General features: G+C 67.7%; 53 protein-coding genes and 1 pseudogene (2 of these 54 cut by a window edge). 22 read left to right on the forward strand and 32 right to left on the reverse strand.

Annotated elements, in window-relative coordinates; genetic code table 11:
- Positions 1 to 694, reverse strand: partial view of an LOG family protein gene (locus ACSYDW_RS03075; RefSeq protein WP_438337217.1) — the 5' portion only. The gene continues 95 nt to the left of window position 1, outside the view; 694 of the gene's 789 nt are visible here — the first part of the coding sequence; its start codon is at positions 692 to 694; its stop codon lies beyond the left edge, outside the window.
- A 122-nt stretch (positions 695 to 816) separates the two neighbouring features.
- On the opposite strand from ACSYDW_RS03075, the gene ACSYDW_RS03080 reads away from it, so the two are divergent.
- The 4 genes from ACSYDW_RS03080 (at position 817) to ACSYDW_RS03095 (ending at position 4139) form a co-directional block, all read left to right on the forward strand.
- Positions 817 to 1593, forward strand: coding sequence for an amino acid ABC transporter ATP-binding protein (locus tag ACSYDW_RS03080; protein ID WP_438337218.1), 777 nt, complete (start codon positions 817 to 819; stop codon positions 1591 to 1593).
- A gap of 66 nt (positions 1594 to 1659) precedes the next feature.
- Positions 1660 to 2481, forward strand: coding sequence for a glutamate ABC transporter substrate-binding protein (locus ACSYDW_RS03085; protein WP_438337219.1), 822 nt, complete (start codon positions 1660 to 1662; stop codon positions 2479 to 2481).
- Between the two features lie 99 nt (positions 2482 to 2580).
- Entirely contained in the window at positions 2581 to 3258 is a 678-nt protein-coding gene (locus ACSYDW_RS03090) for an amino acid ABC transporter permease (RefSeq protein ID WP_438337220.1), read from the forward strand.
- Positions 3255 to 4139, forward strand: a complete 885-nt coding sequence (locus ACSYDW_RS03095; protein WP_438337221.1) for an amino acid ABC transporter permease — start codon at positions 3255 to 3257, stop codon at positions 4137 to 4139. Before ACSYDW_RS03090 ends, ACSYDW_RS03095 begins: the two co-directional genes overlap by 4 nt.
- Positions 4140 to 4297: 158 nt before the next feature.
- On the opposite strand, the gene dapE is transcribed toward ACSYDW_RS03095, so the two are convergent.
- Positions 4298 to 5419, reverse strand: coding sequence for a succinyl-diaminopimelate desuccinylase (gene dapE, locus ACSYDW_RS03100; protein ID WP_438337222.1), 1122 nt, complete (start codon positions 5417 to 5419; stop codon positions 4298 to 4300).
- Between the two features lie 40 nt (positions 5420 to 5459).
- On the opposite strand from dapE, the gene dapD reads away from it, so the two are divergent.
- Positions 5460 to 6422, forward strand: coding sequence for a 2,3,4,5-tetrahydropyridine-2,6-dicarboxylate N-succinyltransferase (dapD, locus tag ACSYDW_RS03105; protein WP_438337223.1), 963 nt, complete (start codon positions 5460 to 5462; stop codon positions 6420 to 6422).
- Complete coding sequence (locus ACSYDW_RS03110) at positions 6412 to 7326, forward strand: hypothetical protein (protein ID WP_438337224.1); 915 nt, start codon at positions 6412 to 6414, stop codon at positions 7324 to 7326. The genes dapD and ACSYDW_RS03110 overlap by 11 nt, the downstream gene beginning before the upstream one ends.
- 17 nt (positions 7327 to 7343) lie before the next feature.
- On the opposite strand, the gene ACSYDW_RS03115 is transcribed toward ACSYDW_RS03110, so the two are convergent.
- The 4 genes from ACSYDW_RS03115 to fdxA all read right to left on the reverse strand — a co-directional run bounded on the left by ACSYDW_RS03115 (position 7344) and on the right by fdxA (position 10991).
- A complete protein-coding gene (locus ACSYDW_RS03115) occupies positions 7344 to 7943 on the reverse strand; it encodes a hypothetical protein (protein WP_438337225.1) in 600 nt (199 codons plus the stop codon).
- A 218-nt stretch (positions 7944 to 8161) separates the two neighbouring features.
- Complete coding sequence (locus ACSYDW_RS03120; RefSeq protein WP_438337226.1) at positions 8162 to 9445, reverse strand: citrate synthase; 1284 nt, start codon at positions 9443 to 9445, stop codon at positions 8162 to 8164.
- 103 nt (positions 9446 to 9548) lie between these two features.
- Positions 9549 to 10658 carry a succinyldiaminopimelate transaminase gene (dapC, locus tag ACSYDW_RS03125; RefSeq protein ID WP_438337227.1) on the reverse strand — a complete coding sequence of 370 codons (1110 nt, stop codon included), beginning with the start codon at positions 10656 to 10658 and terminating at the stop codon, positions 9549 to 9551.
- 9 nt (positions 10659 to 10667) lie between these two features.
- A complete protein-coding gene (fdxA, locus tag ACSYDW_RS03130; protein ID WP_438337228.1) occupies positions 10668 to 10991 on the reverse strand; it encodes a ferredoxin in 324 nt (107 codons plus the stop codon).
- 278 nt (positions 10992 to 11269) lie between these two features.
- On the opposite strand from fdxA, the gene ACSYDW_RS03135 reads away from it, so the two are divergent.
- Complete coding sequence (locus ACSYDW_RS03135; RefSeq protein WP_438337229.1) at positions 11270 to 11521, forward strand: putative acetyltransferase; 252 nt, start codon at positions 11270 to 11272, stop codon at positions 11519 to 11521.
- 117 nt (positions 11522 to 11638) lie between these two features.
- A complete protein-coding gene (locus ACSYDW_RS03140; protein WP_438337230.1) occupies positions 11639 to 12139 on the forward strand; it encodes a helix-turn-helix domain-containing protein in 501 nt (166 codons plus the stop codon).
- 81 nt (positions 12140 to 12220) lie between these two features.
- Here the strand turns inward: ACSYDW_RS03140 and ACSYDW_RS03145 are convergent, their stop codons facing one another.
- Positions 12221 to 12625, reverse strand: a complete 405-nt coding sequence (locus tag ACSYDW_RS03145) for a hypothetical protein (protein WP_438337231.1) — start codon at positions 12623 to 12625, stop codon at positions 12221 to 12223.
- Between the two features lie 19 nt (positions 12626 to 12644).
- Positions 12645 to 14555, reverse strand: coding sequence for a translational GTPase TypA (typA, locus tag ACSYDW_RS03150; RefSeq protein WP_438337232.1), 1911 nt, complete (start codon positions 14553 to 14555; stop codon positions 12645 to 12647).
- Between the two features lie 577 nt (positions 14556 to 15132).
- Between typA and ACSYDW_RS03155 the strand changes: the two genes are divergently transcribed.
- The 5 genes from ACSYDW_RS03155 (at position 15133) to ACSYDW_RS03175 (ending at position 19380) form a co-directional block, all read left to right on the forward strand.
- Complete coding sequence (locus tag ACSYDW_RS03155) at positions 15133 to 16188, forward strand: LLM class flavin-dependent oxidoreductase (RefSeq protein WP_438337233.1); 1056 nt, start codon at positions 15133 to 15135, stop codon at positions 16186 to 16188.
- Positions 16189 to 16341: 153 nt separating this feature from the next.
- On the forward strand, positions 16342 to 16776 hold the full coding sequence (locus ACSYDW_RS03160) for a hypothetical protein (protein ID WP_438337234.1): 435 nt from the start codon (positions 16342 to 16344) through the stop codon (positions 16774 to 16776).
- Between the two features lie 574 nt (positions 16777 to 17350).
- On the forward strand, positions 17351 to 18043 hold the full coding sequence (locus ACSYDW_RS03165; protein ID WP_438337235.1) for a histidine phosphatase family protein: 693 nt from the start codon (positions 17351 to 17353) through the stop codon (positions 18041 to 18043).
- A gap of 24 nt (positions 18044 to 18067) precedes the next feature.
- Positions 18068 to 18613 (forward strand): DUF3090 domain-containing protein, encoded by a 546-nt coding sequence (locus ACSYDW_RS03170; RefSeq protein ID WP_438337236.1) that lies wholly within the window; start codon positions 18068 to 18070, stop codon positions 18611 to 18613.
- Positions 18613 to 19380 (forward strand): SCO1664 family protein, encoded by a 768-nt coding sequence (locus tag ACSYDW_RS03175; protein WP_438337237.1) that lies wholly within the window; start codon positions 18613 to 18615, stop codon positions 19378 to 19380. The genes ACSYDW_RS03170 and ACSYDW_RS03175 overlap by 1 nt, the downstream gene beginning before the upstream one ends.
- A 498-nt stretch (positions 19381 to 19878) precedes the next feature.
- On the opposite strand, the gene ACSYDW_RS03180 is transcribed toward ACSYDW_RS03175, so the two are convergent.
- Both ACSYDW_RS03180 and ychF read right to left on the reverse strand, forming a co-directional pair.
- Positions 19879 to 20472, reverse strand: coding sequence for an HNH endonuclease (locus ACSYDW_RS03180; protein WP_438337238.1), 594 nt, complete (start codon positions 20470 to 20472; stop codon positions 19879 to 19881).
- 331 nt (positions 20473 to 20803) lie between these two features.
- Positions 20804 to 21889, reverse strand: coding sequence for a redox-regulated ATPase YchF (gene ychF, locus ACSYDW_RS03185; RefSeq protein WP_438337239.1), 1086 nt, complete (start codon positions 21887 to 21889; stop codon positions 20804 to 20806).
- A gap of 55 nt (positions 21890 to 21944) precedes the next feature.
- Between ychF and ACSYDW_RS03190 the strand changes: the two genes are divergently transcribed.
- Entirely contained in the window at positions 21945 to 23270 is a 1326-nt protein-coding gene (locus ACSYDW_RS03190; RefSeq protein WP_438337240.1) for a DNA recombination protein RmuC, read from the forward strand.
- Between the two features lie 122 nt (positions 23271 to 23392).
- On the opposite strand, the gene ACSYDW_RS03195 is transcribed toward ACSYDW_RS03190, so the two are convergent.
- The gene (locus ACSYDW_RS03195) at positions 23393 to 24493 is read right to left on the reverse strand and encodes a 4-hydroxy-3-methylbut-2-enyl diphosphate reductase (RefSeq protein WP_438337241.1); all 1101 of its coding nucleotides are present in this window, start codon (positions 24491 to 24493) and stop codon (positions 23393 to 23395) included.
- 58 nt (positions 24494 to 24551) lie between these two features.
- Positions 24552 to 25463 (reverse strand): hypothetical protein, encoded by a 912-nt coding sequence (locus tag ACSYDW_RS03200; protein WP_438337242.1) that lies wholly within the window; start codon positions 25461 to 25463, stop codon positions 24552 to 24554.
- A gap of 116 nt (positions 25464 to 25579) precedes the next feature.
- On the opposite strand from ACSYDW_RS03200, the gene xseA reads away from it, so the two are divergent.
- Both xseA and ACSYDW_RS03210 read left to right on the forward strand, forming a co-directional pair.
- On the forward strand, positions 25580 to 26863 hold the full coding sequence (xseA, locus tag ACSYDW_RS03205) for an exodeoxyribonuclease VII large subunit (RefSeq protein ID WP_438337243.1): 1284 nt from the start codon (positions 25580 to 25582) through the stop codon (positions 26861 to 26863).
- Entirely contained in the window at positions 26860 to 27096 is a 237-nt protein-coding gene (locus tag ACSYDW_RS03210) for an exodeoxyribonuclease VII small subunit (RefSeq protein ID WP_438337244.1), read from the forward strand. Before xseA ends, ACSYDW_RS03210 begins: the two co-directional genes overlap by 4 nt.
- 124 nt (positions 27097 to 27220) lie before the next feature.
- On the opposite strand, the gene ACSYDW_RS03215 is transcribed toward ACSYDW_RS03210, so the two are convergent.
- Entirely contained in the window at positions 27221 to 28096 is an 876-nt protein-coding gene (locus ACSYDW_RS03215) for a PPK2 family polyphosphate kinase (protein ID WP_438337245.1), read from the reverse strand.
- A gap of 172 nt (positions 28097 to 28268) precedes the next feature.
- Here ACSYDW_RS03215 and ACSYDW_RS03220 point away from each other — a divergent pair, with 172 nt between their 5' ends.
- Together ACSYDW_RS03220 and ACSYDW_RS03225 are read left to right on the forward strand one after the other, a co-directional pair.
- Positions 28269 to 28598, forward strand: a complete 330-nt coding sequence (locus ACSYDW_RS03220; RefSeq protein WP_438337246.1) for an ArsR/SmtB family transcription factor — start codon at positions 28269 to 28271, stop codon at positions 28596 to 28598.
- A 1-nt stretch (position 28599) separates the two neighbouring features.
- Positions 28600 to 29412: a cation efflux transmembrane domain-containing protein gene (locus ACSYDW_RS03225; protein ID WP_438337247.1), complete on the forward strand. Its 813-nt coding sequence runs from the start codon at positions 28600 to 28602 to the stop codon at positions 29410 to 29412.
- A gap of 89 nt (positions 29413 to 29501) precedes the next feature.
- Here the strand turns inward: ACSYDW_RS03225 and ACSYDW_RS03230 are convergent, their stop codons facing one another.
- The 3 genes from ACSYDW_RS03230 to ACSYDW_RS03240 all read right to left on the reverse strand — a co-directional run bounded on the left by ACSYDW_RS03230 (position 29502) and on the right by ACSYDW_RS03240 (position 32331).
- Complete coding sequence (locus tag ACSYDW_RS03230; RefSeq protein WP_438337248.1) at positions 29502 to 30731, reverse strand: pyridoxal phosphate-dependent aminotransferase; 1230 nt, start codon at positions 30729 to 30731, stop codon at positions 29502 to 29504.
- Positions 30732 to 30820: 89 nt separating this feature from the next.
- Positions 30821 to 31849, reverse strand: a complete 1029-nt coding sequence (locus tag ACSYDW_RS03235) for a glycine betaine ABC transporter substrate-binding protein (RefSeq protein ID WP_438337249.1) — start codon at positions 31847 to 31849, stop codon at positions 30821 to 30823.
- Positions 31846 to 32331: an NUDIX hydrolase gene (locus ACSYDW_RS03240; protein ID WP_438337250.1), complete on the reverse strand. Its 486-nt coding sequence runs from the start codon at positions 32329 to 32331 to the stop codon at positions 31846 to 31848. The genes ACSYDW_RS03235 and ACSYDW_RS03240 overlap by 4 nt, the downstream gene beginning before the upstream one ends.
- Before the next feature lie 79 nt (positions 32332 to 32410).
- On the opposite strand from ACSYDW_RS03240, the gene ACSYDW_RS03245 reads away from it, so the two are divergent.
- Positions 32411 to 32914: an Lrp/AsnC family transcriptional regulator gene (locus tag ACSYDW_RS03245; RefSeq protein ID WP_438337251.1), complete on the forward strand. Its 504-nt coding sequence runs from the start codon at positions 32411 to 32413 to the stop codon at positions 32912 to 32914.
- A 96-nt stretch (positions 32915 to 33010) separates the two neighbouring features.
- On the opposite strand, the gene ACSYDW_RS03250 is transcribed toward ACSYDW_RS03245, so the two are convergent.
- The 3 genes from ACSYDW_RS03250 to ACSYDW_RS03260 all read right to left on the reverse strand — a co-directional run bounded on the left by ACSYDW_RS03250 (position 33011) and on the right by ACSYDW_RS03260 (position 36139).
- Entirely contained in the window at positions 33011 to 34336 is a 1326-nt protein-coding gene (locus tag ACSYDW_RS03250) for a phosphotransferase family protein (RefSeq protein WP_438337252.1), read from the reverse strand.
- A 76-nt stretch (positions 34337 to 34412) separates the two neighbouring features.
- A complete protein-coding gene (locus ACSYDW_RS03255; protein WP_438337253.1) occupies positions 34413 to 35180 on the reverse strand; it encodes a hypothetical protein in 768 nt (255 codons plus the stop codon).
- A 332-nt stretch (positions 35181 to 35512) separates the two neighbouring features.
- The gene (locus tag ACSYDW_RS03260; protein WP_438337254.1) at positions 35513 to 36139 is read right to left on the reverse strand and encodes a GNAT family N-acetyltransferase; all 627 of its coding nucleotides are present in this window, start codon (positions 36137 to 36139) and stop codon (positions 35513 to 35515) included.
- Positions 36140 to 36219: 80 nt separating this feature from the next.
- Here ACSYDW_RS03260 and ACSYDW_RS03265 point away from each other — a divergent pair, with 80 nt between their 5' ends.
- From ACSYDW_RS03265 to cpaB, 3 genes and pseudogenes are all read left to right on the forward strand, one after another.
- Complete coding sequence (locus ACSYDW_RS03265; protein WP_438337255.1) at positions 36220 to 36822, forward strand: 5-formyltetrahydrofolate cyclo-ligase; 603 nt, start codon at positions 36220 to 36222, stop codon at positions 36820 to 36822.
- Between the two features lie 137 nt (positions 36823 to 36959).
- Positions 36960 to 37175: pseudogene (locus ACSYDW_RS03270) on the forward strand (FmdB family zinc ribbon protein); the annotation flags it as partial.
- Positions 37176 to 37303: 128 nt separating this feature from the next.
- On the forward strand, positions 37304 to 38086 hold the full coding sequence (gene cpaB / locus ACSYDW_RS03275; RefSeq protein ID WP_438337256.1) for a Flp pilus assembly protein CpaB: 783 nt from the start codon (positions 37304 to 37306) through the stop codon (positions 38084 to 38086).
- Between the two features lie 15 nt (positions 38087 to 38101).
- Here the strand turns inward: cpaB and ACSYDW_RS03280 are convergent, their stop codons facing one another.
- From ACSYDW_RS03280 to ACSYDW_RS03340, 13 genes are all read right to left on the reverse strand, one after another.
- Positions 38102 to 38503, reverse strand: a complete 402-nt coding sequence (locus ACSYDW_RS03280; protein ID WP_438337257.1) for a hypothetical protein — start codon at positions 38501 to 38503, stop codon at positions 38102 to 38104.
- Between the two features lie 4 nt (positions 38504 to 38507).
- Positions 38508 to 42206: a DNA helicase gene (locus tag ACSYDW_RS03285; protein WP_438337258.1), complete on the reverse strand. Its 3699-nt coding sequence runs from the start codon at positions 42204 to 42206 to the stop codon at positions 38508 to 38510.
- Positions 42207 to 42590: 384 nt separating this feature from the next.
- Positions 42591 to 44183, reverse strand: a complete 1593-nt coding sequence (gene guaA, locus ACSYDW_RS03290; protein ID WP_438337259.1) for a glutamine-hydrolyzing GMP synthase — start codon at positions 44181 to 44183, stop codon at positions 42591 to 42593.
- Positions 44184 to 44349: 166 nt separating this feature from the next.
- Complete coding sequence (locus ACSYDW_RS03295; protein WP_438337260.1) at positions 44350 to 46302, reverse strand: HNH endonuclease signature motif containing protein; 1953 nt, start codon at positions 46300 to 46302, stop codon at positions 44350 to 44352.
- 276 nt (positions 46303 to 46578) lie between these two features.
- Entirely contained in the window at positions 46579 to 47043 is a 465-nt protein-coding gene (locus ACSYDW_RS03300) for a DUF3817 domain-containing protein (RefSeq protein WP_438337261.1), read from the reverse strand.
- Complete coding sequence (locus ACSYDW_RS03305; protein WP_438337262.1) at positions 47040 to 47930, reverse strand: SURF1 family protein; 891 nt, start codon at positions 47928 to 47930, stop codon at positions 47040 to 47042. The genes ACSYDW_RS03300 and ACSYDW_RS03305 overlap by 4 nt, the downstream gene beginning before the upstream one ends.
- Positions 47931 to 48104: 174 nt before the next feature.
- Entirely contained in the window at positions 48105 to 48617 is a 513-nt protein-coding gene (locus ACSYDW_RS03310) for a PTS sugar transporter subunit IIA (RefSeq protein ID WP_438337263.1), read from the reverse strand.
- A gap of 241 nt (positions 48618 to 48858) precedes the next feature.
- The gene (locus ACSYDW_RS03315) at positions 48859 to 50004 is read right to left on the reverse strand and encodes a GuaB3 family IMP dehydrogenase-related protein (RefSeq protein WP_438337264.1); all 1146 of its coding nucleotides are present in this window, start codon (positions 50002 to 50004) and stop codon (positions 48859 to 48861) included.
- Positions 50005 to 50079: 75 nt separating this feature from the next.
- Complete coding sequence (locus ACSYDW_RS03320; protein WP_438337265.1) at positions 50080 to 51330, reverse strand: BtrH N-terminal domain-containing protein; 1251 nt, start codon at positions 51328 to 51330, stop codon at positions 50080 to 50082.
- 184 nt (positions 51331 to 51514) lie between these two features.
- Entirely contained in the window at positions 51515 to 52333 is an 819-nt protein-coding gene (locus tag ACSYDW_RS03325) for a class I SAM-dependent methyltransferase (protein WP_438337266.1), read from the reverse strand.
- Between the two features lie 184 nt (positions 52334 to 52517).
- Entirely contained in the window at positions 52518 to 54023 is a 1506-nt protein-coding gene (gene guaB / locus ACSYDW_RS03330; RefSeq protein ID WP_438337267.1) for an IMP dehydrogenase, read from the reverse strand.
- A 168-nt stretch (positions 54024 to 54191) separates the two neighbouring features.
- Entirely contained in the window at positions 54192 to 55412 is a 1221-nt protein-coding gene (locus ACSYDW_RS03335; RefSeq protein ID WP_438337268.1) for a hypothetical protein, read from the reverse strand.
- A gap of 249 nt (positions 55413 to 55661) precedes the next feature.
- Positions 55662 to 56364 carry the 3' portion of a hypothetical protein gene (locus ACSYDW_RS03340; RefSeq protein ID WP_438337269.1) on the reverse strand. The gene runs 521 nt beyond the window's last position, so 703 of the gene's 1224 nt are visible here — the last part of the coding sequence; its start codon lies beyond the right edge, outside the window — the gene reads right to left on this strand; its stop codon occupies positions 55662 to 55664.

The raw sequence follows: 56364 nt of genomic DNA on the forward strand, positions 1-56364 counted from the left end.
CGGAAAGGGAAATGGCGCCCTCTTCCGCCACGGTGTTCCGCAGCCACTCCAGCAGCGGCCCCCAGTAATCCGTCCCGACCAGCACGATAGGGAACCCGGTGACCTTCTCCGTCTGCACCAGCGTGACTGCCTCGAACAGCTCGTCAAGGGTTCCGTAGCCGCCGGGAAGCACGATGAATCCCTGTGAGTACTTCACGAACATGGTCTTGCGGGCGAAGAAATAGCGGAAGTTGATCCCGATGTCGACCCACTCGTTCAACCCGGTCTCGAACGGGAGCTCGATGCCCAGGCCGATGGATACGCCACCGGCCTCGCCCGCACCCTTGTTTGCGGCCTCCATGGCACCTGGCCCGCCACCGGTGATCACGGCGACTCCGGCCTGGGCGATCAGCGCACCGATCTTCTCCGCCTGGGCATAGCGCGGCGAATCCCGCGGCGTTCGCGCCGACCCGAAAACGCTGATGGCCGGCCCGGTGCCGGCAAGCGCCCCGAACCCCTCGACGAACTCGCTCTGTATCCGCAGCACGCGCCACGGATCGGTGTGGGTGAAGTCCTGGCTGTCGCGGGTATCCAGGAGGTAGCGGTCCGACTGCGGAATGTCGGCCTGCGCACGGCGCAGGATCACCGAGCCCTTGCGGCGCGCCGGGTCCGGCAGCGATGCGAAATTCTTTGCTTGAGAGTTCTGGCGTGACATGCCACCCACTGTATCGGCATTCACCGGGCACGCCTGCAGCCCCGCAGGCAATTTAGGAAACGATTCGGCAAAGGTAAGCGCAAGTCAGTGGTGATCCAGCGCACATCGGCTATTGTCGTCACATGAGCACTGATTCCCATGAGAGTAGCGCCGGATCGACCCCGATTCCGATCGTCAGGCTGTCTGGTGTCAACAAGCACTATGGCCAGCTGCACGTTCTGCAGGACATCAACCTCGAAGTCTCCAAGGGAGAAGTCGTCGTGGTCCTGGGTCCATCCGGCTCCGGCAAGTCAACCCTGTGCCGCACCATCAACCGCCTGGAAACCATCGACACGGGCAGCATCGAAATCGACGGGCAGGTCCTTCCCGAAGAGGGAAAGCAGCTGGCAAACCTCCGCGCCGACGTCGGCATGGTTTTCCAGTCGTTCAACCTCTTCGCCCACAAATCCATCCTGGAGAACGTGACCCTTGGCCCCATCAAGGTCAAGAACATGAAGAAGCCCGAAGCCGAAAAGCTCGCGATTTCCCTGCTTGAACGCGTGGGCGTCGCCAACCAGAAGGACAAGCTCCCGGCCCAGCTTTCCGGCGGCCAGCAGCAGCGCGTGGCGATCGCGCGCGCCTTGGCGATGCGCCCGAAGGTGATGCTCTTCGACGAACCGACCTCGGCCCTCGACCCGGAAATGATCAACGAGGTGCTTGACACCATGGTCGCGCTGGCCAAGGAGGGCATGACGATGATCGTGGTCACCCACGAGATGGGCTTCGCCCGCAAGGCCGCCGACCGAGTGATCTTCATGGCCGACGGGCAGATCGTCGAGCAGGCAACTCCCGAGCAGTTCTTCACCAATCCGCAGAGTGCCCGCGCCAAGGACTTCCTGGGCAAGCTCATCACGCACTGACAGTTCCGCATCTTTCGAAGTACACCGGACGGGAAACCACTCCTTTCCAGAAACCAAGGAGAACCAATGCGCAAGAACCGCATCGCAGCAGTAGCCGCCATGGCCGCCGCGGCAGCCCTGACCCTCAGCGCCTGCGGCGGCGGTGGAGGCGCCGCCAGCGACAAGATCAAGATCGGCATCAAGTTCGACCAGCCCGGCGTCGGGTTCAAGGACGGCAACGACTACAAGGGTTTCGACGTCGATGTCGCGAGGTACGTGGCCAACGAACTTGGCTACCCGGCGGACAAGATCGAGTTCATCTCGACCCCGTCGGCAAACCGCGAAACCGCCCTGCAGAACAAGCAGGTCGACATGATCTTCGCTTCCTACTCCATCACCGACAAGCGCAAGGAATCCGTGGCCTTCGCCGGGCCGTACCTGATTGCCGGCCAGGACCTGCTGGTTCCCGTGGGATCGACCATCACCGGCCCCGAGGACCTCAACGGCAAGACGCTGTGTTCGGTGACTGGCTCCACCTCGGCGCAGAAAATCAAGGACACCTACGCCAAGAGCGTGAACCTGCAGGAACAGTCGGGCTACGCCGAATGCCTCGGCGGCATGTCGGGCGGCACCATCGACGCCGTGACGACCGATGACATCATCCTCGCCGGCTTGGCCGCCCAGCCGGCAAATGCGGGCAAGTTCAAGGTCGTGGGCAAGCCCTTCAGCGAGGAGAAGTACGGAGTGGGCCTGAACAAGGAATCCACCAAGTGCGCCGACATCAACAAGGCCATCGAAAAGATGATCAGCTCCGGCGAGTGGGACAAGGCCATCAAGGCCAACACCGAGGGCACCGGCTACACCCCGAACCCGACCCTGAACCCGCCAAAGATGGACCCCTGCGCCTAACACACGCTCCACGTCCATTGGGTGCGTGCCTCCGCGAGCGGGGGCACGCACCGCCCCAATGATTCGGTCCCCCCGGACCGCAGGAATCGAGGCAGAAGCATGGAGAACTATCTCGCCCTGTTCACGCAGTACGACATTCCCGCCGCATTTTGGGTCAACATCCAGCTGACCTTCTGGGCGGCCATCGGCGCCCTCGTTCTGGGCACGGTCCTGGCCATGATGCGCATCTCGCCGGTGCGCAGCTTCTCGGCCTTCGGGACCGCCTACGTGAACATCATCCGCAACACCCCGCTGACGATCATCCTGCTCTTCGGCGTGCTGGCCCTCTACAACCAGCTGGGATTCACCCTCTCGGACGACTTCAACCAGAACTTCTTCAACCTCGCGGTGATGGGCCTGGCGATCTACCACGCGGCCTTCGTCTGCGAGGCGATCCGCTCGGGCGTCAACACCGTGCCGGTCGGGCAGGCCGAGGCCGCCCGCGCCATCGGCCTGAGCTTCCTGCCGGCGGCCCGCGAGGTCATCCTGCCGCAAGCCTTCCGCGGGGCAGTGGTCCCGCTGGGCAACGTGCTGATCGCACTGATCAAGAACTCGACGGTTGCCGCTGTCAGCTCCGTGGCGATCGAGGCGTCCTCGGTCATGAAGACCATGCTGGAGTTCGAGTCCAACCTGATCATCCCCATCTTCGCGACGTTCGCCATCGGGTTCGTCATTATCGTCATCCCGGTGGGCCTGTTGACCACCTGGCTCTCCAAGAAACTGGCGGTGGCCCGATGAGCGCATCAGTCCTCTTTGACACACCCGGCCCCAAGGCGCGGCAGCGGATCCTGGTTGTCAACGTCGTCGGCATCCTGCTGATCGCGGGCCTCATCTACGTGGTGGTTGCCGGGCTCGCCGCCAAGGGGCAGATGGAGGGCTCCCTGTGGGCCTCGCTGTTCACGGCCAACGCCTGGGCGAACTTCCTGCTCCCGGGCCTCGCCAACACGCTCAAGGCCGCCGGACTGGGCATCGTGCTCTCCGTGGTCTTCGGCCTGGCCTTCGGCATGGGGCTGCTCTCCGGGATCAAGGCGCTGCGCTGGGTCTCCACGATCGTGGTGGAGTTCTTCCGTGCGGTCCCGGTCCTGCTGATGATCGTGTTCTTCAACATCCTGCTGGCACGCACCGGCGTGGTCAGCGGAACCGACGCCCCCTACTGGGCAGTGGTCATCTCGCTGATGCTCTACAACGGCTCGGTGGTCGCCGAGTTGGTGCGCTCCGGCGTGCGCAACCTGCCCAAGGGTCAGCGCGAGGCCGGTATCGCGATCGGCCTGACCACCACGCAGTCGCTGCGCCTGATCGAGATCCCGCAGGCACTTGTCGCCATGCTGCCGGCGTTGATCGGCCAGTTCGTCGTCATCCTGAAGGACTCGGCGCTGGGCTACATCGTTGGCTTCACCGAGCTGCTGTTCTACTCGCGGACGTTTGCCGCGGCCAACGGCAACATGCTCCAGGCCCTGCTGCTGGCGGCGGCGATCTTCATCGTCATCAACTTCGCGCTGGGCAAGCTGGCGGAGATCGTCTCCCGCCGGCTGGGCAGCCGGATGCCCAACGCCAAGCCGGCGGCCGCCGTGGCCGACGTCGAGGCGCCGCTGGCAACACCCGGCGACCAGGCGAAGTAGACCAGACAGATTAGAGCACGCGAAACAACGGGACGCTTCGACCGCCCCGAACAACTATGCCGCCGGAGACTCCCCCTCGAGGGGGTCTCCGGCGGCATGTGCGTGTTTCCGGCTTGCGCCGCCTTCCCGCAGCGCCTGCAGGCGGCTGCCGGCCCGGGCTACTTCCCGGCGAGCCAGGTGCGCAGCGTGGCCAGGCATTCGCGGATGGCCGCGGCGCTCACGTGCTCGTCGTCCGAGTGCGCCAGCAGGGCATCGCCCGGACCGAAGTTCACTGCCGGGATGCCGAGCTCGGAGAAGCGGGCGACGTCGGTCCAGCCGTACTTGGGCATCGGCACCTGGCCGACGGTTGCCACGAACGACGCGGCGGCCGGGTGGCCCAGGCCCGGGCGCGCACCGGGGGCTCCGTCCGTGCGGACGATCTCGAAGTCCTTGAACAGCTCGAAGACGTGCGCCTCGGCCTGGGCCACGTCCTTGTCCGGCGCAAAGCGGTAGTTGACCTCCACCTCGCAGAAGTCCGGGATCACGTTGCCGGCGATGCCACCGGCGATGCGCACGGCGTTCAGCGACTCCCGGTAGTCAAGCCCGTCGACATCCACGGTGCGCGGCTCGTAGTCGGCGAGGATCCGCAGGATGGGGGCAGCGGCGTGGATCGCGTTCTCGCCCATCCAGGCGCGGGCCGAGTGTGCGGCGACCCCACGGGTGCGCACGCGGTACCGGGTGGTGCCGTTGCAGCCGCCCTCGACGGTGCCGTTGGTCGGCTCGAGCAGGATCGCGAAGTCGCCGCCGAGCAGTTCGGGGCAGTTGCGGAAGAGCCGGCCCAGCCCCGACTTCGAGCCTTCGACCTCCTCGTGGTCGTAAAAGATGAATGTTACGTCCCGTGCGGCATCCACGAGCGAGGCGGCGAGGGCCAGCTGCACGGCGACCCCGCCCTTCATGTCGGTGGCGCCGCGGCCGTAGAGCGTCTCGCCTTCCCAGCTCACCGGGACCGTGCCGCGGGCACCCGGGGTGGTGGGCAGCGGCACCGTGTCGAGGTGGCCTGCAAGGATCACGCGTTCGGCCCGTCCCCATGCGGTGCGGGCAACTATCGCGTCGCCGTCGCGGTGCACCTGGAGGTGCTCGCAGGTGGCCAGCGCCAGCTCGATCGCGTCGGCCAGCGCAGTCTCGTTTCCGGAGACCGATTCGATGTCCATCAGCTGCGCGGTGAGCATGGCGACGTCCTGGGAGAGGTCCAGTTCGATCGGGGCGGAGGGTTCGGGGTGGGGGTTCGGGTTGCTGTGCACGATTCCAGATTAGTGCCTTGTGCCACGTTAGGATTGATTCATGACTCCGGTAGACACCCGCCCCGACATCGATTCCCCACGACCTCTGCGCATTGCCTCGGCCCACGGCCTTGCCACCTACGCCTCGGACGGCTCGGTGCTCGATGTGTGGTTCCCGGAACCGCGCCTGGGCACCCTCGAAGACGCCGCGCAGCTCGCCGGCGAGCTTGCCGCCGCCGCGCAGTCCGACGCCGAGCGCGGCACCACCCAGGCCGTGGTCTCCCTTCAGATCGATGTCGACGTGGCACCGGCCGACACCGCCGATGTCTGGCTGCGCCTGCACCTGCTCTCGCACCGCCTGGTCCAGCCCAACGACGTGAACCTCGACGGCGCCTTCGGCCTGCTGAACAACGTCGTTTGGACCAACTTCGGCCCGTGCGCCGTCGAGGGCTTCGAGACCACCCGCCTGCGCCTGCGCAGGCGCGGAGTGCTCAACGTGCTGGGCGTCGACAAGTTCCCGCGCATGCTCGACTACGTGGTTCCCTCCGGCGTGCGCGTCGCCGATGCCGGCCGCGTGCGCCTCGGCGCGCACCTGGCACCGGGCACCACCGTCATGCACGAGGGCTTCGTGAACTTCAACGCCGGCACCCTGGGCACCTCCATGGTCGAGGGGCGCATCTCCGCTTCCGTCGTGGTCGGCAACGGCTCGGACGTCGGCGGCGGTGCCTCCATCATGGGCACCCTTTCCGGCGGCGGCAAGGAGCGCATCACCATCGGTGAGCGCGTCCTGCTGGGCGCCAACTCGGGCGTCGGCATCTCCATCGGCGACGACTCCGTGGTGGAGGCCGGGCTCTACGTCACGGCCGGGACCCGAGTTCAGCTGGAGGGCCGGACCGTCAAGGCCGTGGACCTCTCCGGCGTGCCGAACCTGCTCTTCCGCCGCAACTCCGTCACCGGCGCCGTCGAGGCCCTGGGCCGCGCGGGACAACACGTGGAATTGAACAGCATCCTGCATGCCAACTGATGCACACCAGCGGGTGCTCTCCATGGGCACCCAACACGGGGAAACCCGTGGGCACGGCCGGCACGCGCGACCCCGCACCTGGGGTCGCGCGCTGCTGGCGTTGCTCATTGCCTGCGGGCTGATCGGCGGCGGCCTGTACGCTGCGATGAACTTCATCGGCCTCGACGAGAACCTGGTGCGCGAAAAGTGCATGGCCGTGGTCGGTTCCGAAAGTTACGTGCTCTCCCCCGAGCAGGCCTCGAACGCCGCGCTGATCGCTGCCGTGGCTACCAAGCGCGGCATGTCCGAACGCGCGGCCACCATCGGCATCGCCACCTCCATGCAGGAATCGAAGCTCACCAACATCGACTACGGCGACACCGCCGGGCCGGATTCCCGGGGGCTCTTCCAGCAACGTCCCAGCATGGGCTGGGGCACGGAGGCGCAGGTGATGGACCCCACCTATGCGGCAGGGCGGTTCTTCCAGGAACTCGACACCTTCGACTACTCCGCGCTGCCGTTGACCGAGGCCGCCCAGAAGGTCCAGCGCAGCGCCTACCCCATGGCCTACGCCAAGCACGAAGGAATGGCCAAGGCCTTCTCCGCCCCGCTGACCGGCAACGCGGTGTCGGCCCTGAACTGCACGTTGCGCACCGCGGAAACCGCTGGCTCCCCGGCGAAGGTCGAGTCCGCCTTGCGCGAGGCAACCGGCATCACGGGGGCCGCCGTCGACGGGCCGCGGCTCAAGGTCCCGGCGAAGGGCACCCAGGGCTGGGCCGTCGCACAGTGGGCCGTGGCAAACGCCGGCGCAATGAACACCGAGTCCGTCTCCTATGCTGGGCTGGTGTGGAACCGCTCGCAGGGTGCCTGGGTCCCGGCCGCAACAACGGACGGCTACGTCGTCATCCAGTCGGCCACCCCGTAGCCCTCACGCCAGAGACGCTACTTGATCATGCCGATGATCGGCTGCAGGTAGCTGCGGAACAGGTCGGCGTCCTGCATCAGGTCCTGGCTCAACAACACCGTGTCGGGTTCGACAAACCAGGCACGGGGCTCCGCCAGCGGAAGCTCCACCATCTTCAGGTGCAGTTCGCCGTCGCCCTGCTCGCCGGGTTCCCGCTCAAAGAACAACTGCGACACCAGCGCCAAGCGCTCGTCGGTGTTCTTGCTGCAGTAGTCCTTGTACTCCCCCATCCGGTTCTGCGTCCAGGTGAACGCGTTGCCGTAGTGGGCGCGCAAAAGGTGCTGCAGGCTCGGCGAATCCGAGAAGTCAGCAAAGTCCGGCTCCTCATCCAGTGCGGGGTGCGCATAGTCCCCGCGCAGGATGCGTTCCCACCAGCTCTGCCATTCCTGGCGCAATTCCCCGGCCGAGCCCTCGCCCAGTTCGCGGGCCGCGGCGGGCTTCACCTTGGGCCAGAGCGGCGCAAGGCTCGGGGTACCGAGCGGTTCGATCGCCGCCAAATCCCGAATGTACAAAGCCAGCAACATCTCACGGTGGGTATCAGCTGAGACCTTCCAACCGGGACCAGACTCTTGAACCATGAGGCACACTCGTTTCCATCAAAACCAACGCCTACTTCAAGAATAGACCCGAAATCAAGCGTTTGGCCGAAAAGATCGCGCCGCTTCGGGGCAATCGGCGCGGGCATGCAAAAGGCCCGGCAGGCGCCGCCTCGAATGTTCGAAGCAACGCCCGTCGGGCCCGCGAACCCAGGAATGCCGCAACCGCGGAACGGGAAGCCGTTCCGCGCCGGCCGGTCCTAGCGGTTCGGGTAGCTGCGCTCGGGTTCGCCCACGTACAGCTGGCGCGGACGGCCGATCTTCATCTCCGGATCCTGCAGCATCTCGCGGTACTGGGCAATCCAGCCCGGGAGACGTCCGATGGCGAAGAGGACGGTGAACATCTTCTCCGGGAAGCCCATGGCCTTGTAGATCAGGCCGGTGTAGAAGTCCACGTTCGGGTAGAGCTTGCGCGAGATGAAGTAGTCGTCGTTCAGTGCGCGCTCTTCCAGGGACATCGCGATGTCCAGGAGCTGGTCGTTGCCGCCAAGCTTGGAGAGGATCTCGTGCGCCGTTGCCTTGATGATCTTGGCGCGCGGGTCGTAGTTCTTGTAGACACGGTGTCCGAAGCCCATGAGACGGACGCCGTCTTCCTTGTTCTTGACCTTCTCCATGAAGTCTGCCGGCTTCAGGCCCTCGGACTGGATCTGGCGCAGCATCTTCAGCACCGCTTCGTTGGCGCCGCCGTGGGCCGGGCCCGAGAGTGCGTTGATGCCTGCGGAGACCGAGGCGAACATGTTCGCGTTCGAGGAACCGACGAGGCGCACGGTGGAGGTCGAGCAGTTCTGCTCGTGGTCCGCGTGCAGGATCAGCAGCTGGTCGAGGGCCTTGACGATGACCGGATCCATGTCGTACGGCTCGGCGGCAATGCCGAAGCTCAGGCGCATGAAGTTCTCGACGAGGTTCATCGAGTTGTCCGGGTACAGCAGGGCCTGGCCGATGGACTTCTTGTGCGCGTAGGCGGCAAGGACGGGCATCTTGGCCAGCAGGCGGATGGTCGAAAGCTCGACCTGCTCCTCGTCGAAGGGGTCCAGCGAGTCCTGGTACCAGGTCGAGAGTGCGGTCACGGCGGAGGAGAGCACCGGCATCGGGTGTGCTTCGCGCGGGAAGCCGCCGAAGAAGCCCTTGAGCTCCTCGTGCAGCAGGGTGTGGCGACGGATCTTCTGGTCGAATTCCTCCAGCTCGGTGGCCGAGGGAAGGTTTCCGTAGATCAGCAGGTAGCTGGTCTCGAGGAAGCTGGACTTTTCGGCCAGCTGCTCGATCGGGTACCCGCGGTAGCGCAGGATGCCCGCGTCGCCGTCGATGTAGGTGATTGCGGACTTGGTCGCCGCGGTGTTCATGAAGCCCGGGTCGTAGGTTACGCCACCCGTTGCCTTCAAAAGCGGAGCGATGTTAAAGCCGTTGTTGCCTTCTACAGCGGGCACAACAGGAAGTTCGATGTTGTTGCCGCCGAAGCTGAGCTGAGCAGAATTGTTTTCCGTCATTGTCTCTCCTAACCGGAATGCAGATGGATCCGATGGTCAGTAATCAGTGCCACGCTACCGTTTAGTAGCCTCATGACACCAATCGGTAGGTCACGTTATGGCATCAGCGGGCCGCATTCAGCCGCCCAACGGCACTGGCAATCCGCTCGTCACTTGCGGTGAGCGCGATGCGCACGAACTTCGCCCCGGCTTCGCCATAGAAGGCACCCGGGCCCGCAATGATTCCCAGTTCGGCCAGTCGACCCATCGTGGTCCAGCAGTCCTCGTCGGCGGTGCACCAGAGGTAGAGGCCCGCAACCGAGTCCTCGATGCGCAGCCCAAATCCCTCCAGGGCGGGGACCAACGCCTCTCTGCGCGCGCGGTACAAGGCTTTTTGTTCCGCGACATGCGCCTCGTCGCCAAGTGCAGCGCGCATGGCATCCTGCACCGGGGCGGGCACGATCATCCCGGCGTGCTTGCGACTGTTGATCAGCGCTGGCATCAGGTTCGGGGCCCCGGCGATGAACGCCGCGCGGTACCCGGCGACGTTCGACTGCTTGGACAGGGAGTAGACGGAAATGAGGTTGTTGTGATCTCCCCCACACACCGCTTCGTCGAGCACGCTCGGGACGCCCGATTCATACTCGCCCCAGCCAAGTTCGGCGTAGCACTCGTCGGAAGCGACGACCGCACCGAGCGAACGGGCGTCGTCGACAAGCGCCTTGAGGCTTGCTGCGTCGTGCACGATACCGGTCGGGTTGCCCGGGGAATTGACCCACACGAGCTTGACCCGGGCACGGTCCTGGGCCGAGAGTTCCTCCAGCGAATCGGCAGCCACAGACTCGGCACCGGCCAGCGTCGCGCCGATGTCGTAGGTCGGGTAGGCCACGCGGGGGCGGACCACCAGGTCCCCGGCCCCGAGTCCCAGCAGCAGCGGCAACCAAGCAACCATTTCCTTGGACCCGACGGTTGGCATCACGTCGTTGGCGTCCAAGCCGTGCACGTTGCGGCGGCGGGCGTACCATTCGACGATGGCCTCGCGCAGTTCAACGGTTCCATGCGTCGTCGGGTAGCCGGGGGCATCCGCGCCGGCGCGCAGGGCATCGATGACGACCTGCGGCGTGGGATCCACCGGCGTGCCGATCGAGAGGTTGACCGGTCCGTCGGGATGCTCGGAAGCCTTGGCCGTGTAGGGCGCCAGCGCTGTCCAGGGGTACTCGGGAAGACTCAACATGCGGGGTGGCTATTCCTGGTTCTGCGGCGGGAGCACTGAAATGATCGGGTGGTCGATGCCCATGTTGCCGAGCTTCGCGGCACCACCCGGGGAGCCGACCTCGTCGAAGAACTCGACGTTCGCCTTGTAGTAGTCGGCCCATTCGTCCGGGACGTCGTCCTCGTAGTAGATGGCCTCGACGGGGCAGACCGGTTCGCAGGCACCGCAGTCGACGCATTCGTCGGGGTGGATGTACAGCGAGCGTTCGCCCTCGTAGATACAGTCAACGGGGCACTCTTCGATGCAGGCCTTGTCTTTGACGTCGACACATGGCTGGGCGATGATGTAGGTCACGGTACCCGGGGCCTTCCTTCACTACGGAAAATGTTCGGTGGTTGCATGCGGCTAAACATGCATGACACAAGCTTAGTCCTGACCCGCACCGATTGCCGCAGCAGCCCTCGCCGTGATCCATTCTTACGTCCTTCGTCACACGGCGACGACCACGCGGGCCGCGAAGCCGCGAATTCTTACGTTCTGTGTCACGCCGCAGCGGCAAGCGGCCCACGCGGGAGGTTTTCTTACGCCCCGTGTCAGCGGGGCGCAATCGCCCGAGGCCCTAGGATTGGTGCATGAGCATGGACTTCTTCGCTACCCTGGTCCCCGGTGCCCGCGTGGTGGTCCGGCACCGCCTCGCGCTCGCCGAACTCGGGCCAGCCGGTGAGCAACTCACGGACGCCCTCGGATACCTCAGGGCATCGACCGACTCCTGGGTGGAAATCGAGACCCGAAGCGGGCTGGTGCGCATCGACAGGGCATCCATCACGCATGCGAAGGTTGTCCCGCCTGCGCCCGAACGCCGCCGCCGCGCCGCCCGTCCCTGATCACGGGCCACGCCGACGGTGCCAGGGGACCCCAGAGGCCGAAACCACCGGCGATCCGCCACCCGCATGTGATTTGAATGATTCAATCAGTGGCGGTTTTTCACGTATGCTGATGACATGCCCACAGATGAAGAGCTGCAGGCCCGTGCCCGGGCGCTGAGCTCCCCGCTCCGCCTTCGCATTCTGCGACTCTGCTTGCATGAATCCCGCACGAACAAGGAAATTGCGGACCTGCTGGATATCAATCCGGCCACGTCGCTCCACCATGTGCGTACCCTGCTCGCCAACGGCTTCCTCGTGGCCGAGGAAACGCGGCGCGGCAACCGGGGAGCCAAGGAAGTGCCCTACCGAAGCACGAAGCTTTCCTGGGGCACCAAGCTCCCGGATGCTGCGCCGCTGCTCGTCGACACGTTCCTGCAGGAAATCGACGGCCTCGCACCGGAAGAAATCCAGGTCCTTCGCGTCGGCCTGAAACTCAGCGAGGGCACCCAGAAGGAAATGCTGGCCCGCATCCATGCCGTGATCGAGGACTACGCGATGCGCGAGCCGGATCCCGACGGAGTCGCGACGTCACTGTTCATGGCACACCACCTGGACCTCAACGCACACCAGCGCTAACCCCGCAGGGACCCCGCAATCGGCCCGAATACACGGAAATGCCCGGAAGGATCTCCTTCCGGGCATTTCCATATGGTGTTGCTACGCGTTGGCTCTCGGCCGGGCACGCAGGTGGCGCGAGACCAGGAAGACCGCGACGACCACCGGAACGATAATTCCGTACACCCAGATCGTTCCTGCCAGCGCAGGGCCGGGCAGTACGTCAAGGTACTGTGCGGAGACAACCATCTGGTTGTGCGCGTCTGCCGAGAACAAGGCCACGAGGACGTAGGTCGTCATGCCGCTGAGCGCGCTGACCCACAGTTTCCCGCGGAGCATCCCGGCCAGGTAGCACAGGGCGCCTGTCAACAGCAGGGCGAGGGCCGCTCCCCAGGGAAGCGGCGTGTCCCCCACGTAGCTGAGCGATGCGTGAAGGATCGTTCCCACCACGGCGGCAAGCGCCCCGGCGGCCAAGGCCACCAGGACGCTGCCCAGCATGGGGGCCAAGGAGCCCCCTTGTTGCTGGTTAGGCCTTGGCTCGTGCACGGGCGACCTTGGCGCGTTCGCTGGCATTCAGGACGACCTTGCGGATGCGGATGGCTTCCGGGGTGACCTCGACGCACTCGTCTTCGCGGGCGAATTCGAGCGACTCTTCAAGGGTCAGGACGCGCGGCGGGGTCATGTTCTCGAAGCTGTCCGAGGAAGCCGCACGCATGTTGGTGAGCTTCTTTTCCTTGGTGATGTTCACGTCCATGTCATCGGAGCGCGAGTTTTCGCCAACGATCATGCCTTCGTAGACCTCGGAGGTCGGCTGAACGAAGAAGGACATGCGTTCCTGGAGGTTGATCATCGCGAACGGGGTGACGACGCCGGCGCGGTCAGCCACGATCGAACCGTTGATGCGGTATTCGATCGGGCCGTGCCACGGCTCGTAGCCCTCGGCCAGCGAGGAGGCGATGCCGGCACCGCGGGTGTCGGTCAGGAAGCGGGTGCGGAAACCGATCAGGCCACGAGCCGGAACGACGAATTCCATGCGGCACCAGCCGGTACCGTGGTTGGCCATGTTGGTCATGCGGCCCTTGCGGGCGGCCATCAGCTGGGTCACGGCGCCGAGGAATTCCTCGGGCACGTCGATGGTCATGTGCTCCATCGGCTCGTGGACCTTGCCGTCGATCTTCTTGGTAACAACCTGCGGCTTGCCGACGGTCAGCTCGAAGCCTTCGCGACGCATCTGCTCAACGAGGATGGCCAGTGCCAATTCGCCACGACCCTGGACTTCCCAGGCATCCGGACGCTCGGTCGGAAGGATGTTCAGCGAAACGTTGCCGATCAGTTCCTTGTCGAGGCGGTCCTTGACCTGGCGTGCGGTGACCTTGGCGCCCTTGACCTTGCCGGCCAGCGGCGAGGTGTTGATACCAATGGTCATCGAGATGGCCGGCGGGTCGACGGTGATCAGCGGCAGCGGCTTCGGGTCTTCCAGGTCGGTGAGGGTTTCACCGATCATGATGTCCTCGATGCCTGCAACTGCAACGATCTCGCCCGGTCCGGCTTCTTCGGCCGGAACACGGGTCAGGCCCTTGGTGGCGAGCAGTTCGGTGATCTTAACCTGCTTGAGGGTACCGTCCTGGCGTGCCCAAGCAACCTGCTGGCCCTTGCGCAAGGTGCCGTTGAAGATACGCAGCAGTGCCAGACGGCCCAGGAACGGCGAGGCGTCAAGGTTGGTGACGTGTGCCTGAAGGACTTCGCCCTCGTTGTAGGTCGGGGCCGGGACATGCTTGATGATGGTCTCGAACAGCGGCTCGAGATCCTCGTTGTCCGGCAGGGTGCCATCGGCCGGCTGGTTGGCCGAGGCGAAGCCGGCCTTGCCCGATGCGAAGACGATCGGGACGTTCAGGATCTTGTCCAGGTCCAGGTCCGGTGCTTCGTCGGCGAGGTCCGAGGCCAGGCCCAGGAGCAGGTCCATGGAGTCGGAGATGACGCCGTCGATGCGGGCATCCGCGCGGTCGGTCTTGTTCACGACGATGATGACTGGCAGGTTTGCGACAAGGGCCTTGCGGAGCACGAAGCGGGTCTGCGGCAGCGGACCTTCCGAGGCGTCAACCAGGAGGACAACGCCGTCAACCATGGACAGGCCGCGCTCTACCTCGCCACCGAAGTCGGCGTGACCCGGGGTGTCGATGATGTTCATGGTCATCTGCTTGCCTTCGGCGGCCGGGCCGCTGTAGAACACCGTGGTGTTCTTGGCGAGGATGGTGATGCCCTTTTCGCGTTCGAGCTCGCCAGAGTCCATCACACGATCTTCGGTTTCACCGTGGCTGTCGAATGCACCGGTCTGCTGGAGCATTGCGTTGACCAAAGTGGTCTTGCCGTGGTCAACGTGCGCAACGATTGCTACGTTGCGCAGGTCGTCGCGACGAATGAGAGTGGAATCTGACATGCGAAAAGGCTCACTTCTTCTAGAGAATTATGGGTCTCGGGGATCGGGGCCACGATTGACCCAATTCACCATTCTAGTACTTCTGGAAAAACTGGCGGAAATCGTGCCGAACATCACCCGTCCCCGTATGCCATGCTCACAGCCGAATTTCGTGGAATCGGGCTGCCCGGTTGACGAAAGACCCCGTCATTCCGGGGTTTTCACTTCAGGTGTGCGAGCCGTAAATCACACGCACCAACTGGGCTGCCTTCTCCCCTGTCTCGCGCATTCGGTACTCCCGGTTTCCAACAAAGTGGCGTGGCCGTCTCCCAACACCCGGCGTCGACTTCGCTGCCAAAGTCTTTGGGAGATTTGCCCGCAGACCAATCACGTCTACGCAAGAGAGGCCCCGCCCCGGTGTCTCCCGGCCCACGCATTTTACGCAGCAAGACGTCGTGCCACCTCGTAGCGAGTGGCAGCGGGACTCATTACAGGTGTCGTCTACATCGTGGGTAACCTCGCGCCATGCTTCTGAGCACCTTCCTTTCGCGGCCATAGCATGGGGATTCACAGCACCCCACCGCACCTAAGGACGCCCATGCCCGACTCCACAAGCCCACTGCGCAACCTTGGATTCCTCACGATCGGACTGTTCGATCCGCAAGATCCTGCCGCCGGACACGAATCGACCTTGCAGGTGATCGAGCTCGGCGAGCAGCTTGGCTTCGACAGTGCCTGGTTGCGCCACCGCCACCTCCAGTTCGGGATCTCATCCCCCGTTGCCATCATGGCCGCAGCGAGCCAGCGCACTTCCCGGATCGAGCTGGGGACCGCCGTCACCCCCATGGGTTGGGAGAACCCGCTGCGACTGGCCGAGGACCTGGCCACCGTGGACCTGCTAGCCGGCGGGCGCATCAACCCCGGCCTCAGCGTGGGCGAACCCATGCACTACGACACGGTCAAGCACGAGCTGTATCCGGATTCGGCGGACCTGGAGGACTTCGACTACACCCGGGTGGAAAGGTTCGCCCGAATGGTGGCCGGTGAACCCGTTCGCGAGTTCTCGGGCAAGCAGGGCGTCGTGGAGGAATTCTCCAGCCGCGTCGAACCGCACTCTCCCGGGTTGCGCGAGCGACTCTGGTACGGTGCGGCCAGCAAACGCTCGGCCATCTGGGCCGGAGCCCACGGGTTCAACCTGCTGACCAGCAGCGTGATCTTCCCCGAGCCCGTCCAGGACCCGTCGTTCGCCGACATCCAGCAATCACAGATCCGCGCCTTCCGGGAGGCCGCCGCGGCGTCAGGTTCCGGCGGACGGGCCCGCGTCTCGCAGGGGCTCGTGGTGATTCCAACAGACTCCGCCACCAGCGCGCAGAGGGAGAAGTACCGACGGTACGTCGAGGAACGCACGCCGCGCACCCTCGCTCCGCAGGGCCCCAAGCGGATGCTCTTCGCCCCGGACCTGATCGGAACCAGCGAGCAGATCGCCGAGCAACTGCATGCGCACTCCGGATTCCGGGAGGTCGACGAGGTGGCCTTCGCCCTGCCCTTCAGTTTCGAGCACGAGGACTACGTCCAGATCCTCACCGACATTGCCACCACCCTGGGACCGGCCCTTGGCTGGTCGCCTGCGGTGGAGCGCGTTGGCCGCAGCTAGCCGGGCCCCCTTCGCGCTGCTGGCATCCGTTGGAACCGGTCATGTCAGACGTCGAAAGCACGTGAGCAGGATTCAAGAAGCATGCCGGGACCTGCGGCGGTAGTGTGATCCTGAACCGGAACCGGTTGCCGTATACGAACTGAGGAGAATCACGTGGCTGAGAAGAACGCCGGGCTGTCCAAGGAGGAACGCGAGGCCGTCAAGCAGCGCGCCGCCGAATTGCGTGCGCAGGAGAAGGCCGGGAAGAACCGTGCCGCGGGCGAGGCTGCCATCCGCGAAGCCATCGCCGCGATGCCGGATGAGGATCGGGTCCTGGCCGAGGGCATCGACAGGATCGTTTCCGAGGTCGCCCCTCACTTGGTCCCCAAGACCTGGTACGGGTTCCCCTCGTACGCCGACGCTGACGGGAAGATCGTCGTGTTCTTCAAGGCTGCGTCGAAGTTCACCACCCGCTACGCCACCCTCGGTTTCGAGGAGTCCGCGCAGCTCGACGACGGCGACCTGTGGGTCACCTCGTTCGCGCTCGTGGCTCTGACCCCCGAGACCGAGAAGACGATCGCGGAGTACATCCGCAAGGCCGCCGGCTGACCCTGCATTTCCTGGCCTTCCGCCATAGCCCGAAAGCCCGGGATCCTCACACACCTCGTGCGGGAACCCGGGCTTTTCGTTTAGCCGGCTGAATCGACACGGCGGAGTCCGGCTGGGCGTCGAAGGGTCCTTGATCCAGCGCCGCTTGGCTGGGCAGGACGCCGGTCTTCAACGGAAACGGCCCCGCTTGCCGAAGCACGCGGGGCCGATCCGGAAACACGAACCTGAATGTTGAAGCGGAACTCCACCAGGTTTCGTCACGGAACAACTTCTGCTCCATCTCTATCCGTTCATCTGTTCTCGCGACGGCGTCGAGTTCGCTGGCAATGCCGCTTTCAAGGACGAAACGTCGTTACAGACCAACCGCATCGTGCTCGCCCCCGTCCTGGCGAACATCTTGAACATGAGAACGGAGCCCGATTCAGATCCCGAGGTCATGAGATACCTGGGCACGGGGGGCGAGTTCCGAGTGCTACACCTGTACCGACAATCGGCTAGCGAGCGGCTGCTGTTCATGTGCCCCGTCTCGGACTCTGTTCTAGGTTCAACAACGGCCGATGGCTAGGCTGGGTGGATGGCGACAGTTATTCTCGTGCGGCATGGCCGCTCCACAGCCAATGCCACAGGGCTGCTGGCCGGCCGGGCCCTCGGCGTGAGCTTGGACCAGATCGGACGGGAGCAAGCGGCCCTGGCCGGAGACCGGCTGGCAAACGTGCCTTTGGCCGGGGTGGTGTCGAGCCCTCTTGAGCGTTGTCAGCAGACCGCCCAGTTCATCCTCGATCGCCAGACTACAACCCCGTACGCACCCGTTGACCTGGACCTCACCGAGTGCGACTACGGCCAGTGGCAAGGCCGCACGCTCGCCGAACTCGCGACGGAAGAATTGTGGCGGGTTGTCCAGTCGCAACCGTCCGTCGCTGTCTTTCCCGGCGGTGAATCCATGGCCTCGATGCAGGCTCGGTCAGTGGCAGCGATCCGGCGCCACGACGCAGCATTCGAAGCCGAGTACGGACCAGGGGCTGTGTGGGCAGCGGTAAGCCACGGCGACATCATCAAGTCGATCCTCGCCGATGCCCTCGGCATGCACCTTGACCTGTTCCAGCGCATCAACGTGAGCCCCGCCTCCATATCGATTGTTCACTACGGAGCCAGTCGTCCGAGCGTCTACGCGACCAACACCGATGCGGGTGATCTGTCGTGGCTGGCGAACGGCATCAATTCTGGCGATGCACCGGTGGGCGGCGGCTCGGGGCACAAGGCGCCATGAGCCACATGGGCCTAGAATACTGACATGCCTACACGTGTTCACGAGTTTTCCTGGCCTGATCGGGTCGTCGTTGGCACCATCGGCCTTCCGGGGGCGCGCACGTTTTACCTGCAGGTGCGCATGGGGACGCAGGTTGTGAGTATCGCCATGGAGAAGCAGCAGTCGGCTGCGCTCGCCGAGAAGATCGACGAAATTCTCGACGAACTCATCACCTTCGAGGGCAACCCCTTCAGCGTTCCGACGGGTACCCCCATCGAACTTGTCGACAACGACCCGCTCGAGGCCGTCCACGAGCAGTTTCGCACCGGGGCCATGAGCTTGGGGTGGGACCCGACCTCGGCCCAGATCGTCATTGAGGCCCACCCCATCCCCTCTGACGATCCCGACGACAACGACGAATCGCCTGGCGAGGACGAGGCCGAAATGCTGCGCGTGCGCATACCGGTCGGCACCGCCCGCGCGTTCACCAAGCGCACCTTCGAGATCGTGAGTGCAGGACGTCCGATGTGCCCGCTCTGCGGATATCCCATGGACGCTGAAGGACACACCTGCACCCTTCCCGAGTCCTGATGCCGGCTCCGGACCTCGAGACAGCCGAACTGAAACTCACCGGCCGTATCACGACGGCTTCAAACGCCACTTTTCTCGGCAGCATTGGCGACGTGGCGGTCGTCTACAAGCCGATCGCAGGCGAAAGCCCGCTGTGGGATTTTCCCCAGGGAACGCTGGCCCACCGGGAGGTGGCCGCATATCTGGTCTCGCAGGTCTTCGGCTGGGATGTCGTGCCACACACTTGGCTGCGCGATGGGCCGCTGGGCGAAGGAATGGTGCAGCTCTGGCAGGAGCAAGATCCCGCCCAAAACCCCGTGAACCTAATCGCTGCGGACAATATGCCGGAGACAGGTTGGAAACACGTTCTCGAGGGACAGGACGAGAACGGTCGTATGGTCGCACTCGTTCACGAAGACACCCCTGCGCTCAGACGCATGGCTGTATTCGACATCATCGTCAACAATGCAGACCGCAAGGGCAACCACATCCTTGCCATGACTGACGGACACCGGCACGGCGTGGACCACGGGCTCACCTTCCACCGTGACATCAAGTTGCGTACGGTGCTGTGGGGATGGCTGGGAGATGCTCTGACCGAAGAGGAAGAAGCGGGCATAGTTCGTGTCAGCGAAGGACTGCACAGCGGACTGGGTCGAAGCCTGACGAACTTACTCGGCGCCGACGAGATCGAATCGCTCGCCGCACGCTGTGCCAGGTTGCGCCTGGCAAGGCGGTTTCCAGCTCCTGACGGTGAGATGCCGGCGGTTCCCTGGCCGCTGTTCTGAGGGAATCACGTCTGTTGGCCACTCGGCCTGTCACGATTGGTCGCCCTCCGCGCGAGCCCGCAGGGCGGATCCAGCACCCGGCGCCAACGGTGCCGTTGGTTCCCCGAACGGCTTTGATTGCGGGCACGAGTTTGGTTGCTCGGTCCATAGGCAGCAAATTGCTGGCGAAAAACGCATGGCCGCCAAGAACTCGAGTTCTTGGCGGCCATCGCAAAAGGTTTAAAGTCGGTCTGGACCTAGACGTTGAAGCGGAACTCCACCACGTTCCGACATGGAACCACCTCTACGTCAAGGTAAATAGTCGAATCTAGTCTTAACTAGGCGATTAAGATCGTTGCAGATCGTACTGGGTGCACGGAAGATACCTGCGACGATCGGGGTCGAGGTTGCCCCCCACTGCAACTTGGACAACTTGCACTCAAGACATGGCGCGTTGTCAGCGACAACTGGAATGGGGAACAGCTAAGCGGCAAACCGGAATTCGACAGCTGCTCGACACTAGAGAACGCGTGGCGAGGTGGTCAGCTCGACAACGACACCGGGCGTAGCAATAAGCGCGCGGATCGCCCTCGCGGTCTCTTCTGCCTCCTTCATCAGCTTCACGATCGCAGCGTGATTTTGCCAGTGCTGCCTCCAAAGATCCGCTCCGACCAATGTTGCAAAATCGACCCGAGTCGGAGAGCCCCACTTTTCATAGTCTTCAAGGCGCGCCGCACGTGATTCGAGGTCGGCAATGCCACGCGTGAATGGCGATAGGCGGGCTGAGCTGAAGAGCCACTCACGCCAGTTCTTGTTTCCTTTGCTCTGATTGCACTTGCCACAGGCTGGAACAAGATTGTGAATTTCTGAGATGTAGCCAGTAGGCATCTTGTCGACTACGAGAGGACGAAGATGATCCCATTCCGTGGCGCCCCCTCCGCAGTATGCGCAAACAGCATTCTCCATGCCAAGTACGCTCAGAGCCTCTTCAACTTGGCCAGGCGTCGGGGAAATAACTGGGATGATTCCGTTTACGAAAGAGTTCGTGATACTGGAGGTTCGTCCGGTGATTCGGACTGGCTTCGGCATTGCGAACTGTGGATGGGCTAACATGCACTACACACTACAGCGGCAGGCAACACATCGTGTCGGCATTTGACGGGACCCCCTGAGGTAAGTAGGAGCTGGCCGGATGAGCGCTCAAAGTCAGCAGATCGACAGTCGTTCGCTTCGTGAATCTTTTTATTCAAGCATTTCAATTTTCCGGTTTAGGTTCACAGGTCAGTGCCCTTAGCGCACTTCGTACTTTGGTTCTTAGAAATCACTCCCTTGGACCTTAGCGCAGAACTCCACCACGTTTTTCCTGCCTTATTCGTTCTATCCCCCAATGCACAAATGTCCCGGCTTCCGTCGTGGAAGCCGGGACATTTGAGGGATACGAGAATCAGACGTTGAAGCGGAACTCCACGACGTCGCCGTCCTTCATGATGTATTCCTTGCCTTCGATGCGGGCCTTGCCGGCGGCCTTGGCTGCGGACATGGAACCGGCTTCGACGAGGTCCTCGAACGCGACGACCTCGGCCTTGATGAAGCCGCGCTGGAAGTCGGTGTGGATGACACCCGCAGCCTGCGGGGCGGTCCAGCCCTTGTGGATGGTCCAGGCGCGGGTTTCCTTCGGGCCTGCGGTCAGGTAGGTCTGCAGGCCCAGGGTGTCGAAGCCGACGCGTGCCAGCTTGTCCAGGCCGGATTCGTCGTAGCCCGCATCCTCGAGCATCTCCGCGGCTTCTTCCTCGGTCAGCTCGGCCAGCTCGGATTCGAACTGCGCATCGAGGAAGATTGCCTCGGCCGGGGCCACGAGTGCGGAAAGTTCTTCCTGCATTGCGGTGTTGGCCAGGCCCTCTTCATCGGTGTTGAACACGTAGATGAACGGCTTGGTGGTCATCAACTGCAGCGGTGCCAGCTCGTCGATGTCGATGCCGGCGGCCTTGCCCGCGGCGTAGAGGGTGTTGCCCTCTTCGAGCACCTTCTGCGCGGCCTTGACCAGCTCGATGAAGGAAGCTTCGACCTTCTTGGTCCGCAGTTCCTTCTCGAGTCGCGGCAGCTGGTTTTCGATGGTCTGCAGGTCCGCGAGGATCAGCTCGGTCGCGATGGTCTCGATGTCCGAGGCCGGGTCAACCTTGCCGTCGACGTGAATCACATCGGGGTCGGAGAAGACGCGCGTCACCTGGCAGATGGCCTCGGCTTCGCGGATGTTGGCCAAGAACTTGTTGCCCAGCCCTTCACCCTCGGAGGCACCCTTGACGATGCCGGCGATGTCCACGAAGGACACCGTTGCCGGGAGGATGCGCTCGGATCCGAAGATCCCGGCGAGCACCTTCAGGCGTGCATCGGGCAACGGCACGACACCCACGTTGGGTTCGATGGTTGCGAAGGGGTAGTTGGCCGCGAGGACCTGGGCGCGCGTCAGCGCGTTGAACATGGTTGACTTGCCGACGTTGGGCAGTCCGACGATTCCGATTGTAAGAGCCACGGGAATAGAGTCTACCGGTCATATGGTGTCGGTGCTTCCTGCAATGCTTGTGCTCATGACTACAACTATTTGGTTGGCGGCCCTGCTGGCCCTGGTTTTGGGGTTCGTCGGTGGCGCACTCACGTGCTGGTACCTCACCCGGGCGGCGCGCGGCGCGCTGCATGCCGAGGGTTCCGGGGTGCAAGACGAGCTTGCCCTCACGGCCCGGCTGCTGGCCGGGGCGCAGGCGCAGGTCGCCGAGTTGCGTGACCGTGTCGCCGAAGACCGAACCCGCGAGGCGCAGGACCAGTCGGTCATGCAGGCATTGGCACCGGTGGCCGAGCAATTGCGGCAGGTCCGCCAACAGGTTTCGGTGTTGGAACGCGACCGCGTTGAACAGTTCGGACAGCTGAGCGAGCAATTGGTGCAGGCCGCCCACAACGATGCCCAGCTGCTGCGGACCACGGGGTCGTTGGCCTCCGCCCTGGCCAACAGCGCGGCCCGCGGGACATGGGGCGAGCTGCAATTGCGGCGCGTGGTGGAATCGGCGGGCATGCTTGCCCACGTAGATTTCAGCGAACAGTTCCGCACCACTGACGGGCAGCGGCCGGACATGGTGGTCAGGTTGCCAGGCGGCAAGATGATCGTTGTCGATTCGAAGGTGCCGCTGGCTGCCTACCTCCGGGCGCAGGAGCTTGCCGGGGCGCCCGACGGCCCCTCGCAGGCGAGAGCCCATGAAGCGTTCAAGGAGCACGCCAAGGCGCTGCGCCACCATGTCGATGCTCTCGCGTCGAAGGCATACTGGGAGTCGCTGGAGGGAAGCCCCGAACTTGTTGTCTGCTTCCTGCCGGCGGAGTCGTTCCTGGCCGACGCATTGGAGGCCGATGCCGGGCTGTTGGACCACGCGTTCTCCAAAAACGTCGCTCTGGCTTCACCGGCCACACTGCTGGCGATGTTGAAGGGCCTGGCGTTTGCCTGGCGGCAGGACCTGCTGACGGAGAACGCCCGCGACATGTTTGTGCAGTCGCGTGAGCTCTACGAACGGCTGGGCACCATGGGCACGCATGTGGCCAAACTGGGCAGCTCGCTGCGCGGCAGTGTCGAGAAGTACAACGCCTTTGTGGGCACCCTGGAATCCCGTGTGCTGCCCAGTGCCAGGCGCATCAGGGACCTTGACCCGGGACTGGGCGAGGAACACGATCCGTCCGCGGCCCTGCACCAGCTGCCCCTCATCGAGGCGGCCCCGCGGGGGCTCAGCGCCGTGGAGTTGGTCGACAGGCAGCCCGCTCCCCCGCAGTACGCCCCGAAGCTCCTTGATCCTGCGGAACCGACCACCCCATTGGAGGTTCCTGAACTCCAGGAGGAGCTGGATCCGCTGGGGTCGGAGGCAGCCGGATCATAGGCCGCGGGAATCGAAGATCCCAGCACAACCATTTCCACGCACAATAGACGTAGGGGCCCGGTTCACAAGCGTGAACCGGGCCCCTACGTCTTTGCGCCCCGCGTTCGGCGCCGGCGAGAAAGCTAGCTGCTGATGTCCGACTTGCCGATACGCCCGCCGAGGCCGCGCGAGTCGTCGCCGGCCTCTTTGAGCTTGGCGCGGATCTCCTTGGGCAGCGAGAAGAGGATGTCCTCCTGCGCGGTGGTGACCTCCTCGACGTCCGCGAAGCCGTACTCGGCCAGCAGCGACAGCACGTCGCGGACCAGGACCTCGGGCACCGAGGCGCCGGAGGTCACGCCGACGGAGGTGACGCCCTCGAACCAGGATTCGTCGACCTCGGCGGCGTAGTCCACGCGGTAGGCGGCCTTCGCACCGTACTCGAGGGCCACCTCGACAAGGCGCACGGAGTTCGAGGAGTTCGAGGAACCGACGACGATGACCAGTTCGCTCTGCGGCGCAATGGTCTTGATCGCGGCCTGCCGGTTGGTGGTGGCGTAGCAGATGTCGTCGCTGGGCGGATCCTGCAGGTTGGGGAAGCGCTTGCGCAGGCGGCGCACGGTTTCCATGGTCTCGTCCACGGACAGGGTGGTCTGCGAGAGCCAGATCAGCTTGTCCGGGTTCTTCACCTGGACGGTGTCGGCTTCCTCGGGGTTGTTCACGATCGTGGTCACCTCCGGCGCCTCGCCGTAGGTGCCCTCGACTTCCTCGTGGCCCTCGTGGCCGACCAGCAGGATCTCGTAGTCGTCCTTGGCGAAGCGCACGGCCTCGCGGTGCACCTTTGTCACCAGCGGGCAGGTGGCGTCGATGGTGCGCAGGCCGCGGTCGGCGGCGGACTGCACGACGGCCGGGGACACACCGTGGGCGGAGAAGACGACAAGCGCGCCCTCCGGCACCTCCTCGTTTTCCTCCACGAAGATCGCGCCGCGGGCCTCGAGCGTGGAGACCACGTGCAGGTTGTGCACGATCTGCTTGCGCACGTACACCGGGGCGCCGTAGTGCTCCAGGGCCTTCTCGACGGCGATGACGGCGCGGTCGACGCCCGCGCAGTAGCCGCGCGGGGCCGCAAGGAAGACCTTGCGTTCGCCCTTGACCGGTGCCGCGGCGGCGATTTCCGCCGGGGTGCGGCGGGTGCGCGGGATCGTGGGCATCGGGAGTGAGACCGGAACGGTGGAACTGGTAGCCATGTAACAAGTCTACGTTCGGGGGCAAATTGACTGGTGCGCTCCCCGGCGGATTCAGCCGCTAGCCAAGCTCCACGGGGTTGTCCTTGCGCCAGATCCAGGTGCCCAGGGCCGCCAGCAGGGCGACGACGCCGCCGATGATCAGCGCGTTGCTGATCTCACGCAGCTCGCCGCGCACCCCTGTGGCCAGCTGCTCGACAACGAGCCGGGTGAGCTCGGAGCCCTGCACCGGCATGCCGGAGATGTTGTAGCCGAGGACCACCAGCACCACCGCGAGCACCAGGGAGGCCGCCCCGGCGGCGATGAACACCCTCCCGCGGAAGTCGCGCGGTGCCAGCAGCAGCGCACCGGCCAGCAGCACGGCGGCGGCAGCCAGCAGCCAGCCCCAGCCGGCGGCCAGCGCGAGCCAGCGGTTGGCAGCGTCGGCGGAGAGCGTTTCTTCCTGCGGCCAGTTGGTGTCGACGACGACCGGCGGCACCTCCAGGTCCTGCGGCAGCAGCCGACCGAGGGCCGATCCCTCCAGCGAGGCGTGCAGCGTGCCGTAGGCGGAGGTGACAAGCGGCGCCAGGTCGAGTTCCAGCGTCGCCTCGCGCTGCCCCGATGCGGCGGCCGCGTCGAGCTTTGCCACGTAGTCCCGGCGCGTGTTCTCGATGGTCGTGTTCCACGCCGAGGCAAACCCGGGGTCGCTGATCAGCGCGGCGCCGCTCTGGGAGATCGCGGTTTCCAGCGGCCCCTGCAGCAGGCGCGGGACGGGCACCTCGGCGGCGATCTGTGCGGCGATCTGGGTCCCGAGCTCCTGCGGCAGGACCTCGACCAGCTGCTCGTTGGTGGCCAGCGGGCCCAGGATGCGCTGGAGCGGTTCGGGGGTGTTCACGATGAGGTGCGCGGTGCGGGCGCCGAGCCCGAGCGCGGCGGCCAGCACCGCGAGGACCGCCAGCACGACGGCGAGGGTTTTGCGGACGACGACGGGCATTCGGGCTCCAGCCTGAGGTGCGGTGGGGCGCCAACCCCTGGATTTGTCCCATGCTACTGGTATGAATGTCTTTGGTGTAGTTTCGAAACCAGGCACCAAGGAAGGCGTTTCCCCACGTGGAGCAAGCACAAGAGGCACAAGGTTCGCTGCCGCGGACCGCTGCGGCGACGACCCCGGAGAACCCCTGGCCGCTGCGGGTGCTGTCCGAGAAGTTGAAGGCGCACATCGAGAACTCCCCCGAATCATGGGTGGAGGGCCAGCTGCTGGAGGCCAACGTCCGCAACGGCCACGCGTACCTGGTGATGCGCGACGTCGACGTCGACTATTCCTTCTCGGTGACGGTGTGGGCCTCGGTGATGCGCTCGCTGGAGCACGCCCCGGAGGTCGGATCCCGCGTGGTGGCCCGCGTGAAGCCGAGCTTCTACGCCAAGACCGGCCGGCTGTCGCTGAACGCCTACGACCTGCGCCCCGTGGGCCTGGGCGACCTGCTGGCGCGCCTGGAGCGGCTGCGCCGCGCGCTCTTCGACGAGGGGCTCTTCGACCCCTCCCGGAAGAAGCCGCTGCCGCTGCTGCCGCACCGGATCGGGCTGATCACCGGGCGCGACTCGGACGCCGAGAAGGACGTGATCCGCAACGCCTCGCTGCGCTGGCCGGCCGTCCGCTTCGACATCCGCAACACCGCGGTGCAGGGCGTGAACGCCGTCGGCGAGGTCATGGCCGCGCTGCGCGAGCTGGATGCGAACCCGGAGATCGACGTGATCATCATCGCCCGCGGCGGCGGCGCCCTGGAGGACCTGCTGCCCTTCAGCTCCGAGGAACTGGTGCGCGCGGTGGCCGCCTGCTCCACGCCGGTGGTGTCGGCGATCGGGCACGAGGCAGACAGGCCCATCCTCGACGACGTGGCCGACCTGCGCGCCTCCACCCCGACCGACGCGGCAAAGCGCGTGGTGCCGGACCTGGTCGAGGAACTGAACGGGATCGCCCAGGCGCGCCACCGGCTGGACCGGGCCGTGCGGCAGAACCTGGAGCGCGAATCCCAGCGCATCGCCTCGCTGCGTGCCCGCCCGGTGCTGGCCAACCCGCACTCGATGGTGCAGCTGCGCCGCGAAGACCTGGCCCGGCTTTCCCAACGCAGCACCTACGCCATGCGCGGCTCGCTGGCCCGCGGGCAGGACGCCATCGCCCACCTGCGTGCCCAGGTCCGCGCCCTCTCCCCCCAGCAGACCCTGGACCGCGGGTACTCGGTGCTGCAGCTTGCCGGCGGGCAGGTGGTGCGCAGCGCCGACCAGGCCCCTGCGGGAAGCGACGTCTCGGTGCGCCTGGCCCGCGGCCGGCTCACCGCCACCATCACCACCAGCCACTTGCCGGACGAACCACCACACGAAGGAACCACAGCATGAGCACCGAAGCGAACCACCAGGATGTCGCACAGCTAAGTTACGAGCAGGCCCGCGAGGAACTGGTTGCCGTGGTGGCCCAGCTCGAGGCGGGGGCCGCAACCCTCGAACAGTCCCTGGGCCTGTGGGAGCGCGGCGAGGCGCTGGCGGCCCGGTGCGAGGCCTGGCTGCAGGGCGCCTCGGCGCGGCTTGACGCCGCCCGCGGGCAGCAGGAGTCCCCGGCCTCCGGCGAGTAGCGCCTCCACGGGCAACTCCATGTACGGCAGCGGCGCCGCGACCGGTCCTTGTCGCGGCGCCGCTGCCGTCCTTGCGCCGGCCGCCTGCCGCCCGGGGAATCCCCGGAAGCCGGCCGCCGGGCGCTCAGGAGTCCCGCAGGCGCGCCTGCTGCTCGGCGACGTCGAAGGTCGCGGCGGGCCACTGCGGGTCGATCTCCTCCAGCGCCTCGCGCAGCAGCGAGGCAACGGCCAGCCGCGCGTACCACTTCCGGTCCGCGGGGACCACGTGCCACGGGGCCGCATCCGTGTTGGTGCGGTTGATGGCAATCTCGTAGGCGTCCATGTAGTCGTCCCAGAGCAGCCGCTCGTCGATGTCCCCCGGGTTGAACTTCCAGTACTTGTCGGGGCGCTGGAGGCGCTCGGCCAGCCGCGAGCGCTGCTCGTCCTTGGAGATGTGCATCATGACCTTGACGACCTTGGTGTCCTCGGCGACAAGCCGGGCCTCGAACTCGTTGATCGCCGCATAGCGTCGTTCGAGTTCGGCGTCGTCGGCATAGCCGCGGACCTTGTGGATCAGCACGTCCTCGTAGTGCGAGCGGTCGAAGACCCCGATGTACCCGGCGCCGGGCAGCTCCTTCTCGATCCGCCAGAGGAAGTCGTGGGCGCGCTCCTCCTCGGTGGGAGCCTTGAACGCGTGGTGCTCCACGCCCTGCGGGTCCACCAGACCCACCACGTGGCGCACGATGCCGCCCTTGCCCGCGGTGTCCATGGCCTGGAGGATGAGCAGGACCTTCGGGGTGGCGCCCGTGCGCGAGGCGGCGAAGAGGCGTTCCTGCAGCCCGTCGAGCACCCTGCCGGTTTCCCCCAGGTCCTTGGCGCCGCTGAGCTTGTTTCCCGCGTACCCCGGGGTGGCGCGCGTATCGACGGCGGCCAGGCTGAAGTCCGGGGCCGCGCGCAGCAGCTGGTGCGCCGGGGCGTCGAGGGGAACGGATCGTGCCGGTGTTGGCTGCTTCTTGCTCATGGGCACCGCTTTCGGGTTCGGGGGTGATGCACCGAGCGTACGACAGGCTGCCATGTTTTGGCCCCAGCGACAGGGGGTGTTTGCCGAATCGGTGCGGTGCGGTGCCGCCTCAAGGGTCCTTCGGTGTCCTTCGTCCCGCACGTTGATACAGGTTTGGCTGTACTATCAAGCCATGGAAACAACAACGCACGCCGAGGTGCTGACCCGCTTCGGGCAGGCGCTCTCGGACCCGACGCGCACCGCGGTGCTGCTGGCGTTGCGCGACGCCCCGTCCTACCCGAGCGACCTGGCGGAGCTGGTCGGCGTCTCGCGCCAAAAGCTCTCCAACCACCTGGCCTGCCTGCGCGGCTGCGGGTTGGTCGTCGCGGTCCCCGAGGGCCGGCGCACCCGGTACGAGCTGTCCGACCCGGTGCTGGCCCGCGCGCTGACCGAGCTCATGGGCGTGGTGCTCGCCGTCGATCCCGCCCACTGCGCCGCGGCGGCCACCGAGGGGTGCTGCTGACATGGCGATGCAACCCCTGGCGGCCGACACCGTGGGCGCCGAACGACGCAACGTGCTGCACCGGAGGATCCGGCTCCTGGTTGCCGCAACGATTCTCTACAACGTCATCGAGGCCGTCGTGGCGATCACCGCCGGCAAGATCGCCTCCTCGAGCGCACTTGTCGGGTTCGGGCTGGACTCGGTCATCGAGGTCGCCTCCGCAGCCGCAGTGGCCTGGCAATTCAGCGCCGCGGACCCGGAGGCCCGCGAGAAGACGGCACTGCGCATCATCGCCGTCTCGTTCTTTGCGCTCGCGGCCTTCGTCGGCCTCGATGCCGTCCGCTCGCTGCTCGGCGGGGCCGAGGCGGGGCATTCGGTGCCCGGCATCGTGCTTGCGGCGCTCTCGCTGGCGATCATGCCGGTGCTCTCTTACCTGCAGCGGCGGGCCGGGCGCGAGCTTGGCTCCCGCTCGGCCGTGGCGGATTCCAAGCAGACGCTGCTGTGCACCTACCTCTCCGCGGTGCTGCTGGCCGGGCTGGTGCTCAACGCCTGGCTCGGCTGGTCCTGGGCGGACCCGGTGGCCGCGCTGGTGATTGCCGCCGTGGCGCTCAAGGAGGGGTACGACGCCTGGAAGGGCGACGCCTGCTGCGCTCCGAACACCGGGGCCGTCCGGGGCGTGGCAGCGGGAAGTCCCGACGCAGCGGGAGATCTCGACGTTGCAGGCCCCGCACAACCGGCGGAAGCGGGGTGCGCATGCTGTGCCGATGCCGACGCAACTGCCACCGACAGCTCCGTCGTCGGCACCGGGGATCCGGCCCCGCCGAAGCGAAGCTAGCCGCGGTTGCACGCAAATGCCGGGTGCCCACCGCGGGGAAATCGCGGCGGTACACCCGGCATTCGGGCAGGTCTTGGCGGTGCGGAAGGCTAGACCGAGACCTTGCCCTCGCGGATGGTGCCCAGGAACTCGGCGATGCGGCCCACCGCGTCGGTGATGTCGCGCACCGCGGGCAGTGTGACGAGGCGGAAGTGGTCAGGTGCCACCCAGTTGAACGCGGTGCCGTGGGAGATCAGCATCTTCTGCTGCTTGAGCAGCTCCAGGGCGAAGGCCTCGTCGGAATGGATCGGGTAGACCTCCGGGTCGAGCCTCGGGAAGAGGTAGAGCGCGCCCTTGGCCTGCTGCACCGAGACCCCGGGGATCTCGTTGAGCAACTTGAAGGCCACGTCGCGCTGTTCCTTCAGGCGCCCGCCGGGCAGGATCAGGTCGTTGATCGACTGGTAGCCGCCCAGCGCGGTCTGGATCGCGTGCTGCGCCGGCACGTTGGCGCACAGGCGCATGTTGGTGAGCAGGTTGATGCCCTCGATGTAGTCCCCGGCCAGGTGCTTGGGCCCGGAGATCGCCATCCAACCGGCGCGGAAACCGCAGACGCGGTAGGCCTTGGACAGGCCGGAGAACGTCAGGATCAGCACGTCGTCGCACAAAGCGGCGGTGTTGATGTGCTCGGCCTCGTCGTAGAGGATCTTCTCGTAGATCTCGTCGGAGAACACCACGAGGTTGTGCTTGCGCGCCAGCTCGAGGATGCCCTCGAGGGTGTCCTTCGGGTAGACCGCACCCGTGGGGTTGTTCGGGTTGATGATCACCACGCCCTTGGTGCGGGGGGTGATCTTCGATTCCATGTCCTCGAGGTCCGGCAGCCAGCCCTCTTCCTCGACGTTCAGGTAGTGCACCGGGGTGCCGCCGGCCAGCGACACGGAGGCCGTCCACAACGGGTAGTCCGGGGCCGGGATCAGCACCTCGTCGCCGTTGTTCAGCAACGCGTTGAGGCTCAGCGTGATCAGTTCGGAGACGCCGTTGCCCAGGTAGACGTCGTCGACGCCGATGGTCTGGATGCCGCGCGTCTGGTAGTACTGCGAGACGGCGGTGCGGGCGGAGAAGATGCCGCGGGAGTCCGAGTAGCCCTGCGCCATCGGCAGGTTGCGCATCATGTCCACGAGGATCGCGTCCGGCGCCTCGAAGCCGAACGGCGCGGGGTTGCCGATGTTCAGCTTCAGGATCCGCTGGCCCTCGGCCTCCATGCGCTGCGCGTGTTCCAGCAGCGGCCCACGGATGTCGTAGAGGACGTTGTGGAGCTTGGTGGACTGCTTGAATTCTGGCATTCTCCTACTTTCTCACAGGCTCGGCAGCGAGTTTGCGAATGTGATCAAGCCGACGGCACCGTGGCGACACACTCGCGACATGTTGGCGCTCAGGGCGCGCTGACCAGCGACTTTTCCCGCAGCCAGTCGCGCGCGGCCTGCCCGGGCTCCAGCGGGTCGCGGCCCGTGGCCGCCCGGTTCAGCGCCACGAGGTCCTCCTGCTTCAGCGCCGCACTGACCTTGTTCATCGCGTCGATGGCGTCCTGGCCGATCTGCCGGGTGGTGCTCAGCGGGGTCAGCGTCTGCGGCACGAACAGCGACGTCGAGTCCTGCACGGGGACCAGCCCGTTGTCCGGGATGCCGGCGGTGTCAAGGGTCGATGCCAGCACCTGCACCTGGCCGCCGATCAGCGGGCCCACCGTGGACTCGTCGCGCGGCTCGACCTCCACCAGGTGGTGCGGCTTGCACCCCAGGGTGTCCTCCAGCACCGACTCCAGGCCCTCAGCGAGGGTTTCCGGGACGCCGAAGTCGAGGTCGGGGCACAGCGCCGGCAGCTGCGCCATCGTGGAGAGGTTCTTCCCGGCGCTTGTCGCGGCGGTGGTGACCAGCACGCCGGTGCGCGCGGCCTCGGCGGAATCCAGCACCGCGAACCCGTCGGGCCTCATCGCGTGAAGATCGCGCAGGACCTGGTCCGCACCGGGAGGCACGCTTCCCGGCGTTGCCGACGCCGCCGCGCCGCCGGATGCGGGAGCGGGGGCTGGGGCCGAGGCGGTGGCTGCCGGGGCCCTCCCACCCAGGGCCGCCAGCAGGTCCCCTGAGCCGGCCACGACGACGTCGGCCTTCCCGTCCAGGACCTGTGCCACGGGATCCGCCGAGGCTTCGCCGACGCTCGCGCGGATCCCCGCGGCCTCCAGCATTTCGACGTACGCGTGGGCCACCGTCGTGGAGGTGGCGTCGGGGGTGTGGGCGAAGACCAGTTCGCGGACCGTCTCGCTCTGGCCCGAGGGCAGCGGCGCCTTGGACGTGCAGCCGCCCAACAGCAGTGCCCCGCAGGCCAACCCGGCGGCGAGGGCCGGCACGCCGAGGCGCCTGGCAGCCGGCGTCCTGCGGCTACGGGAGATCCGTCCTTCGGGGGTCACTTGGCGTCCTTCCCGAGGTTGGCGAGGTACAGGGCGATGGCATCGTCGACCCTGTCGGTGCGGTTCAGCGAGGCCACCTCGTCCAGCGGGAACCATGCGGCCCGGCTCGTCGTGCCGCCGGTTTCGAAGCCCAGCTCGCCGCCCGTCACGCTGGCCGTGTAGACGACGGCAACGGTCTGCATCGGCAGGTTCGTGTCGCCGAAACGCTGGTGCGCGGGGATCAGCCCGGAATCGACGCCCAGCAGCTCCCCGATCCGCACGGTGTACCCGGTTTCCTCCAGGACCTCACGCACGGCGCCGGACTCGATGCTTTCGCCCAGCTCCACTCCCCCTCCGGGCAGCGTCCAGCGCGGGACGAAGTCGGCCTGGCGGGCGCGCATGTCCCAGAGGGCCAGCAGGATCTGCCCGTCGCGGACCACGACGCAATAGGCGGCCAGTCGGGTCTCGAAGTCCCGGAGACCGGTGTTTGGGGGGTTGCTCATGCCACCAGTTTATGGCGTGGGGCGGATCCGGTGGCCCGCGACAGTCCCGCGGAGCGCCCAACTGTGATGGAATATCTGCATGGCAATCTCTTCTTCCCCGCAACTTCCGGCCGAACTTGACGCCGTTGACCGTCGGATTATTCAGGAATTGGTCAACGACGCGCGCATCAGCAACGCCATGCTGGCCCAGCGCACGGGCATCGCCCCGTCCACTGCCCTGCTGCGCACCCGCTCGCTGGTGGAGCGCGGGGTGCTGACCGGGTACCACGCGGAGGTGAGCCTGCCGGCGGTGGGCCGCAGCGTCCAGGCACTGATCTCGGTCCGGCTGCGCGTGCACGACCGCGTGCAGATCGACAGGTTCACCGAGAAGATGCCGCGTCAGCCCGAGGTACTCTCCTTCTTCCACGTCTCGGGCGCCACCGACTACCTGCTGCACATTGCCGTCAGCTCCACCGAGGCCCTGCGCGACTGGGTGCTGGACAACCTGGCGACCGACGAATCCGTGGGACACACCGAGACCACGCTGGTCTTCGGCCACCACAAGGGCCACGGCGGGCCGATCCCCGAGGAACCGCTGGGCTAGGAACCGCTGGGCTGGGAACCGCTGGGTTGGGAGCCGCTGGGCTGGGAGCCGCTGGGTTAGGCACCTTCCGAGGCACGCCCCGAACCGCCTGCCTGGCTACCCGTCCGGCTGGCTGGCTGGAGGCCCGCCGGCCTGGCTGACTGCCAGGTCGGCCCGCCTGACAAGTTCCTCCGCCGTCCGCAGCCGCGACTCGGCGGCCGGCACCCAGTCGGAGTTTCCCGCACCGCGGGCACCAGCCACCAGGGTCAGCGCCACGGCCCCGGCGCGCGCCCACAGGGCCACCGGGTCCACCTCGCGCCCGAAGGCGGCGCCGAAGCGCTCGAACACCCCGGGGGCGGGGCCCTCGCCCGAACCGAGGCGCTGCAGCACGGCCAGGTGGCCCAGGAAGCAGGCGAGGTCGTCGACGCGGTGGCCGGGCCCCAGCGAATCGAGGTCCAGCAGCGCGGAGACCGCGCCGTCCCCCATCAGGATGTTCCCCTCGTAGAAGTCCCCGTGCACCGGGACCACCGGCCCGCGCTCGGAGCGTTCCAGGTGCCCTTCGATGCGCCGCACAAGCCCGTCGATCCTCCCGCGCTGGGCGGGAAGCGCCAACACCGCCGCCTGCCTGTAGCGCCGGATGCCGTCGCTCCACGCCCGGCGCGCCGGCAACCCGGCAACCTCCGCCGGCAGCCGGTCCAGCAGCTCCGTGAAGTCCGCCGGATCCAGCTCGCGGGCGGACTCCCCGCGGATCGCCGCGGCCAGCCCCTCCCCGGTGCCTTCCTCCAGCGCCAGGATCCCGGGGAGCACCGGGACCGCCACCGACGGCACGGGCACCGTCGAGCCCGCCATCATCTCGTGGCGCTTGAGCAGGGCGGCAGTCGCGTGCTCGCGCCCGACCTTCAGGTACAGGGTGCGCCGGATCGCCAGCGGCCCGCGGGTGGTGAACGTGGCCCTGACGACGGCCCGGCGCAGCGGGCGGTAGGCCACGGTGCGCAGGCCGGAGAGCAGGTCGCCCTGTCCCCACAGCCGCTCCACGGCCGTGCCGTCCAGTGCCGTCGCGAGCCCGGGCAGCATGGGGTCGTGTGGGTGGATCCACCCGGTGACGGTGACGGCCGGGGCGCCGGCGGGGCCCTCCACGACGACGACGACGACGGGCGCGGCGGTCCCGTGGATCTTCTCGGTGCTCACCCCCAGTTCGGCGAACCCGGTGCCCGCGGGCATGCGGTAGACGGCGCTGATCCCCGCCCCGGGCCGATGCTGCAACCGGACCCGGTGTGCGTCGAGATCCCACCCGCCGGGCACGGCGGTGCCGCCCAGCAGGGCGATGAGCCGCGGGATCGCCGGAAGCAGTGCGGCAAGTTCGCCGGCGTCGCGCAGGGAGTGCGCGTCGGCTGTTTCGCTGGGCGCGTCCGGCGACGGCATCGGGGTGTCCGGGGTTGTCATCGGCGGGTCGGGGGTGTCATCGGCTGGTGATTGCCGGCGGCGGGCTTGGCAGCGGCGGGGTTGGCGCGGCGGCAGCCTAGGCGCGGCGGCGCTGCATGACGTCGTCGAGGTTCATGCGGTCCCCGGAGAGGGAGGCACGCTCCAGGCGGGCCTTGGCGGCGGAGGCCTCGGTCGACGCCGTCTCGGTGGCGGCCGTCCCGGCAGCGGAATCGGCTGCGGAATCGGCGGTTGCCGCACCGAGGGCCTCGGCCAGGCGCTGGCCGGCCTCCTGCGCACGCAGGCTGCTGCCGTTCGAGGGCGTCGGGCCGGCCTCGAGCGCAAGCGGCTCGGGCGCCGGGCGCTTCACGGCGTTCGCCACGACGTACTGCGGCAAGGGCACCTCGGTCGGGGTCCAGCCCTCGGGGCGCTGCACCGCGGCACCGCGGGCGGCCACGCGCAGGGCCTCGGCACGCAGTTCCTCAACGGTCAGGCGCGGCGGGCGCTTGTTGGAATCGGGCTGGGCGTCGAACACCGCCTGCTGCTTCTGGACGGTCCGCGGCGCGGGCACGGTGCGCTGTTCCATCGCCAGCCGGCGGGTCGATTCCATGCGGGCCAGCAGCTTGGCGCGGCGGTCGCGCACGGCCAGGGCACGCAGCGAGGCGAAGCTTGCCACGCCGAGCACCAGCCCGGCCATCGGCACCAGCCCGGAGAAGACGCCGGAGAGAGCCAGGATCCCGCCGACGACGACGGTGAGGATGGAGAGGCACCCGAGCAACGCAATTGCCACGCGGTCATAGTGGATCCGCAGGGGTGGCTGCCCCTGCGTGCCAGACGCGGCTGAAGCGTTGGGTGCTGCCGGTGCCATGATGCTCCTCCGTCGGTGGACTGCTGCAACGTATGCGGATGCCGCGGGGGCCGAACTGCCCTGCGGCACGTCTCCCGCCGGTGGCCGTGCCGGCCCGTGCGCGTCCGGCACCCGCTTCCGGGTGGGAGGGCCGCGTCGGGACCATGGAACGTCCACGTCAACCAACATTAAGCATGTATGGGCGGCGGATGCCGCATTCGACGCGGTGTGTCCGGGAATCCCGCAGGAAATTCATCGGGATCGGCCGGTGCGCCGCAGGAACGTGCCCCCGGCAGGCTCCTTGGCAGGTCCCCCGCTCGGTCCGCCGGCAGGCTCCTTGGCAGGTCCCCTGTTCAGTCCCCGCCGTGGAGTGCAGCCCAGCGGTTGAGCAGCCCCCCGGGGACCTCCTCGCTGGTCAGCGCAAAGGTGCGGTGGTCGGCCCACTGACCGTCGATGTGCAGGTAGTCCTTGCGCAGCCCCTCGTCGCGGAATCCCAGCTTCTCCACGACACGCAGGCTCGGTGCGTTCTCCGGCCGGATGTTGACCTCGATCCGGTGCAATCCCAGCACGCCGAAGCAGTGGTCGACGGCCATGGCGACGGCCTCGGGGACAAGGCCCCGGCCGGCGTGGCGGACATCGACCCAGTAGCCGATCGACCCGCTGCGCGCGGCCCCCCACATGATGGAGGAGACCGTCAGCTGCCCGACGATCGGGGCGCGCCGGGCGTAGTCGTTGGGCAGCGTGATCGCCCAGGGCAGGCACTGCCCGTTGCGCGCCGCCCGGTTCTGGCCGGAGACCATCGCCGCGAAGTTCGCCGGGTACCCCCTGCCGTCGGGCACCGTCGCATCCCAGGGCGCCAGCCAGCTGGCGTTGGCCCGGCGCAGCGACATCCATTCGGCCTTGTCGCGCAGGCGCATGGGGCGAAGGACGAGGCGGGGTCCCTCCACGGTGGCTGGCCAGTGGCGGTCGAATTCGGGCATGCACCAATCCTATCCACCCGCGCACCCGCGCACCCGCGCACCGGCCGCCGTCACCGTCGCCGTCGCCCTAGACTGGGTGCGTGAATGGAGAAGACCCCAAGGACGCGATCCGCACGCAGCTTCGAGCCAGGCGCCGGGAGCTCGGCGCCGGTGCGCGCGAGGAACAGATGGCGGCACTGCGCGGGCACCTGCTGCCCTGGCTGGACCGGAACGCCCCGCGCAAGACACTGACCTGCTTCCTCTCCTACGGCGCCGAACCGCCCACCGGCGGGTTGCTGGAGCGGCTCGATGCGGAGGGCTACACCGTCTACGTCCCGGTGTGCGAGCCCGCGCGGCAGCTGTCCTGGGTCCGCTGGTTCCCCGGCGTCGAAATGGCCCGCAGCGCCGTGGCGCCCATCGACGAGCCGGTCGGCACGCGCCATTCGGCCGAACTCATGGACCGCGTGGACGTGGTGCTGGTGCCGGCCCAGGCCGTCGACGAGCGCGGGGACAGGCTCGGCCAGGGCGGCGGCTACTACGACAGGTTCATCGCCTCGCTGCCGGGTCTGGGCCGGGTGCCGAAGCTGCTGGCCATGGTCTTCGAGCACGAGCTCATGCCGGCCGGTTCGTTCCCCGTGGACCCGTTCGACCAGCGGGTCGACGCCGTGGCGACGGCCTCCGGGGTGCGCAACCTCACCGTGTGAGATCGTCGGCGTACGCTAGAATTGAATCCGCGGCGGGTATCGAACCCCGCCCACCCCACCCGCAGGATCCGCCCCAGGCCGTTGTGTGCCGGGCGGTCCGCGCGGAAACGCACGCCGCATCTTGCGAAAGGACCCCGATGCCTACCTATGTTTACGCCTGCAAGGACTGCGGCCACGCGATGGAGGTTGTCCAGTCGTTCAACGACGAGGCCCTGACCGTCTGCCCCGAGTGCTCCGGCACCCTGCGCAAGAAGTTCAACAGCGTCGGCGTCGTCTTCAAGGGCACGGGCTTCTACCGCAACGACTCGCGTTCCTCCGGCAGCTCCAGCGTGCCTGCCGCAAGCACCTCCGCGTAGCCGGGAGGCGCCGGCCGCGGCGACTCCCACGCACAGCCCCGGCGGTTTCCGGTACGCGCCGGGCCTGTGCACCGCCACCATGGGTGGACACCGTCAAAGGTGTCCACCCATGGCTTGCTTAACGCATGTTTTCACTTCGACGCGGCAGCGACAGCGGCGCAGGGCGCCACCCGGGTGCGGGAAGGCCCGGGGCCGCGGGTCCGGCCGGCCCCACCGGAAGGACTGGCCTCGCCGGCTCCCGCGGCAGGAAGCGGGCACCGGGGCGCTCCGGGCGGGAGCTCTTCGCCAAGTACCGCCGGCTGTTGGCCGCCGCGGTGGCCATGCTGGCGGTCGCCACCTCGCTGGCGGCGCTGGCGCCCGAGCGGGAGGAACGCGTCCAGGTGCTGGTGGCCGGGCGCGACCTGCCGGCCGGGACCCTGCTCACGGACGCCGACCTGGCCTTGGCGCCGGTGGCGCGATCGCTGCTGCCGGCGGGCGGGTTCGACACGCCGGGGCCAGCGGCCGGGTCCCGGCTGGCGATTCCGCTGCAGGCCGGCAGCCCGCTGCTGGGTACCATGCTGATCGGGCCGGGCCTGCTCGCCGGCACTCCCCCGGGAACCGTCGCCGTCCCGCTGCGCCTCGACGACGCCCAGACGGCAACGCTCCTGCGCGCCGGGCAGCGCGTGGATGTGGTGCTGACCGAGGGGAACGGGTTCGAGACGGCCGTGACCTCAAAGGTGCTGGCCCGCGGCCTGGCCGTGCTGTGGACCGGGGCCCAGGCCGACGACGGGCGCCAGGACCCCTGGGGCACAACCGGCCCCGGCGACGCGGCAGGGCTGATCGTGGTGGCGGCCGGATCCGCCAACGCGGAGTCGCTCGCCGCGGCGCCGCAGCGGGGCAAGCTCTCGGTGGTGCTCGTCAACCCGTAGCCGGGTGCGGCGTCCTCAGTCCCAGTGCGGCGGGCGCTGGGACTTCATCCACTCGCCGAGGTCTTCCTCCGCGTCGCCCCAGCGCCGCGGGTCGTCCTCCGCGGCGCGCTCCGGGAGCACCGGGTCGGCGTCCCGCGTGCCGCGGTGCCCGGCCTGCGTCGCGGCCCGGCCCGGGGCTGCCTGCGCGTCGGCATCCGCGTCGGTATCCGCGTTGGTGTCCCTACCCGTGCCCGTTCCCGCTCCCGTTCCCGCGCCCTCGGCATCGGAAATGCCCCCGGCCTGTGCCCCGGCGGGGTCGGGGCGGCCGGCTCCGTGCGGCAGGTCGAAGACCCCCAGCAGCACCGAGTCGCTGACGGTCTGCGGGGGCGCGGTGTAGCGCCGCGACTTCCTGGGCCGGGGCCCTTGCTGCTGCTCCATGCTGCTAGACCGAGACGCCCCGGGATTCGCTGTCCGCGGGCTCGAGCCCCAGGTATCCGGCCAGCGTGTTGGCCACCTGGCCCGGGTCGGAGAACACGTCGATGGTCCACAGGGGCACGTAGCGCCAGCCCAGGGACTCGAAGAGCTGCGGGCGCAGGCGGCTGCGCTCGCGCACCGAGAGGCTGCGGTAGTTCTGCGTGCCGTCGTAGACAACGGCCAGCGGGGCCGCGGTTCCCGCGCCGGTGACATCGACCGCGTGCGCGGCGATGTCCAGCACGCCGCGGTAGTGCTGGGTGACCAGCGACCCGCGCTCCTCCAACCGGCCCATCAGGTCCGTGACAAGCGCATCCTGCAGCGGGGCCGCCGTGGCGCTCATTCCCGAGTCCCCGCCGAGCACCCGCCCCACCAGCTCCAGGAACCGGCGGGCGCCGAAGCGCATGCGGGAGAGGTCGACGTCCTGCGGGCGCAGCGCGGAGACAAGGGTCATGCTGGTGCGGGCGCGCGTGACGGCGTTGACGAACAGTTCGTCGCCGCCGGGTGCCGAGAGCGCACCGAAGTCGTGCACCGTCTTGCCGTGCGTCGTGCGCCCGTAGCCCAGCGCGAGGATGATGGCATCGCGCTGCAGGCCGGCCAGTCGGTCCAGGCTCGTGACAAGGAAGCGTTCCTTCGCGGCGCGGAAGTACTTGGTGGCCCACGGGTGGTTGGGCAGCTGGACGCGGATGCCCTCGGCGATCGCCGCAGCATGCGCGCGGTTGCCGGCGATCACCGCGAGGGTTTCCAGCGGCCGCTGCGCGAGGTGCGAGAAGACCAGGTCGACGACGCGCTGCACCTCGGCCACCGTCGTTTCCACCGATTCCCCGTTGGTGCTCAGCGACCCCGTGGCGTCGGCTACATACTCGGCGCGCAGTGCGGGCGAACCGGCGCCCAGCGAACGCGCGGCCGGCAGCCGCGAGAGCGAGTCCTTGTAGAACGCGTGCGAGAGCGACTGGGTGAGCCCCTCGTCGATGCCGCGGTAGGCGGTCCCCAGCCGGCACAGCGGCAGGACGCGCTCCAGCGACTCCATCGCGGAGAGCGGGGTGCGTTCGGCGCGGGTGTGCGCTGTGGGGTCGACGGAGACCTCGAACGGGTTCGGGGCGCCCATCATGGTGTCGCCGAACGCGATGACCTGCGTCGAGCGGGAGATCGAGCCGAGCACCGAACGCAGCGAGAGGGAGTCGGCCTCCAGCAGGATGACGGCGTCGAACCTCATGCCCGCCGGAACCGTCGCCGGAACCAGCAGCGGCGAGCCGACCCACACCGGGCAGAGCGCGTTGACGAGGTCGTCGCCCAGGGCGCAGAGCGCGGCGATGCTCGGCTCCTCCTCCTTCAGCATGGCGCGCAGCTCGCGCGAGGCCGCGCGGTGGTCGGCCAACGCCGCCTTCCACGCCTTGGCCAGGGACCAACGCAGGCGCGAGGCGCCCGAGGCCACGTGCGCGCAGTCGGTGATGCGGTACTCCGCCTCGAGCCGGCGCATCTTGGCGCCGTCGTTCATCGCCAGGAAGTCGTCGCCAGAGATCATCGCCTCGAGCGCCGACTGCCACCAGGCCAGGTCCAGCTCCGCGCCGACCGACTCGGCACCGAGGTTCCGCTCGCGGAAGTCGGCCATGAGCTCGCCCAGGCCCTGTTCGGCCAGCTGCTCCATGATGAGCGTGCGCTCCGGCAGCTGTTCCAGCTCGCCCTGGTGCTCCAGCAGCGCGTCCATCCGGGCCAGCAGCCGGTCCACGGGTTCGTCGCGCAGCTTCTCCGCGTCGGCTGCGGGAAGCAGCGAGGCGAGCTTGTCGATGCGCGAACCGGCGTCCTGGTACCCGGCGTTGACGTCGAGCAGTCCGGCCGGCACCATCGGGTGGCGCTGGCTGGTGGCGTGGAGGCGCCAAGCCAGGTGCTGGACCTGGACGGCCTCGAGCGCCGACTGCAGGTCCGCGACGTGCATGCCCGGGCGCACGTAGTCCTTGGCGACCTTGCGCAGGCGCGAACGGGTCATCGAGCTCATCTCGATGCCGCGCTCCCGGCGCCAGGCGGAAGATGCCGTCGCGGAGATCAGGTCCTCGACGGGGCGGTCGAAGATGTCCGACTCGAACTTGTCCAGCGAGCCGCGCACCGCCAGCAGCAGCTCGAGCTGCTCGCCCCACTTGTTGTAGGAGTCGGCCAGCCGGATCTCGGAGTGCTCGGCGACCTTGAGCATGTGGTCGCGCAGGATCGGCAGGTCGCGCTGCAGCCCGGTGACGAGCTCCAGCGCCGTGTCGGTGTCGCGCTTGTTGCGCAACCGGGCGCCGTACCAGGGGCTCGTCGCCGAGGCGCTGATGAAGGAGCCGAGCTGGGCGGCGCGCGCCAGCTGGACCGTGGTTGCCGCGCGGTCGGTGATCGAATCCAGCACCGATCGCTTCAGCCGCACGGTGGTGGCCGGCGCCGGTTCCAGCGAGGAGAGGCGGGCGAGCTCCTGCATGGCGCGGTACGGCGAGCATCCCCACCGGGCTCGGGTGGAATGCAGCGAACGCACGTGGTCCAGCAGCGCGTGCCGGTGTTCGCGAAGCTTCTCGTGAAGCTGGCCCAGCTGCGGTTCGGTGGCGCGCTCGTTGCGCAGGATCGCCCGGGTCAGCAGTTCGCGCAGGGCCGCCGGGTCGTCCTCCGGGGAGAGCAGCAGGGCGGTGCCGGCCAGGTCAAGCTCGGCGAACCGGGAGACGAACTCCTCGGCGCTGGAGCGTCGCTCGGCCACCACCAGCACGCGCTTGCCCGCCGCGGCGAGCACGCCTGCGGCATTGATCGCGGTCTGGGTCTGCCCGCTGCCTGCCGGTGCGCTGACCGCCACCGAGGCGCCGGCCTCGATGAGGTCCAGCGCGCGCTGCTGCGATTCGTCGGCGTCGAGCAGCAGGAGCTCGTCGGCAGGGTCGCGGTCGTCGCTCGTGCGGGCCTCGACCTCGGGGCCGGGAATCCCCCGGGGTGCGGAAGCACCGGCGGCGCGGTTCTCCTCGGCGGCCAGCAACGAGGCGAGCACCGGGTGCTGCAGGTCAAGGGTGCCCGGGTCCGCCGGGTCCGCAAGGTCGGCGAAGGTGGAGATCAGCAGCTGGTGGGCAATCACGATGCCGCCGGTCTCGGCGACCTGCAGGCGCAGCGCATCCATCCCGCGTGTCGGGTCGAAGCGGGCTATCGAGTAGGCGGCGGCGTTGATCGCCGGGACGTCGATGTCCAGGTGGTACTGGCGCTTGAAGTAGCGCAGCAACGCCGGGGAGAATTCGGCGCGGCCCATGAGCTGGATCTCGTAGTCCTCCTGGTCCTCGCGGACCGTGAGCACGATGCGCCCCAGCATGATGGGAGCGTTGAACTGTTCGCTGCGGCCCTCGTGCACGGCGCGCCAGTTGGCCAGGCCCGCGGAGAGGTAGCCGACGTCGATGCCGCGTTCGTCCCAGAGTTCGCGGATCTTCCCGCGCAGCGCCTCGGCGGTGCGGCGTGCGGCGACGTACTGGTCGGAGTCGCGCAGCAGCGTGGAGAGCCGGGTGCGTCGGCCGGCCAGGAACTGGGCCAGGCCCGAGGGGTGGGCGTGGGTGATGTCGATGCTGTTCGACGCCGACGGGGCGAAGCGCAGCAGTGTGTCGGTTCCGACTCCGGGCCCCAGGGAGTCAACCCACGTCGAGACCATTTCATCCGTATACTGCTGGTGTTCCGCCACCGAAGCTACCGTCCCTTCCCTCAAGCCGAATGCGGCCGTACCCGAACCGGGCGTTGCCACAGGAGTACATTCAGCCCTTACTAACGTAGTGCAAAACCGGCTTCCGGTGCCGAACCGAAACACGTTGCGGCACCGCTTGTTTGATTGCCCCGCCCGCGTGTTGCCGCCGGGAGGAAGCCCGGCACGGGCCGCCGCCGCTGTGCCCACACGGGGACGCCGGCGGCCGATCCCGCCACGACGTGGGGCGCCGGGGCAAGCGGCACCGCGAGCCGGCAACGGACACCGTCATGCGGCGCCATCTGCCGGCACAAAAAATGGTTCAGGGGGCGCCCGCACGTGCGGACTCCCCCTGAACCATTCACGACGCGCCGAACCGGCGGCCGCCTACTCCCATTCGATGGTTCCCGGCGGCTTGGACGTGACGTCCAGCACGACGCGGTTGACCCCGTCGACCTCGTTGGTGATGCGGTTGGAGATGCGTGCCAGCAGGTCGTACGGCAGGCGCGACCAGTCCGCGGTCATGGCGTCCTCGGAGGATACCGGGCGCAGCACGATCGGGTGGCCGTAGGTGCGGCCATCGCCCTGCACACCCACGGAGCGGACGTCCGCGAGCAGGACGACCGGCATCTGCCAGACTTCCTGGTCCAGGCCCGCGGCGGTGAGCTCGGCGCGGGCAATCGCGTCGGCCTTGCGCAGCAGGGTCAGGCGTTCCTCGTTGACCGCACCGATGATGCGGATGCCCAGGCCCGGGCCCGGGAACGGCTGGCGCATGACGATCTCGGCCGGCAGGCCAAGTTCTGCACCCACGGCGCGCACCTCATCCTTGAAGAGCTCGCGCAGCGGCTCCACCAGTTCGAAGTCCAGGTCCTCGGGAAGGCCGCCCACGTTGTGGTGGCTCTTGATGTTTGCAGCGCCTTCGCCGCCGCCGGATTCGACGACGTCCGGGTACAGGGTGCCCTGGACCAGGAACTTCACCGGCTGGCCGGAGTCGGCAGCCTCGGCGAGGATCGCGGTCTCGGCAGCCTCGAACGCGCGGATGAACTCGCGGCCGATGATCTTGCGCTTGGTTTCCGGGTCCGTCACGCCGTCGAGGGCACTCAGGAAGCGCTCGCGCTCGTCGGCAACGTAGAGCTTGGCGCCGGTTGCAGCAACGAAGTCCTTCTCAACCTGTTCCGCTTCGCCTTCGCGCAGCAGGCCGTGGTTGACGAAGACGCAGGTGAGCTGGTCGCCGATGGCACGCTGCACGAGGGCCGCGGCCACGGCGGAGTCGACGCCGCCGGAGAGGCCACAGATGGCACGGCCATCGCCGACCTGCGCGCGGATCTTCTCGACCTGCTCGTCCAGGATGTTGGAGGCGGTCCAAGTCGGGGTCAGGCCCGCACCGTTGTACAGGAAGTTCTTCAGGACGTCCTGGCCGTGGGTGGAGTGCTTGACCTCGGGGTGCCACTGCACGCCGTAGAGGCGCTTGGCCTCGTTGGCGAAGGCAGCTACGGGTGCACCGGCGGTGGTGGCCAGCACTTCGAAGCCCTCGGGTGCAACGGAGACGGAGTCGCCGTGGCTCATCCAGACGTTCTGGCTTTCCGGGATGCCGGCCAGGATGGAGCGCGCGGCTCCGGTGGCGGTGGCATCGGTTGCGCCGTATTCGCGCAGGCCGGTCTCGGAGACGACGCCGCCCATGGCGTTGGCCATGGCCTGGAATCCGTAGCAGATGCCCAGTACCGGGACACCTGCCTCAAAAAGGTCGGCACCGACACTCGGGGCACCTTCGGCGTAAACGCTCGAGGGGCCACCGGAGAGGATGATTGCCGCCGGGTTCTTGGCGAGAATCTGTTCGGTGGTGAAGGTATGCGGGACGATCTCCGAATACACGTTGGCTTCGCGTACACGCCGAGCAATCAGCTGTGCGTACTGGGCCCCGTAATCGACGACCAGAACCGGCTTTTGCTCTGGGGTGCTGGGAGTGTTGGTCACGTCCACCAGCTTAGCCGCCCGACACGCCCGCTCGCACCTCCAACAGGCCAAGCGTGACGCACACTACTCGGGTGCGGCGCTGCACGCGCCCCGCCGCCGCGTCCGTGGCGTTCGCAGTGGTCCGTGCAACGCGCGTCGTGTACCTGCGGCTTGCGTCACGGCGCGGCCGGCATCAGGTGAACAGCGGGGCGGTGTATCCGGCGGTGCGCAGCTCCGGATGCCAGAACAGGTTCCGCTCCGGGGCACCCGCGGGCTCGCCGGCGCGCGCCACGACATACGGGATGCCGTCGACCATGCGCAGGGTGATGAGCCCGGAGTGCACCATGAGGTGGTGGTACTGGCAGATGATGCAGCCGTTTCCCACATCCGTCGGCCCGCCTTCCAGCCAGGACCAAACATGGTGGGCCTCGCTGGTGGCCGCGGTGCGATGGCATCCGGAGACGACGCAGCCGCGGTCGCGGATTGCCAAAGCCTTGCGCTGTGCCGAGGTGAAGGAGCGCACCTCCCGGCCCAGGTCAAGAACTTCGCCCGCGGAGCCCAGCACCACCGGCAACAGGCCGCCGCTGCAGGCCAGGGCCCGGACCCTGGCTGCCGGGACCGGCCGTCCGTGGTCTGTCAGTCCCGACTCCTCGAGCTGTCCGAGCAGCGAGCGGTAGCCAATGGTCACGCCCACGCGTACGTTCAGCCCTCCGGACCTGCCCGCTCCCCCGCGGTCCATGACCCCGGCGCAGGCACCGACCACCGCATCCAGCAGCAGCTGCGGGGTGGTTCGCCCGTCTTCCGCGGGGTCTTGGGTACCGGCGTCGAAGGGGCTGTCGACTTGGCTTTCGACGTGCGGATCGGCATTCGGTCCGGTGCGCGGGCCGCCGCCCGGGACGATTCCAGGTTCAGTGTCCGGCTCGTTGCGGAACCCGGTGTCCCTGTCACAGGGCGGCTCCGGCGGGCGGGGTCTCGGGGGCGGGGCGCCGCATTCGAGCTGGCTTACAGGGACCAAGTCGTCCGGAGTGCCCGGGGCGATGGCCCAGGCGGGGATCGGGGTCCCCAGGGGTACGCCGGTGGACCCGGGGACCGGGCTTGCCCAGGGATCCGGCGCCATGCCGGGCTGTGGACCGGGTCCGGGCACGACGGGTTCCGGGTCTGGTGATGCAGGGTCTGGTGATGCGGGATCCGGTGCTGCGCCGGCCACGGTGCCGGGGCCAGACACCGCCCGTGGCGTCGTGGAAGCCGAGCGGGGCGGTGTCTTGGCGGAGCGGGGGTTGCTCCACGCCTCGCCGAAGCTGCGGATCACCTCCGAGTCGATGGGATCGCATCGCAGCAGGAACTCGTCGCAGCCCTCTCGGAAGCCGCGGTAGAACAGGCCGCGCTTGGCCAGGACTTCGGCCTCGGTGATTCCCGATCCCTGCTCCGCCAGGTGGTCCGCCCAGTCCTGGAGGGCCTTGTGGCAGGTTCCGGGGTTGCCGGTGCGGGCCTCCTGCACGAGCGATTCCTCGATCGCGGTCGCGACCTGATCGGCGTCGGGCCGTGGGGCGATGCGCGGGGCCATCGACTCGAGCCGGCCGGCAAGCTGCGCCAGGGTCCCGACGTCGGCACTGCCGTCGGCGGCGGCGCCGGCGAGCACCGGGTAGCTGGGGGTCCCCGTGTCGGGGCCGGACGGGGGTGTTGGGCCGGCCGGGTCCGGGGGCGCGGGGGCGACGAGCAGCCGGGCACCGGTGAGCCGGCGTCGGGCCTCGGCGGCGGAAATATGCAGGTGCGCCTGGAGATAGGCCTGCGTGTTGCGCTGCGGTGCCATGCCGCGACTGAGCACCTCTGCGGGAACATGCGCGGCGCCGCCCGCCAGCTCCTCCGGGTCCCTTGCCAGCCTGTCGATCTGCGATGCCGTCCCCGGGTCTAGCCGGTTGACCTGCGCGGCGTCGGCCTGGAAGGTGGCGCGGAGCTGGCCGAAGGCGATGGCGCGGTGGGCCGCTTCGAGCAGGCCCAGCACCGTGGCGGCGGCCGCGGCGTCGATCGGCAGGGCAGCAACGTCCTCCACGGTGGCGCGCAGCGAGAGCACCGTGCCGGCAAGCTGCCGGCACAGTGACTCCGTGTTGGTTCGGCCCTGGGACCGGACCGCGGCCTGTGCGCTCATGCCCTCAGTGTGCGCCGAACGGCGACGGCGTTTCGGCACCGCCCCACGAGTGTGGAGAACCGCGGACCGGTGCACGGTTCGGCATGCGGGGCTTGCGGAAAACGCCCGTGTAACGCAGCAGGCGCGCCGTTCGCCGATGCCCGGGGACGGGGATCGGCGGACGGCGCGCCATGGTGCCTGTGGGTGACCCGACGGGTCGGCGGCCGGATTGGTCGGCGGCCGGATTGGTCGGCGGCCGGACGTTTCGTGGACCGGGGGCCGGACGGGTCGGGACTGCTAGTAGCGCTTGGCTGCCTGCGGGTGCGAGGCGAGTTCGCGCTCGACCTCGCCGTGGACCTTCTTCTCCATGTAGAAGGACAGCAGCGGGACGACGCCGCCCAGGGCGATGGTGATGAAGCGGCTGAACGGCCAGCGCATCAGCGACCAGAGGCGGAAGTCGGCCAGCAGGTAGACGACGTACATCCAGCCGTGCACGATCAGGATCGCCAGGGAGACGTTGAAGCCCTCGGTGATGTCGGCGCGGTTGACAAGGCCGATGGCGTTGGAGCTGCCGTCGAGCAGGGTGCCGCCGATGAAGAGCTCGAGCTCGGCGAAGTACTTGACGGCCATCTCGAGGCACAGCAGCAGGAGCATCACGCCGGTGGCGTAGGCGAGCACCTTGTAGAACGTCGCGGAGCTGCGGATCTGGGCCGGGGTGCCGGCGAATCGGCGCACTTTGGGGGTGGAGGTCTGCTCGGTCACTTCTGGTCCTTGGTGTCGTTCTGGGTGGTGAGGGTGCCGGGGGTCCCGGCGTGTTCGGCCTCGTCGGCCAGGGCGTTGAGCCGTACCTCGTCGCGGTAGACGGCGGCCGGGTCGAGGCCCGCGGCGATGGCGGCGGCGTCGGCAATGTCTTCCTGCTGGCGCCGGTAGTCGTCGGCCACCAGCCGGTACCAGAGGAAGACGGCGAAGCCGGCGAAGACGACCCATTCGATGCCGTAGAACACGTTCAGCCAGTTGATCTGGCGTTCCTGCGGCTGCGGGCCGACGGTGACCTGGGTCAGCCCGGTGGCCGCCGCCGAGCGGTCGGCGCCGTCGGCACCCGTGACGGGGCCGGCGACCAGGAAGCCGCTGTAGGACGGGACGTCCCAGACGTTGATGAGTTCGGCCACCGAAAGCGAGTCGTAGCTGGCTTGGCCCGGGTCCCGGGCCACCGGGGCCTCCGTGGGCAGCAGTCGGCCGGTCAGCGAGAGCTTGCCCGACGGCGCCGGGGCGGGGGTGGTTTCATCGTGCTGCCAGCCACGGACCACCGGGATGGTGTTGCCCTCCGGCGCGCCGTCGACCCTGAAGGCGGCGACCACCCAGTAGCCAAGCTGCCCGTTCTCCAGGCGGTTGTTCACCAGGACCTGCTTGCCCTCCTGGAAGCTGCCGGTGGCAGTGACCATCTGGTCGGCCTTGTAGGCCATCAGGACCTCGGCCGGCTTGAGGTGGGAGGTCAGCGGGACTGCCTTCTCCGTGGTGGTCACCGGGGGCGGAGCCTCGGTGGCCGAACGGTTGAACTGCCACTGGCTCAGCAGGACAAAGCCCGTGGCAACCAGGAGGGCGCCGACCAGGGACAGGATCCAGCGGGGTTTGAAGGCAGTTTTCAGCACCCTACAACCGTACTTCGGTTGGGTGTTCAAGAGCGAATGGAACTCAATCGGCAGCCCGTTCGTTCACCGCGAGATTCCCCACACCCGCGCGGTGCCGGGGTGCGCGCGGGGACGTGCCGGGTGCGGGCCGCTCTGCCGCAGCGAGCGCGGCACGGGCTTTCCGGCCGGCCCGGTTCAGACCGTCGAGAAGTCGACGGTGGAGTTCACCAGTTCGGCGATGACCTCGGCGTCGTTGGCCCGGTGCAGCGAGGTGCGGAAGGAGTCCTTGGACAGCGAGCGGGCCAGTGCGGCGAGCATCGTCAGGTGCTGCGAGTAGCTTGTCGCGGGGGTGGCCAGCAGCAGCACCACGCGGGCGTCGCCGTCCACGGCGCCGAAGTCGACGCCCTTGCCGTAGGCCACGACGCCCACGGCGATGCTGGTGCCGGAGGTGTGGGCGGAGCGCGCGTGGGCGATGCCGATCCCGCCGGGCAGGCCCGTGGCCAGCTGGTGCTCGCGCCTGTCGACCTCGGCAAGGAACCCCTCGAGGTCGGTGATGCGCCCGGCCTCGAACAGGCGGGCGCCCAGGGCTGCCACGGCTGCCTCGCGGTTTGGCGCATCGAGTTCCAGCACCACCAGGTCGGCGGTGGTGGCGGGCTGCGCCTCGGGCGCCGGGTGCTGCTGCGGGTGCTGCTGCTGGGATGTGGGCATCGGCATCGATTCGGGGGAAGCGGACGGGCAACGGGTGCAACGGGTACATCGTGGGGCAACGGGTGCGGCGGGCGGCCGGAGGGTCGGGTTCCGCGCCGCCGGCCTGACTCGAAGCGTACACGAGGCGGCGCGCGGGGTACGGGAAACGCGAAGGCGACCGCTCCCCCGTGCCCCGCGGTGCGGGAAACGGGGACACGGTCGCCTTCGACGGTGGTGCCGGGCGCTGCGGCCCGGCGCGGGGCTAGTCTGCCTCGTAGGGGGAAACGACGACGTCGACCCGCTGGAATTCCTTCAGGTCCGAGTAGCCGGTGGTGGCCATCGAGCGGCGCAGTGCGCCGATGAGGTTGGAGGTTCCGTTGGTGTGGTGCGACGGGCCGAAGAGCAGCTGCTCCAGCGGCGCGACGGTTCCGACGTTGACCCGGTCACCGCGCGGGTTGTTCTCATGGGTGGCCTCCATGCCCCAGTGCCAGCCGGCACCCGGGGCTTCCTCGGCACGGGCCAGGGCGGTGCCGAGCATCACGGCGTCGGCGCCCATGGCGATGGCCTTGGTGATGTCGCCGCTGGTGCCCAGGCCGCCGTCGGCGATCACGTGCACGTAGCGTCCGCCGGACTCGTCGAGGTAGTCGCGGCGCGCTGCTGCGACGTTGGAGATGGCGGTGGCCATCGGCGCGTGGATGCCCAGCGCGCGGCGCGTGGTGCCCGAGGCGCCGCCGCCGAAGCCGACGAGCACGCCCGCCGCGCCGGTGCGCATCAGGTGCAGGGCCGGGGTGTATCCGGCAGCGCCGCCCACGATGACCGGGACGTCGAGCTCGTAGATGAACTGCTTGAGGTTCAGCGGCTCGTGGTTCTTTGACACGTGCTCGGCCGAGACGGTGGTGCCGCGGATGACGAAGATGTCGACGCCTGCGGCAACGACGGTCTTGTAGTGTTCCTGGGTGCGCTGCGGGGTCAGCGAGCCGGCAACCGTCACGCCGGCGTCGCGGATCTCCGCCAGGCGGGCGGTGATCAGCTCGGGCACGATCGGCGCCGAGTACAGCTCCTGCAGGCGGCGGGTGATGGCCGGGTCGAAGTGGCCGCCGGTGGCCGACTTCAGGGCGGCGATTTCCTCGAGCACCGCGGTCGGGTCCTCGTAGCGGGTCCAGAGGCCCTCGAGGTTCAGCACGCCGAGGCCGCCGAGCTTGCCCAGGGCGATTGCGGTGGCCGGGGACATGACCGAGTCCATCGGGGCGCCGATGATGGGGGTCTCGAACGCGTAGGCGTCGATCTGCCACTTCACCGAGACGTCGTGCGGGTCACGGGTGCGACGGTTGGGAACAATCGCCACGTCGTCAAGGGAGTAGGCCTGGGCTGCGCGCTTGGAGCGGCCGATTTCAATCTCGTAAGTCACCGAACCAGCCTACCAGCCCGGTTGCGCGGCGGGTGTGGGTGTGTCGCCCGCCCCGCCGCGCGGGATCCCGCAGGCTCAGCCCATATCGGCCACGGTGCGCGCCAGCGCTGTGGCGGCGGCCTCCTCGGCCTGGGCGATGACCTCGAGCTGGTCCGCGAGGGTCGCGAAGTGCTCCGTGCGCCGCGCCGGGTCGATCTCCGGGTCGATCAGGTCGGTGAAGACGATCCAGTCCTGGGCCAGGTGCGCGTAGTCGGCGGCGTGTGCGGCCAGCGCCTCGAGGCCCGGCAGCGTGGAGGCCTCGGTGAGGAAGTCCGCGTACAGCCCGCGCAACCCGCCGACGCCGCCGAAGCGCGTGTCGGTGAGGAAGCCGAGGACCTGGCCCAGGCCCGATTCCAGGCGCTCGGGGTCCTCGAAGATCCGCGTCCAGCCCTTCTGCGTGGTGGTGTCGCGCAGGCGTTCGGCCCAGTTGGCCATGCCGGCGACGCCGAAGTTCTTGGCGAAGTGCGCGGGGATGCCCTCCAGCTCGCGGGTGCCAAGCAGCCGCCCGGTGGTCTGGGCGACGGCCTCGCGCACGGCGGCGGCCAGCGCGTCGGCATCCGGCCCGGTGCGGGAGGGGATCCACGCCTGCCAGTGCTTGTCCTTCTTGCGCTTGGCGCGGGCCGCGGCGAGGTCCTCCGGGCTGATCGGGGTCAGCGCGCCGGAGCCGTCGTCGATGAGCAGGTCATCCCCGTGTTCGCCGACGACGACCAGGTCGATGGCGTCGGATTCCTCGACGGCGTCCCCGTCGACCCAGGGCAGTGCGGCGACGGAGGCGCGCACCACCACGGCGCGGCCGGCATCGAGCCCCGCGTCAAGGTAGTCGGCGGCAAGGCGCGCGGACCCGGTGGTGCGTTCGTTGACCTTGGCGCCGCAGCGGGCCAGCAGGTTGGAGGTGTAGGGCTCCGGGTGTGCGCGGGTGACGACGGTGGCGGTGGTCGTCTGCTCGTACGCGAAGGTGAACACCATGAAGCCGATGCCGCCGGCCAGGCCTGCCAGCAGCGCCTCGGACATCGGTTCCTTGGTGAGCGGGTGTGTCACCCCGGACTGGGTGAGCACGCGGTGCCAGAGGGCGGCGTCGTACTGGATGACGTTCGCCGGTGCCGGGTATTCCGGGAGTTCGGCCTCCTCGGCGGCCTGCGCCGCGGCGGCGGCCTCGGCCGCCTCGAGCGCGTTGGCCGGGCGCCCGGGCTTGGCGGAAAGGATGTGCTTGCGGGCGGTGGTGTAGCTTTCACCGGTGCGCGCCATGCGGTCGCGGGTGAGCTTCTTCAGGTTCTTGGGCTGTGCCATGGTGTTGTCCTTCTTGCGTGCGCGCGGGTGCGGGTTTCTCCCGCACGCCAGGGGGCAGCGCCACTGCAACAGTCTACGTGGGTGGTCCGTCCCGTGCGCGACCGGCAGGTTCCCGCACGACGGCCGCGACGCGGGGTCCCGCCGCCGGTGCCAGCGGCCGGTGCTTCCATCCAGTGAGGCCGGCCTAGACGGGCCGGCGGGCAACCAGCAACCGCGGCGCGAGGGCCCCGGACCTCATGGCAGCCACCGCATTGCCGATCCGGCCCGCGGGGTCGCTTCCCAGCAGGATCGGCGCATCCAGCGGTGCGGGGGTCCCGCGTCGGGCGGCGGACTGCTCGGCCATGGCCTTGAGCACCTGGGCGCCGCGGTCGTTGTCCTCGGTGACGATGAACCCCGCGGCCCGCAGCAGGTTCCGGTAGGCCTCGTCCGGCTCCACGTAGGAACCGCGCTCGTCGTCGGCCCAGGGCATCGGGTAGTCCAGCGCGTTGCTGCCCATGAGGTCGTAGATCACGAAGGTCCCCCCGGGCCGCAGCAGCCGGTGCACCTCGGTGAAGACCGATGCCTTGTCCGCGATGTTCATCCCCACGTGGATCATGGTCGCGGCGTCGAACGTGCCGGCGGGAAGCCCCGTGTCCTGAGCCGGGGCCTCGACCATGGTGATGGAACCTGCCAGGCCACATGCGGCGTCAAGTTCCCGGGCCAGCAGCACGAACTCGTGGGTGACATCGACCCCTGTCACCACCGCGCCGAGCCGTGCGAAGGCCCGCGCCGGTCCCCCGATGCCGCTGCCGACATCCAGCACCCGCGTGCCCAGCCCAATGCCCGCGGCGCTTGCGACGTCCAGGGTGGCGGCCCTGCCCCCGCTGTGGAAGTGGTCGGCCTCCCCCAAGTCCTCGGGCTGCAACACCTCCGGTTCCTTCCCGGCGGCCCGCAGCGCGGCGTGCAGCCGTTCGCGCAGGTCACCGGTGGTGTAACGGCTGATGGACTGCTCGGTGTCGCTCATCGCCAACTCCTTGACCAGACGGGCCCGGTTCCCGCGCGGCGCGGCGTCGTCAACCCGTCATTTGACCCCATGATAGGCCTTGGCACCGTCCCAGTCACCGGTGGCCGGCACCCCTGCCCGGACACGGCCGAGGGCCCCTTTCGTCCCTGGCGGGAGGAAAGGGGCCCTCGGTCGGCGGACGCGTTTAGCGCGAACGGTAGTTCGGCGCCTCGACGGTCATCATGATGTCGTGCGGGTGCGATTCCTTCAGGCCGGCGGCCGTGATGCGAACGAACTTGCCGCGGTTCTTCAGTTCCTCGATGGTGTGGCCACCGACGTAGAACATGGTCTGGCGCAGGCCGCCGACCAGCTGGTGTGCCACGGCGGAGAGCGGGCCGCGGTACGGGACCTGGCCTTCGATGCCCTCGGGGATCAGCTTCTCGTTGGAAGGCACATCCGACTGGAAGTAGCGGTCCTTGGAGTAGGAGGTGTTCTTGCCGCGTGTTTCCATGGCGCCCAGGGAGCCCATGCCGCGGTAGGCCTTGAACTGCTTGCCGTTCATGAACACCAGGTCGCCCGGGGATTCGGCGGTGCCGGCGAGCAGCGAACCGAGCATCACGGAGTCGGCGCCTGCAACCAGGGCCTTGCCGATGTCGCCCGAGTGCTGCAGGCCGCCGTCGGCGATGACCGGCACACCGGCCGGAATGGCAGCCTTGGCTGCCTCGTAGATCGCGGTGACCTGCGGCACGCCGACGCCTGCGACGATGCGGGTGGTGCAGATGGAGCCCGGGCCCACGCCGACCTTGATGGCGTCCGCACCTGCGTCGATCAGTGCCTGGGCGCCCTCGCGGGTCGCCGCCTGGCCGCCGATGACGTCAACGTGTGCCGCGGCCGGGTCCTTCTTCAGGCGGGCGATCATGTCCAGCACGCCCTGGGAGTGGCCGTTGGCGGTGTCGACAACCAGCACATCCACGCCGGCGTCGATCAGGGACATGGCGCGGTCGTAGCCCTCGCCGAAGAAGCCGACGGCTGCGCCGACGCGCAGGCGGCCGTCCTCGTCCTTGGTGGCCAGCGGGTACTGCTCGGCCTTGTCGAAGTCCTTGACCGTGATCAGGCCCTGCAGCACGTCGTGCTCGTCGACCAGCGGAAGCTTTTCGATGCGGTGCTTGCCGAGCAGCGCGATGACTTCCTCGCGGCTGACGCCCACCTTGGCGGTGATCAGCGGCATGGCCGTCATGACTTCGTAGACCTTGGTGGTCATGAAGTTCTCGCGCGGCACAAAGCGGGTGTCGCGGTTGGTGATGATGCCCAGCAGCTTGCGGTTCTCATCCACGACCGGCAGGCCGGAGACCCGGTAGTGGGCGCACAGGTCGTCCCATTCGGCGAGGGTTGCACCCGGGTTCACGGTGACCGGGTCGGTGATCATGCCCGACTCGCTGCGCTTGACCTGGTCCACGTGCTTGACCTGGTCCTCGATGGAGAGGTTGCGGTGGATGATGCCGATGCCGCCCTGGCGGGCCAGCGCGATGGCCATCGGGGCCTCAGTGACGGTGTCCATCGCCGCGGAAATCAACGGAATGTTGATGTTGATTCGCTTGGTCAGGCGCGTGGTTGTATCCGCCTCGGAAGGAATCACATCCGTCGGGCCGGGAAGCAGCAAGACATCGTCGTAGGTGAGGCCTTCAAAGGCAAAGGGGTTGAACTCAGTCACGGTGGACCTTTCACGCCGGTGCGGGGATTCCTTACATCCTAGAACGGTTCAGGGCCGCGCAACATTCCCTTGGGAGCAGGTGTGGTGAACACAACGTTTTCGCCCGACGGACCCGCGTGCCAGAAACCGGATTCCGACGTGCCCGGCGAGCGCGGTCAGGGGCTGTGGTTAAGCATTTTCGGGCCCATCCTTGCGGACGAAATCGACCACCACTTGCCAGAGGGCCACCATCTCGTTCGGAATCAGCGCCGCGGCAAGAACGCCAACGGCAACCAGCCAGGCAAGGACCATGGGCAGTGCATCCAAGGCCTTGTCCATCGCCCCGGGTTCTTCGGCGATCTCGGCGGGAATCAGTCGTTCAGGGTCCGTCGGATCGACCACCACGGCGATCTGATCCCCCGGCTCGTGGGAACCGGCGTCCCGCAGTGAGTACGCCAACTCGACCATTGCCGTCTCGTGGCGCACAAAGGGATTCTTCCCGTCGTCCGTGTAATCCAACAGTGTCACCTGCACCGTGGTTCCGTAGTTGACGATCTGCCGGTCCCGGCCGAGGTGCTCGTTCATGCTCAGGTTCAGTGCAAGGAACCCCAGGGACAGGGCGATGACGCAGGCGCTCATGATGGGGCCGCGAAAGCGGACATCGGTGTCGATGAACGCGGTCCACCACTGCACCAGTGCTGCCTTCTTCGATTCCCACCATTTTTCCATGCGGTCAACCGGCGAGCGCGGCCCTTCCCTGCGTGCCCGGCCCGGGGCGCCATCGGCCAAAGTGGTGGGGCGCCTGGGCTTCGTAACTGCGGGCCTGTCGTCCAGCAGGAGCACACGGTAGCAGATCAAGAAGACCATCAAGCCAAAAAACGCGCCGAAGGCGATGCCGAGCCAGGTTTCGAATGCTCCGTACTCCTGCCATTCCTGCCCGGGGGCCACCACCAAGACACGTTCGGGGCTTTCCGGGTCTTGGACCACCGCAACAGTGGTGCCGACGGGAAATGAAGAATCCAAGTGGCAGGAGGTCTCTGCATCGATCGTTTCCCCGTGCAGCTCGATGCTCATGCTGCACTCTTGGGGGTCCTCAGCGAGCAGCGTCCCCTGTTCGGCGTTCTGGGTCCGCACGATCGCCACGTCTCGAGCGTGCATGCGGATTAGCTCGTTGGCAATTGCCACGGGTATGAAAAACATCAGGCACATGAGTGCCCCGGAAATCACCCAGCGCAATGGACGGCGGATGCGCCACAACCGGCCTTGGATGCGTTTCATGAATGCATGAACGCAGTTCCGCACTGCCAGCAACGCCAAAACGCACCAGACAACGCAAGCCAGGAACCCATCGATGAACGATCTCCACCATCCGCTGCCGGATATCGCACCGTCTTCGCTGTGTTTGCCCAAAAGGTCGCGTCTCTCGCTCCGACCGGCTTGTGCCGGGTCCATTCAAGGTGGCCGCATTCAGGGTATGGGTCGCTCGGTGTCCTTCGTCATTGTGACGTCGGCGAGTCTGTCGGCGGTTTCAAGCCCCTCGCCACCTGTGCCTTCGCGCATCGCAGGCCTCGGGGCGGCCGGACCGTCGAAGCGGGCTTTCCGAGCGGATCCCCCGTTCCGGTGGATCGGCTCTCATTACCCCCTCGGGAATCCCGAAGGTCAGTGGCGGGGCTTGGGCCGTCCCCGTCGCAGGAACATGTCGAATGCCTTCCCCACGGCAGCAAGCTCGCGAGGAATGAGCATCCACCCGAGGAACCCGACGACTGCGCTCCAGAGGAAGATCATCGGCGCATTGTCCAATACCATCCCCCACAGGCCCCGAGAGTCCGCCAGCTCTGCCGGGATCAGCCGTTCGGTAAAAGCAGGGTCTTCGACCACAGGGACCGTCTCCCCGATGTTGCGGAAGACTTCCCACCGCAGGCCATGGTCGAGCTCAACGGCTTGCGTGCCGAAGCGAACCACCGGGTTCATTCCCTTGTCGCCGAAATCGATCAGCGTGGTGTTCACGATTGGTTGGGTCTTGGCCAAGGTCCGGTCGTGGACAAGGTCTGCATGCATGCCGGCTCCCAGGACCATGATCGCCCCTGTCACGACAATGACCAGCGCACCGAGGATCGTTCCGCGGATCCGGACGTCCATGTCGACGAAGTTGATCCAGCCCTTGCCTGCTGCTTCCTTCCTGGACTCCCAGGATTCCCCGAAGCGATCCACTGCCGCGGACACTACGGTGGCTTGGTAGGTGGCCGCCAAGCCGTCCGCGGGGTCCGCGGCCTGTTGGCCCAGCGGAGACTCGGGCCTGTCGGGCTGCAGCAGTATGAGGTAGCCGACCCACACAACCAGGAGCGCAACCACCGAAGAAGCA

The organism is Paeniglutamicibacter selenitireducens (assembly GCF_051550675.1).
In the GTDB taxonomy this organism is placed as follows: Bacteria; Actinomycetota; Actinomycetes; order Actinomycetales; family Micrococcaceae; genus Paeniglutamicibacter.

Bases quoted from the DNA above. Each gene is read 5' to 3' on its own strand.
- ACSYDW_RS03080 (WP_438337218.1), top strand. From the start codon at position 817: ATGAGCACTGATTCCCATGAGAGTAGCGCCGGATCGACCCCGATTCCG.
- ACSYDW_RS03085 (WP_438337219.1), top strand. From the start codon at position 1,660: ATGCGCAAGAACCGCATCGCAGCAGTAGCCGCCATGGCCGCCGCGGCA.
- ACSYDW_RS03090 (WP_438337220.1), top strand. From the start codon at position 2,581: ATGGAGAACTATCTCGCCCTGTTCACGCAGTACGACATTCCCGCCGCA.
- ACSYDW_RS03095 (WP_438337221.1), top strand. From the start codon at position 3,255: ATGAGCGCATCAGTCCTCTTTGACACACCCGGCCCCAAGGCGCGGCAG.
- dapD (WP_438337223.1), top strand. From the start codon at position 5,460: ATGACTCCGGTAGACACCCGCCCCGACATCGATTCCCCACGACCTCTG.
- ACSYDW_RS03110 (WP_438337224.1), top strand. From the start codon at position 6,412: ATGCCAACTGATGCACACCAGCGGGTGCTCTCCATGGGCACCCAACAC.
- ACSYDW_RS03115 (WP_438337225.1), bottom strand. From the start codon at position 7,943: ATGGTTCAAGAGTCTGGTCCCGGTTGGAAGGTCTCAGCTGATACCCAC.
- ACSYDW_RS03120 (WP_438337226.1), bottom strand. From the start codon at position 9,445: ATGACGGAAAACAATTCTGCTCAGCTCAGCTTCGGCGGCAACAACATC.
- dapC (WP_438337227.1), bottom strand. From the start codon at position 10,658: ATGTTGAGTCTTCCCGAGTACCCCTGGACAGCGCTGGCGCCCTACACG.
- ACSYDW_RS03135 (WP_438337229.1), top strand. From the start codon at position 11,270: ATGAGCATGGACTTCTTCGCTACCCTGGTCCCCGGTGCCCGCGTGGTG.
- ACSYDW_RS03140 (WP_438337230.1), top strand. From the start codon at position 11,639: ATGCCCACAGATGAAGAGCTGCAGGCCCGTGCCCGGGCGCTGAGCTCC.
- typA (WP_438337232.1), bottom strand. From the start codon at position 14,555: ATGTCAGATTCCACTCTCATTCGTCGCGACGACCTGCGCAACGTAGCA.
- ACSYDW_RS03155 (WP_438337233.1), top strand. From the start codon at position 15,133: ATGCCCGACTCCACAAGCCCACTGCGCAACCTTGGATTCCTCACGATC.
- ACSYDW_RS03165 (WP_438337235.1), top strand. From the start codon at position 17,351: ATGGCGACAGTTATTCTCGTGCGGCATGGCCGCTCCACAGCCAATGCC.
- ACSYDW_RS03170 (WP_438337236.1), top strand. From the start codon at position 18,068: ATGCCTACACGTGTTCACGAGTTTTCCTGGCCTGATCGGGTCGTCGTT.
- ACSYDW_RS03175 (WP_438337237.1), top strand. From the start codon at position 18,613: ATGCCGGCTCCGGACCTCGAGACAGCCGAACTGAAACTCACCGGCCGT.
- ACSYDW_RS03180 (WP_438337238.1), bottom strand. From the start codon at position 20,472: ATGTTAGCCCATCCACAGTTCGCAATGCCGAAGCCAGTCCGAATCACC.
- ACSYDW_RS03190 (WP_438337240.1), top strand. From the start codon at position 21,945: ATGACTACAACTATTTGGTTGGCGGCCCTGCTGGCCCTGGTTTTGGGG.
- ACSYDW_RS03195 (WP_438337241.1), bottom strand. From the start codon at position 24,493: ATGGCTACCAGTTCCACCGTTCCGGTCTCACTCCCGATGCCCACGATC.
- ACSYDW_RS03200 (WP_438337242.1), bottom strand. From the start codon at position 25,463: ATGCCCGTCGTCGTCCGCAAAACCCTCGCCGTCGTGCTGGCGGTCCTC.
- ACSYDW_RS03210 (WP_438337244.1), top strand. From the start codon at position 26,860: ATGAGCACCGAAGCGAACCACCAGGATGTCGCACAGCTAAGTTACGAG.
- ACSYDW_RS03215 (WP_438337245.1), bottom strand. From the start codon at position 28,096: ATGAGCAAGAAGCAGCCAACACCGGCACGATCCGTTCCCCTCGACGCC.
- ACSYDW_RS03220 (WP_438337246.1), top strand. From the start codon at position 28,269: ATGGAAACAACAACGCACGCCGAGGTGCTGACCCGCTTCGGGCAGGCG.
- ACSYDW_RS03225 (WP_438337247.1), top strand. From the start codon at position 28,600: ATGGCGATGCAACCCCTGGCGGCCGACACCGTGGGCGCCGAACGACGC.
- ACSYDW_RS03230 (WP_438337248.1), bottom strand. From the start codon at position 30,731: ATGCCAGAATTCAAGCAGTCCACCAAGCTCCACAACGTCCTCTACGAC.
- ACSYDW_RS03240 (WP_438337250.1), bottom strand. From the start codon at position 32,331: ATGAGCAACCCCCCAAACACCGGTCTCCGGGACTTCGAGACCCGACTG.
- ACSYDW_RS03245 (WP_438337251.1), top strand. From the start codon at position 32,411: ATGGCAATCTCTTCTTCCCCGCAACTTCCGGCCGAACTTGACGCCGTT.
- ACSYDW_RS03250 (WP_438337252.1), bottom strand. From the start codon at position 34,336: ATGACAACCCCGGACACCCCGATGCCGTCGCCGGACGCGCCCAGCGAA.
- ACSYDW_RS03255 (WP_438337253.1), bottom strand. From the start codon at position 35,180: ATGGCACCGGCAGCACCCAACGCTTCAGCCGCGTCTGGCACGCAGGGG.
- ACSYDW_RS03260 (WP_438337254.1), bottom strand. From the start codon at position 36,139: ATGCCCGAATTCGACCGCCACTGGCCAGCCACCGTGGAGGGACCCCGC.
- cpaB (WP_438337256.1), top strand. From the start codon at position 37,304: ATGTTTTCACTTCGACGCGGCAGCGACAGCGGCGCAGGGCGCCACCCG.
- ACSYDW_RS03280 (WP_438337257.1), bottom strand. From the start codon at position 38,503: ATGGAGCAGCAGCAAGGGCCCCGGCCCAGGAAGTCGCGGCGCTACACC.
- ACSYDW_RS03295 (WP_438337260.1), bottom strand. From the start codon at position 46,302: ATGAGCGCACAGGCCGCGGTCCGGTCCCAGGGCCGAACCAACACGGAG.
- ACSYDW_RS03310 (WP_438337263.1), bottom strand. From the start codon at position 48,617: ATGCCCACATCCCAGCAGCAGCACCCGCAGCAGCACCCGGCGCCCGAG.
- ACSYDW_RS03320 (WP_438337265.1), bottom strand. From the start codon at position 51,330: ATGGCACAGCCCAAGAACCTGAAGAAGCTCACCCGCGACCGCATGGCG.
- ACSYDW_RS03325 (WP_438337266.1), bottom strand. From the start codon at position 52,333: ATGAGCGACACCGAGCAGTCCATCAGCCGTTACACCACCGGTGACCTG.